The 56,687-nt window shown below is 44.0% G+C and carries 56 protein-coding genes, 2 tRNA genes and 1 pseudogene (2 of these 59 only partly in view); 33 read left to right on the top strand and 26 right to left on the bottom strand.

The window, feature by feature from the left end:
- On the top strand, positions 1-911 hold the 3' end of the coding sequence (locus ICV01_RS06925) for a cation-translocating P-type ATPase (RefSeq protein ID WP_215286895.1). It extends 1,333 nt beyond the left edge of the window; 911 of the gene's 2,244 nt are visible here — the last part of the coding sequence; its start codon lies beyond the left edge, outside the window; it ends in the stop codon at positions 909-911.
- Here ICV01_RS06925 and ICV01_RS06920 read toward each other — a convergent pair.
- The gene (locus ICV01_RS06920; RefSeq protein WP_215286894.1) at positions 899-1,546 is read right to left on the bottom strand and encodes a glutathione S-transferase family protein; all 648 of its coding nucleotides are present in this window, start codon (positions 1,544-1,546) and stop codon (positions 899-901) included. The two genes, ICV01_RS06925 and ICV01_RS06920, sit on opposite strands and share 13 nt — an antisense overlap.
- Positions 1,547-1,597: 51 nt before the next feature.
- On the opposite strand from ICV01_RS06920, the gene ICV01_RS06915 reads away from it, so the two are divergent.
- Positions 1,598-2,452 (top strand): NAD(P)H-hydrate dehydratase, encoded by an 855-nt coding sequence (locus ICV01_RS06915; RefSeq protein ID WP_215286893.1) that lies wholly within the window; start codon positions 1,598-1,600, stop codon positions 2,450-2,452.
- A 56-nt stretch (positions 2,453-2,508) separates the two neighbouring features.
- On the top strand, positions 2,509-2,643 hold the full coding sequence (locus ICV01_RS09135) for a hypothetical protein (protein ID WP_256440694.1): 135 nt from the start codon (positions 2,509-2,511) through the stop codon (positions 2,641-2,643).
- 68 nt (positions 2,644-2,711) lie between these two features.
- Here ICV01_RS09135 and ICV01_RS06910 read toward each other — a convergent pair whose 3' ends face one another.
- Both ICV01_RS06910 and ICV01_RS06905 read right to left on the bottom strand, forming a co-directional pair.
- The gene (locus ICV01_RS06910) at positions 2,712-3,173 is read right to left on the bottom strand and encodes a DUF2147 domain-containing protein (RefSeq protein WP_215286892.1); all 462 of its coding nucleotides are present in this window, start codon (positions 3,171-3,173) and stop codon (positions 2,712-2,714) included.
- Positions 3,174-3,293: 120 nt separating this feature from the next.
- A complete protein-coding gene (locus ICV01_RS06905) occupies positions 3,294-4,718 on the bottom strand; it encodes a DEAD/DEAH box helicase (protein WP_251369333.1) in 1,425 nt (474 codons plus the stop codon).
- A 248-nt stretch (positions 4,719-4,966) separates the two neighbouring features.
- On the opposite strand from ICV01_RS06905, the gene ppa reads away from it, so the two are divergent.
- The 3 genes from ppa to glnK are packed head-to-tail and all read left to right on the top strand — an operon-like array spanning position 4,967 to position 7,551.
- Positions 4,967-5,500 (top strand): inorganic diphosphatase, encoded by a 534-nt coding sequence (ppa, locus tag ICV01_RS06900; RefSeq protein WP_215286890.1) that lies wholly within the window; start codon positions 4,967-4,969, stop codon positions 5,498-5,500.
- A gap of 47 nt (positions 5,501-5,547) precedes the next feature.
- Entirely contained in the window at positions 5,548-7,164 is a 1,617-nt protein-coding gene (locus tag ICV01_RS06895; protein WP_215286888.1) for an NAD+ synthase, read from the top strand.
- Positions 7,165-7,212: 48 nt separating this feature from the next.
- On the top strand, positions 7,213-7,551 hold the full coding sequence (glnK, locus tag ICV01_RS06890) for a P-II family nitrogen regulator (RefSeq protein ID WP_215286887.1): 339 nt from the start codon (positions 7,213-7,215) through the stop codon (positions 7,549-7,551).
- Here the strand turns inward: glnK and leuE are convergent, their stop codons facing one another.
- The gene (gene leuE / locus ICV01_RS06885; RefSeq protein WP_215286886.1) at positions 7,552-8,190 is read right to left on the bottom strand and encodes a leucine efflux protein LeuE; all 639 of its coding nucleotides are present in this window, start codon (positions 8,188-8,190) and stop codon (positions 7,552-7,554) included. It lies immediately after the preceding gene.
- A gap of 44 nt (positions 8,191-8,234) precedes the next feature.
- A complete protein-coding gene (gene trxB / locus ICV01_RS06880; RefSeq protein ID WP_215286885.1) occupies positions 8,235-9,188 on the bottom strand; it encodes a thioredoxin-disulfide reductase in 954 nt (317 codons plus the stop codon).
- A 51-nt stretch (positions 9,189-9,239) separates the two neighbouring features.
- Here trxB and ICV01_RS06875 point away from each other — a divergent pair, with 51 nt between their 5' ends.
- The 5 genes from ICV01_RS06875 (at position 9,240) to ygiD (ending at position 14,939) form a co-directional block, all read left to right on the top strand.
- The gene (locus ICV01_RS06875) at positions 9,240-11,546 is read left to right on the top strand and encodes a DNA translocase FtsK (protein ID WP_215286884.1); all 2,307 of its coding nucleotides are present in this window, start codon (positions 9,240-9,242) and stop codon (positions 11,544-11,546) included.
- Positions 11,547-11,622: 76 nt separating this feature from the next.
- Complete coding sequence (locus ICV01_RS06870) at positions 11,623-12,183, top strand: outer membrane lipoprotein carrier protein LolA (protein ID WP_251369332.1); 561 nt, start codon at positions 11,623-11,625, stop codon at positions 12,181-12,183.
- Positions 12,184-12,243: 60 nt separating this feature from the next.
- Positions 12,244-13,554: a serine--tRNA ligase gene (serS, locus tag ICV01_RS06865; RefSeq protein WP_215286881.1), complete on the top strand. Its 1,311-nt coding sequence runs from the start codon at positions 12,244-12,246 to the stop codon at positions 13,552-13,554.
- Positions 13,555-13,748: 194 nt separating this feature from the next.
- Entirely contained in the window at positions 13,749-14,030 is a 282-nt protein-coding gene (locus ICV01_RS06860; RefSeq protein WP_215286879.1) for an HU family DNA-binding protein, read from the top strand.
- 123 nt (positions 14,031-14,153) lie between these two features.
- Positions 14,154-14,939, top strand: coding sequence for a 4,5-DOPA dioxygenase extradiol (ygiD, locus tag ICV01_RS06855; RefSeq protein WP_215286876.1), 786 nt, complete (start codon positions 14,154-14,156; stop codon positions 14,937-14,939).
- A 6-nt stretch (positions 14,940-14,945) separates the two neighbouring features.
- On the opposite strand, the gene ICV01_RS06850 is transcribed toward ygiD, so the two are convergent.
- Positions 14,946-15,809, bottom strand: a complete 864-nt coding sequence (locus ICV01_RS06850) for an SAM-dependent methyltransferase (protein ID WP_215286874.1) — start codon at positions 15,807-15,809, stop codon at positions 14,946-14,948.
- A gap of 94 nt (positions 15,810-15,903) precedes the next feature.
- Here ICV01_RS06850 and ICV01_RS06845 point away from each other — a divergent pair, with 94 nt between their 5' ends.
- The gene (locus ICV01_RS06845; protein ID WP_215286872.1) at positions 15,904-17,511 is read left to right on the top strand and encodes a peptide chain release factor 3; all 1,608 of its coding nucleotides are present in this window, start codon (positions 15,904-15,906) and stop codon (positions 17,509-17,511) included.
- Between the two features lie 35 nt (positions 17,512-17,546).
- Positions 17,547-19,169 (top strand): L-aspartate oxidase, encoded by a 1,623-nt coding sequence (nadB, locus tag ICV01_RS06840; RefSeq protein WP_215286870.1) that lies wholly within the window; start codon positions 17,547-17,549, stop codon positions 19,167-19,169.
- On the opposite strand, the gene nadC is transcribed toward nadB, so the two are convergent.
- On the bottom strand, positions 19,166-20,035 hold the full coding sequence (gene nadC, locus ICV01_RS06835; RefSeq protein WP_215286869.1) for a carboxylating nicotinate-nucleotide diphosphorylase: 870 nt from the start codon (positions 20,033-20,035) through the stop codon (positions 19,166-19,168). The genes nadB and nadC overlap by 4 nt on opposite strands.
- A gap of 12 nt (positions 20,036-20,047) precedes the next feature.
- Positions 20,048-21,160, bottom strand: a complete 1,113-nt coding sequence (nadA, locus tag ICV01_RS06830) for a quinolinate synthase NadA (RefSeq protein WP_215286867.1) — start codon at positions 21,158-21,160, stop codon at positions 20,048-20,050.
- Positions 21,161-21,276: 116 nt separating this feature from the next.
- Between nadA and ICV01_RS06825 the strand changes: the two genes are divergently transcribed.
- Both ICV01_RS06825 and panD read left to right on the top strand, forming a co-directional pair.
- Positions 21,277-21,708, top strand: coding sequence for a polymer-forming cytoskeletal protein (locus ICV01_RS06825; protein WP_215286865.1), 432 nt, complete (start codon positions 21,277-21,279; stop codon positions 21,706-21,708).
- Positions 21,709-21,838: 130 nt separating this feature from the next.
- A complete protein-coding gene (panD, locus tag ICV01_RS06820) occupies positions 21,839-22,207 on the top strand; it encodes an aspartate 1-decarboxylase (RefSeq protein WP_215286864.1) in 369 nt (122 codons plus the stop codon).
- A gap of 94 nt (positions 22,208-22,301) precedes the next feature.
- Here the strand turns inward: panD and ICV01_RS06815 are convergent, their stop codons facing one another.
- Positions 22,302-23,687, bottom strand: coding sequence for a phosphomannomutase/phosphoglucomutase (locus ICV01_RS06815; protein WP_215286862.1), 1,386 nt, complete (start codon positions 23,685-23,687; stop codon positions 22,302-22,304).
- Between the two features lie 37 nt (positions 23,688-23,724).
- Positions 23,725-25,182 (bottom strand): glucose-6-phosphate isomerase, encoded by a 1,458-nt coding sequence (pgi, locus tag ICV01_RS06810; RefSeq protein ID WP_215286860.1) that lies wholly within the window; start codon positions 25,180-25,182, stop codon positions 23,725-23,727.
- Between the two features lie 96 nt (positions 25,183-25,278).
- Between pgi and ICV01_RS06805 the strand changes: the two genes are divergently transcribed.
- From ICV01_RS06805 to ICV01_RS06775, 8 genes are all read left to right on the top strand, one after another.
- A tRNA-Ser gene (locus ICV01_RS06805) sits at positions 25,279-25,368 on the top strand.
- A gap of 123 nt (positions 25,369-25,491) precedes the next feature.
- Positions 25,492-25,620 (top strand): hypothetical protein, encoded by a 129-nt coding sequence (locus tag ICV01_RS09130; protein WP_256440693.1) that lies wholly within the window; start codon positions 25,492-25,494, stop codon positions 25,618-25,620.
- A 104-nt stretch (positions 25,621-25,724) separates the two neighbouring features.
- Positions 25,725-26,060, top strand: a complete 336-nt coding sequence (locus tag ICV01_RS06800) for a hypothetical protein (protein ID WP_215286858.1) — start codon at positions 25,725-25,727, stop codon at positions 26,058-26,060.
- A gap of 68 nt (positions 26,061-26,128) precedes the next feature.
- On the top strand, positions 26,129-27,412 hold the full coding sequence (locus ICV01_RS06795; RefSeq protein WP_215286857.1) for a TolC family protein: 1,284 nt from the start codon (positions 26,129-26,131) through the stop codon (positions 27,410-27,412).
- 13 nt (positions 27,413-27,425) lie between these two features.
- Positions 27,426-28,004, top strand: a complete 579-nt coding sequence (locus tag ICV01_RS06790; protein ID WP_215286856.1) for a hypothetical protein — start codon at positions 27,426-27,428, stop codon at positions 28,002-28,004.
- Positions 28,001-29,035 carry an efflux RND transporter periplasmic adaptor subunit gene (locus ICV01_RS06785; protein WP_215286855.1) on the top strand — a complete coding sequence of 345 codons (1,035 nt, stop codon included), beginning with the start codon at positions 28,001-28,003 and terminating at the stop codon, positions 29,033-29,035. Before ICV01_RS06790 ends, ICV01_RS06785 begins: the two co-directional genes overlap by 4 nt.
- Before the next feature lie 9 nt (positions 29,036-29,044).
- A complete protein-coding gene (locus ICV01_RS06780) occupies positions 29,045-32,167 on the top strand; it encodes an efflux RND transporter permease subunit (RefSeq protein WP_215286854.1) in 3,123 nt (1,040 codons plus the stop codon).
- 16 nt (positions 32,168-32,183) lie between these two features.
- Positions 32,184-32,552: a hypothetical protein gene (locus tag ICV01_RS06775; RefSeq protein ID WP_215286853.1), complete on the top strand. Its 369-nt coding sequence runs from the start codon at positions 32,184-32,186 to the stop codon at positions 32,550-32,552.
- Positions 32,553-32,591: 39 nt separating this feature from the next.
- Here the strand turns inward: ICV01_RS06775 and ICV01_RS06770 are convergent.
- The 11 genes and pseudogenes from ICV01_RS06770 to rph form a co-directional block, all read right to left on the bottom strand.
- A pseudogene (locus tag ICV01_RS06770) lies at positions 32,592-32,786 on the bottom strand (hypothetical protein); the annotation flags it as partial.
- A 66-nt stretch (positions 32,787-32,852) separates the two neighbouring features.
- A complete protein-coding gene (locus tag ICV01_RS06765) occupies positions 32,853-35,027 on the bottom strand; it encodes a cation-translocating P-type ATPase (protein ID WP_215286852.1) in 2,175 nt (724 codons plus the stop codon).
- Between the two features lie 929 nt (positions 35,028-35,956).
- Positions 35,957-36,331, bottom strand: a complete 375-nt coding sequence (locus ICV01_RS06760; protein WP_215286851.1) for a hypothetical protein — start codon at positions 36,329-36,331, stop codon at positions 35,957-35,959.
- Positions 36,332-36,382: 51 nt separating this feature from the next.
- Complete coding sequence (locus ICV01_RS06755; RefSeq protein ID WP_215286849.1) at positions 36,383-38,146, bottom strand: DNA polymerase; 1,764 nt, start codon at positions 38,144-38,146, stop codon at positions 36,383-36,385.
- Positions 38,146-38,769 (bottom strand): hypothetical protein, encoded by a 624-nt coding sequence (locus ICV01_RS06750; protein WP_215286847.1) that lies wholly within the window; start codon positions 38,767-38,769, stop codon positions 38,146-38,148. Before ICV01_RS06750 ends, ICV01_RS06755 begins: the two co-directional genes overlap by 1 nt.
- Positions 38,766-38,966 carry an AlpA family transcriptional regulator gene (locus tag ICV01_RS06745; RefSeq protein WP_215286845.1) on the bottom strand — a complete coding sequence of 67 codons (201 nt, stop codon included), beginning with the start codon at positions 38,964-38,966 and terminating at the stop codon, positions 38,766-38,768. Before ICV01_RS06745 ends, ICV01_RS06750 begins: the two co-directional genes overlap by 4 nt.
- A gap of 110 nt (positions 38,967-39,076) precedes the next feature.
- Complete coding sequence (locus tag ICV01_RS06740) at positions 39,077-39,931, bottom strand: hypothetical protein (RefSeq protein ID WP_215286843.1); 855 nt, start codon at positions 39,929-39,931, stop codon at positions 39,077-39,079.
- A complete protein-coding gene (locus tag ICV01_RS06735; RefSeq protein ID WP_215286842.1) occupies positions 39,928-41,115 on the bottom strand; it encodes an integrase arm-type DNA-binding domain-containing protein in 1,188 nt (395 codons plus the stop codon). Before ICV01_RS06735 ends, ICV01_RS06740 begins: the two co-directional genes overlap by 4 nt.
- A 269-nt stretch (positions 41,116-41,384) precedes the next feature.
- Positions 41,385-42,554, bottom strand: a complete 1,170-nt coding sequence (gene hemW / locus ICV01_RS06730; protein ID WP_215286840.1) for a radical SAM family heme chaperone HemW — start codon at positions 42,552-42,554, stop codon at positions 41,385-41,387.
- A 3-nt stretch (positions 42,555-42,557) separates the two neighbouring features.
- Entirely contained in the window at positions 42,558-43,172 is a 615-nt protein-coding gene (rdgB, locus tag ICV01_RS06725; RefSeq protein ID WP_215286838.1) for an RdgB/HAM1 family non-canonical purine NTP pyrophosphatase, read from the bottom strand.
- Positions 43,173-43,201: 29 nt separating this feature from the next.
- Positions 43,202-43,930, bottom strand: coding sequence for a ribonuclease PH (rph, locus tag ICV01_RS06720; protein ID WP_215286836.1), 729 nt, complete (start codon positions 43,928-43,930; stop codon positions 43,202-43,204).
- A 22-nt stretch (positions 43,931-43,952) separates the two neighbouring features.
- Between rph and ICV01_RS06715 the strand changes: the two genes are divergently transcribed.
- The 4 genes from ICV01_RS06715 (at position 43,953) to ICV01_RS06700 (ending at position 48,097) form a co-directional block, all read left to right on the top strand.
- The gene (locus ICV01_RS06715; RefSeq protein WP_215289170.1) at positions 43,953-44,873 is read left to right on the top strand and encodes a YicC/YloC family endoribonuclease; all 921 of its coding nucleotides are present in this window, start codon (positions 43,953-43,955) and stop codon (positions 44,871-44,873) included.
- A 45-nt stretch (positions 44,874-44,918) separates the two neighbouring features.
- The gene (gene gmk / locus ICV01_RS06710; RefSeq protein WP_371817460.1) at positions 44,919-45,518 is read left to right on the top strand and encodes a guanylate kinase; all 600 of its coding nucleotides are present in this window, start codon (positions 44,919-44,921) and stop codon (positions 45,516-45,518) included.
- 82 nt (positions 45,519-45,600) lie between these two features.
- The gene (gene rpoZ / locus ICV01_RS06705) at positions 45,601-45,804 is read left to right on the top strand and encodes a DNA-directed RNA polymerase subunit omega (protein ID WP_215286832.1); all 204 of its coding nucleotides are present in this window, start codon (positions 45,601-45,603) and stop codon (positions 45,802-45,804) included.
- A 7-nt stretch (positions 45,805-45,811) separates the two neighbouring features.
- The gene (locus ICV01_RS06700) at positions 45,812-48,097 is read left to right on the top strand and encodes a bifunctional (p)ppGpp synthetase/guanosine-3',5'-bis(diphosphate) 3'-pyrophosphohydrolase (protein ID WP_215286829.1); all 2,286 of its coding nucleotides are present in this window, start codon (positions 45,812-45,814) and stop codon (positions 48,095-48,097) included.
- Here the strand turns inward: ICV01_RS06700 and greB are convergent.
- On the bottom strand, positions 48,075-48,560 hold the full coding sequence (gene greB / locus ICV01_RS06695; protein ID WP_215286827.1) for a transcription elongation factor GreB: 486 nt from the start codon (positions 48,558-48,560) through the stop codon (positions 48,075-48,077). The genes ICV01_RS06700 and greB overlap by 23 nt on opposite strands.
- Positions 48,561-48,580: 20 nt before the next feature.
- Here greB and ICV01_RS06690 point away from each other — a divergent pair.
- The 3 genes from ICV01_RS06690 (at position 48,581) to ICV01_RS06680 (ending at position 51,704) form a co-directional block, all read left to right on the top strand.
- Positions 48,581-48,657: transfer RNA gene (locus tag ICV01_RS06690), tRNA-Arg, on the top strand.
- Positions 48,658-48,762: 105 nt separating this feature from the next.
- Positions 48,763-51,258: an ABC transporter permease gene (locus tag ICV01_RS06685; RefSeq protein ID WP_215286825.1), complete on the top strand. Its 2,496-nt coding sequence runs from the start codon at positions 48,763-48,765 to the stop codon at positions 51,256-51,258.
- A 56-nt stretch (positions 51,259-51,314) separates the two neighbouring features.
- On the top strand, positions 51,315-51,704 hold the full coding sequence (locus tag ICV01_RS06680) for a group II truncated hemoglobin (protein WP_215286823.1): 390 nt from the start codon (positions 51,315-51,317) through the stop codon (positions 51,702-51,704).
- Here the strand turns inward: ICV01_RS06680 and ICV01_RS06675 are convergent.
- The 4 genes from ICV01_RS06675 to ICV01_RS06660 all read right to left on the bottom strand — a co-directional run bounded on the left by ICV01_RS06675 (position 51,660) and on the right by ICV01_RS06660 (position 53,784).
- Positions 51,660-52,247 (bottom strand): RDD family protein, encoded by a 588-nt coding sequence (locus ICV01_RS06675; RefSeq protein ID WP_251369330.1) that lies wholly within the window; start codon positions 52,245-52,247, stop codon positions 51,660-51,662. The genes ICV01_RS06680 and ICV01_RS06675 overlap by 45 nt on opposite strands.
- 6 nt (positions 52,248-52,253) lie before the next feature.
- A complete protein-coding gene (locus tag ICV01_RS06670; protein ID WP_215286821.1) occupies positions 52,254-52,658 on the bottom strand; it encodes a DUF3106 domain-containing protein in 405 nt (134 codons plus the stop codon).
- A gap of 80 nt (positions 52,659-52,738) precedes the next feature.
- On the bottom strand, positions 52,739-53,206 hold the full coding sequence (locus tag ICV01_RS06665) for a DUF3619 family protein (protein WP_215286819.1): 468 nt from the start codon (positions 53,204-53,206) through the stop codon (positions 52,739-52,741).
- Entirely contained in the window at positions 53,203-53,784 is a 582-nt protein-coding gene (locus ICV01_RS06660) for an RNA polymerase sigma factor (RefSeq protein ID WP_215286817.1), read from the bottom strand. The genes ICV01_RS06665 and ICV01_RS06660 overlap by 4 nt, the downstream gene beginning before the upstream one ends.
- Positions 53,785-54,050: 266 nt before the next feature.
- Here ICV01_RS06660 and ICV01_RS06655 point away from each other — a divergent pair, with 266 nt between their 5' ends.
- The 3 genes in view from ICV01_RS06655 to ilvC are tightly spaced (at most 41 nt apart) and all read left to right on the top strand, a layout consistent with a single transcriptional unit that may run on beyond the window.
- Positions 54,051-55,754, top strand: a complete 1,704-nt coding sequence (locus ICV01_RS06655; protein WP_251369421.1) for an acetolactate synthase 3 catalytic subunit — start codon at positions 54,051-54,053, stop codon at positions 55,752-55,754.
- Positions 55,754-56,245 (top strand): acetolactate synthase small subunit, encoded by a 492-nt coding sequence (gene ilvN / locus ICV01_RS06650; protein ID WP_215286813.1) that lies wholly within the window; start codon positions 55,754-55,756, stop codon positions 56,243-56,245. The genes ICV01_RS06655 and ilvN overlap by 1 nt, the downstream gene beginning before the upstream one ends.
- A gap of 41 nt (positions 56,246-56,286) precedes the next feature.
- Positions 56,287-56,687, top strand: partial view of a ketol-acid reductoisomerase gene (gene ilvC, locus ICV01_RS06645; protein ID WP_215286806.1) — the beginning only. Its footprint extends 616 nt past the window's final position; 401 of the gene's 1,017 nt are visible here — the first part of the coding sequence; the start codon lies at positions 56,287-56,289; the stop codon falls past the right edge of the window.

Below are 56,687 nucleotides of genomic sequence, written 5' to 3'. Positions count from 1 at the left end.
CATTAGAGCCTCATCAGGAATCTGAAATCATTGCATTGGCTCATGGTTTGCAAATGGGAAGTGAACATCCTCTTGCTAAAGCGATTGTTGATTTTTCTGTTGATAAAAAAATTGAACCTGCCTTGTTTTCTGAAATAAAGGCATTGGTAGGGCGGGGTGTTTCTGGGCTTAGTTCGCTATCTCATGATGAGTTTTCGTTAGTGAGTCACCATGGATTGCTAGCTGATGCTGATGAAGCAGAGAAAATTATTTTTAATCAGATAGCTCAGCAATATTTAAATGATGGATTAAGTGTATCTTGGTTGAAAAATGTCACAAAGCAAGAGGTGTTGGGTTTATTTGCTTTTGGTGATGAGTTAAAGCCAGGGGTAGCATCTGCCATTGCTCGATTAAAGAGCATGGGGGTGAGAACTGTCATGATTTCAGGTGATAACCGCACAGTTGCTAACTTGGTTGCTCATGAGGTTGGTATAGATCAGGTCTTTGCTGAGGTCTTGCCGGCTGATAAGGCCAAAATCATTCAATCATTAAAGAAAGAATCAACTGCTCATTATGTGGCCATGGTGGGGGATGGTATTAATGATGCGCCTGCTTTGGCGGCCGCTGATGTGGGAATCGCTATGGCAACCGGAACTGATGTTGCTATGCATGCGGCGGGTATTACATTAATGAGGGGCGATCCCGGATTAGTGCCAGATGCGATTGACATTTCAAGAGCAACTTGGCGAAAGATTAGGCAGAACCTATTTTGGGCTTTTTTTTACAACCTGATTGGCATTCCATTAGCTGCGGTAGGTTATTTGAGTCCGGTAATGGCTGGTCTTGCCATGGCAGCTTCTAGTGTGAGCGTTATAACCAACGCTTTATTGTTAAAGCGTTGGTCTAAGTCTAGCGAACGTTATTTCGCGTAGGTGTCTAACGTAATTTCCTCTTTCGCCATAATCTTTTTGACGACAGGATGATCTGCTACTTTACGAGCGTAAGCTTGATAATTTGGATAGGCACATGGGTCCACGCCAGCAACGCCAGCCCATCTAATGAAGGCAATGGCATAAATATCTGCAGGTGTTAATTGGCTACCGCAAATGTAGGGTGAATTTTTTTGGCACATGCCATCAATTTCTGCTAGATAAGATTTGAAAATTTCAAGCGCCATAGATTTCGCACTTGCAACATCTGCGCTAAATCTTTCGGGTCTAAATACTCTAGTAAATGTTGTGTGGACAGTATTATTCATCCAGGCTAGTGTTGACAGTGCTTGGGCTCTTTCCATCGGGTCGGTAGGGAAAATTTGCGCCTTAGGAAACTTGCTATCTAAATAACTAACAATAGCTATTACTTGGGTTAGTAGTTTTCCATCAATAAGGAGAGCTGGCACCTGGCTTCTTGGGTTAATGGCTTTATATTCTGGGGTTTGTTGTTCACCATTTTTTAAATTAATGAGTGTGCTTGTGTAGCTTTGGCCAGTCGCTTCTTCAACGAGTCCTAGCGCCACATGTGGAACGAAAGAACAGGTGCCTGGACAGTAATACAAATGTAAATTCATGGTATCTCCTTATTTGTTGTAATCTGAAGTATATGCGTTGTTATTAATGGTATGAAAACACAAATTTTAGATTCTCTCTCTTTATTGTCACGCCTGCAAAGAAAGCCTCATGAGCATAAAGGGGATGCTGGCAAGGTACTTCTCATCGGTGGATCTGCCGGAATGACTGGGGCAATTTTTTTGGCGGGTAAGGCTGCTTTGTATAGTGGGTCTGGTTGGACCATTCTGGGTGTATTAGATTCGCAGGCTGCCACTTTTGTTTTAGATCAGCCTGAGCTGATGATTAAGCCTGCAAAAAAAGATCTAATCATGGAGGTTGCTCCCGATGTGCTAGCGGTTGGCCCTGGCTTAGGTCAAGGTAATTTGGCCAAAGATATATTGCGTTTGGCATTAATGTGCTCATGTCCTTTGGTGCTAGATGCTGATGCGATCAATCTTTTGTCAGAAGATGAATCACTCTTGGATTTGTTGAAAAAAAGACCAGCTTTCCAAACAGTTTTAACCCCGCATCCTGGGGAGGCCGCTCGTTTACTTAAGGTAACTTCTGAAAAAATTCAGGCTAATCGCATCGATAGCATCGAGCAATTGGTCGATGTCACTCGCTCTGTGGTGGTGCTGAAAGGGCAAAACACGCTTATTTCAGCACCTGATCATGCCATTTTATGTTGTGAAAGAGGTAACCCTGGCATGGGCGTGGGTGGTATGGGTGATGTATTAACGGGGCTGTTAGCTTCTTTAATGGCGCAGGGTATACGGCACAATTTATCAGTTTATGAGGCGGTTTGTTTGGGGGTGGAGTTGCACTCAGCCGCAGCTGATTTTCTTGTAAACAAAGGGACTGGGCCCATTGGTTTAACTCCCAGTGAACTTATTTATGAATTAAGAGAGCTGATAAATATCAAATAAGCTTGAGTTTCATGGATAATGTCGGAAATGGCAGATTTTTTAAGAGGGAGCTCTAAATGAACGAATGGCATAACGAAAGTAAAGAAGAAATTAACAAAAAGATCATTACTTTGATCGTGATGTTAGCTGGCGCAACATGTTTGGCAATTTTGTTTGCCTTGGCAGCTGCTCACATTGGTTATGTTCTTTAATATCTAAGAGCTACTAATTAAGCAAAAAGCCACCTACGGGTGGCTTTTTTCATGATGAGTTAATTGATTTATTCTTTTTGCCAAGTTTGAGTTCGTCCAATCAGGGCAATGCCAATGTATCCACGTACATCTAATTTTTTGCCATCATCGGTACTTAGTTTTACTTTATAAATTTTTCCCTCTTTAGGGTCTAAGATTTCCCCACCGGACCAGTAGCCAGTTTTATCTTGTTTTAAGCCGCTCATGATTTTCATACCAATAATAGGTTGATTTTTTCTAGCATCTGAACAAAGTGTGCAATGGGTTATGGGTGTTTCGCCGGGGCTAGGGAAAGTTTGTATAACGGTGCCTTGTAATTCACCATTAACTATATCAATTTTTACGAGTGATTTAGCTTGACCAGTTTTGTCATCAATTGTTTTCCAAGTGCCGATGACAGGGTCAGCTTGAGCTAAAACAGTTTGACTAATGCTGGCGATAGTTAATGCGAGTAAGCCAGCGATAATGAGGTTTATTTTTAGAGATTGCATATATATCCTTTTTAATCAGGATACTTTTGCTGCCTTTGAATATCTAGTTAGTATTTTCCATAAGGCTTATATAAAAATAAAGGCACCCTAGGGTGCCTTTATTTTGTTTACATAAGAAATTTATGCAAATGAGCGCTTTTGACCAGAAGGCTTCTGACCTGATGGTCTGCCGCCTGCACCACCAAATTTAGGGCCTGATGGCTTGCCTGCACCAGCAAATTTTGGACCTGATGGTTTTGCAAAGTGATTTTGTTTAAAGCTTTTGCCTTCACCTTGGCCTTGACCTTGACCTTGACGATGAGAGTTTGAAGCGTTGCTTTTTCCTTTCCCACCAAAAGAACGGCCAGGGCGACCTGATCCAGGACGATGAGAAGGTTTACGTGATTTCTCTTGTGGCTCTAAACCAGGAATCACTTCAGCTTGTAAAGGCTGTTGTGTGTACTGTTCGATAGCGCGAATCTTTGAACGATCACGGTGCTCAGCTAACGTAATAGCAACGCCACTACGTCCGGCACGACCAGTACGACCGATGCGATGAACATAGTCTTCGGCTTTCATTGGTAGGCCAAAGTTAATCACGTGAGTAATCGTTGGCACATCAATACCGCGAGCGGCTACATCGGTTGCTACCAAAATACGAGTTTGGCCTTTACGCAATGATTGAAGGCGACGGTTACGTACTGCTTGAGGCATTGCGCCGTGCAAGGCAGTCGCTTCGTGACCGTCTGCGCGCAATGAGTCGGCAATGGTTTCGCTATCAACTTGCGTGCTAGCAAATACAACGGCTTGTTCCAAGCTTGGGTCTGATAACCAGTGGCTCAATAATTTATGTTTGTGCGCAACGCTATCTGCCCAATGCAATGTTTGAGCAATGTTTTCATGCTTATCTTGGGCGCTGGCTAGTTCGATGCGGCCAGGGTTATTCATGAGGCTTGTTGCTAATTGCATGATGCGTGGAGCAAATGTTGCAGAGAACATTAATGTTTGGCCACGGCCGGCACATAGTTCGTGAATAGCTTCGATGTCGTCTTGGAAGCCAAGATCTAACATACGGTCTGCTTCATCAACAATCATGCACTTCACTTTATCCAAGCGAATAGCGCGGCTGTTGCTTAAGTCTAATAAGCGGCCAGGTGTAGCAACAACAAGGTTTGCGCCTTTAATTTGCGAAATTTGTTTGCCGTATGGCATGCCACCCATGATGGTTGCAATACGAATACCTTTGGCAAATTTAACCAAATTAATAGCATCTGTACTTACTTGTTGAGCAAGTTCGCGTGTTGGGCACAAAACCAATACTTGAGGCTCTGCTCTGCCAGGAATAGGTTTGCCATTTGGGTTGGCTTCCATTAACTGGTGTAGCAATGGCAGCAAAAAGGCTGCGGTTTTTCCGCTACCTGTTTGGCTACTTACCATCCAGTCGCCGCCTGATAGGGCAGCAGGAATTACTTTTTCTTGAACAGGCGTAGCTTGTGTATAGCCTAGTGCTGTTGTTGCTTGAAGTAGGGGTTGAGCTAATCCTAGCTCTTTAAAACTAATAGTCATAGTGGCGCACATCCCTTAGGATGGGATGTCCTTTCTGTGGTTGGTCAATTAAGGCATCGACCAACAGACAAACAAAAAGGCATGCAGTTCTCTTTAATAGAACTCTGACTGGGGACGATGTTTCATACTACAAGCGAGATTATGCCATACTTTTAATAATTTTGCTGCACCGCATAAATGGCCGTCAGGGAACTGAGGGGTTGTTTTGCTAAGATTTCACCCAATTTCACGAAAAGCATGGAGAGCACATGAGCTTAAACAATGTAAAACCTGGTTCTAAAATCCCAGATCAGTTCAATGTCATCATTGAAATTCCTATGAATTCTGATCCGGTGAAGTATGAAGTGGATAAAGAGTCTGGCGCAGTATTTGTAGACCGTTTTATGGGTACAGCGATGCACTACCCATGTAACTATGGCTATATTCCACAAACATTGTCTGAAGATGGCGATCCTGCTGACGTGTTGGTGTTAACACCATTCCCAATTCCTCCAGGTGTAGTGATTACTTGCCGTGCTTTGGGTGTTTTACATATGGATGACGAATCTGGTGGTGATGCCAAGTTGTTGGCAGTTCCGACAGAAAAAATCTTGCCGATGTACGCAAATATTCAAAAAATGGAAGATTTGAACCCATTAGTTACCCAACAAATTCAACATTTCTTTGAGCATTACAAAGACCTTGAAAAAGGTAAATGGGTCAAAGTAAAAGGTTGGGACGGTATTGAGGCTGCTAAGAAAGAAATCTTAGATAGCGTTGAGCGTTACAACAAAACTAAGTAATTCGCGAGTCTGCTGACTCTAAGCGGAGGCAATGGGATAATAGCTCCATGCCTCCCTTTTTTATTGCCCTATCTCAATCAAATCCTGTTCTTGGAGATTTACCAGGAAATGTGGCGCTTATTCTAAAAGCTGCCGAGCGTGCTCATAACGAGGGCGCTAAATTACTGCTAACCCCAGAGTTATCTGTCACAGGTTATCCCCCTGAAGATTTGTTATTGCGTGAAGCTTTTATTCAGTCTGTCGAGGCGCAAGTTGCTTTCTTAGCTAAACAGCTGGCTGTTTATTCTGATTTGCGCGTGATTGTTGGTTATCCAAGCAGAACACATGATGGTTTGCAAAATGTGGCTGGTGTTTTATATCGTGGTGAGGTCATAGCTACCTACGCCAAACAAAAGTTACCTAATCATGAGGTATTTGATGAGGTGCGTTATTTCACGCCAGGTAATGACGCTTGCATTTTTGATGTAGATGGCACCAAAGTAGGTTTAATTATTTGTGAAGATGCTTGGCATAGCGCTCCTGCAGCTCAAGCAAAGCATGCCGGTGCAGAGTTATTGGTTATTCCGAATGCCTCACCGTATCACCTTGAGAAGCAGAGTCTACGAACCGATATTCTTAGGTCAAGAGTTTTAGAAACAGGTTTGCCCTTGGTGTATGTCAATGCCGTTGGTGGTCAAGATGAATTGGTATTTGATGGAGCATCTTTTGCATTTAACCAATCTGCTGATTTAGCCGTTGTATTGCCTCAGTTTGAGGAGGCGTTTCAGTTGGTGAGGTTTATCGATCAGGATATCGAGGTTGGTGAGATTGTTGCTCAGCAACCTATTGAAGCTCAAGTTTATAAAGCCTTGGTATTGGGTGTTAAGGATTACATTGTTAAGAATGGTTTCCCGGGTGCGATTATTGGTTTATCAGGTGGTGTTGATTCTGCGTTGGTCTTGGCGATTGCTGTAGATGCCTTGGGGGCAGACAAAGTTCGTGCCGTGATGATGCCTTCACGTTATACCGCGGATATTTCTTGGATTGATGCCAAAGAAATGGCGGATAACTTATCTGTTCAATATGATGAAATTGCTATTGCCCCAATGTTTGAAGCTTTTGAACATTCACTAGCAAATGAATTTAAAAATTTACCGATTGATGCTACCGAAGAAAATATTCAGGCGCGCATCCGAGGTACTTTATTGATGGCGATGTCCAATAAGAGTGGTCGTATTGTTTTAACCACTGGTAATAAGAGTGAGATGGCTGTTGGTTACTGTACGTTGTATGGTGATATGGCAGGTGGTTTCGCTGTGATTAAGGATATTGCGAAAACCTTGGTTTATAAACTTTGCGCATATAGAAATAGTTTAAGTCACGTGATTCCTGAGAGGATTTTGACTAGGGCGCCATCTGCTGAATTGAGGCCTGATCAAAAGGATCAGGATAGTTTACCTGCTTATGAAATCTTAGATGCTATTTTGGCTAAATATATGGAGCAAGATCAGTCTATTGAGTCGATTATTGCTGAAGGGTTTAAAGCCGAAGATGTTGAAAAGGTAACTCGATTGATTAAGATTAACGAGTACAAGCGCAGGCAGTCGCCGATTGGCGTGCGAATCACGCAGCGCGCATTTGGAAGAGATTGGCGTTATCCAATTACTAACAAATTTAGAGCTTAAGTGGGCCGCCTATAAATTTAGGTATTATGAAGTTATTAGGAGATTAATATGAAACAAATTACCGCGATTATTAAACCGTTCAAATTGGATGAAGTGCGTGAAGGTTTGGCTGAGTTGGGTGTAACAGGATTGACTGTGACTGAGGTTAAAGGGTTTGGCCGTCAAAAAGGCCACACAGAGTTATATCGAGGCGCTGAATATGTGGTTGATTTCTTGCCAAAAATTAAGGTGGAAGTAGTTGTTGCCGATGATCGCGTTGATGCCGTGATTGATGCAATTGTTAAAGCTGCACATACTGGCAAGATTGGTGACGGTAAGATTTTTGTAACGCCTATTGAGCAAGTTATCAGAATCAGAACTGGCGAAACCAACGAGTCTGCCATCTAATTAGTCTAATAGTAGTTTTAGACTAAATCCGATAAAGAGTAAGCCTACTGAGGCGGTTGCCCAAGCAGCAAAACGATGTTTTTGACTAAATGCTTGGGCTAATCTTGAGCCCATCAAGATGAGTAAACTCAAATAACCCAAACTAAGCAGTTGTAGTGTGATGCCCAGTACCAAAAATGACTGCCATGGTTTGTCGTGGGTGGTGTCTAGAAATTGGGTAAAAAAAGAAACAAAAAAGACGATACCCTTTGGGTTGGTCAGGGAGAGCATCATGGCTGCCTTGGTAGGGTGGAGGCCTGTGAGCTTAATGGATGGGGTTGATGTATGGAGGGTGCCATGCATTTTCCAGCGCTTAACGCCTAATAGGATTAATTTATATCCCAGGTAGCTTAGATAAAGAGCTCCAGCAATTTTGATCAACATATAAACATTCGGTGCGTTGATCATTAAGGATGCGGCGCCGATGGCGGCTAGAAGCATGAGTAGGGTGTCGCCCGTCATGATGCCGATACCTCCTAATACGCCTGTTTTCCAACCCTTTTGGGCGGCCATCGTGAGGACGTATAGAGAGTTTGGTCCGGGTAATAAGATAATAAAAATGGCACCTATTAGATAGGTGCCAAAATTAAGAACTCCCATGCTCTCAAAACTCGGGAAAAACATGGGCTAACTACTTTAGATAGTTATAGTGTTTCTAGGTAGCGTTGGGCATCTAATGCCGCCATGCAACCAGTCCCCGCGCTAGTGATAGCTTGTCTGTAGATATGGTCCTGTACATCGCCTGCTGCAAAAACGCCGGGAATATTGGTGGCTGTTGCGTTACCTGTTAAGCCTGTTTTTGTTTTAAGGTAACCGTTTTCCATATCCAACTGACCCACAAATAAGTCAGTGTTAGGCTTATGGCCAATTGCCACAAATACGCCTTTGAGGGCGATATCTTTTTTATTACCCGTGTTGTCAGCTACGCGCACACCTGTAACACCCGTGTTATCACCTAAAACTTCGTCTAATTGGCTGTTCCACTCAATGGCCACTTTACCTTCAGCCACTTTGGCCATGAGGCGGTCAATTAGGATAGGTTCGGCACGGAATTTGTCTCTACGGTGAATAACGGTCACTTTATTCGCGATACCAGCAAGATAGAGGGCTTCTTCAACAGCGGTATTGCCGCCACCAATGACGCAAACATCTTGGTTGCGATAAAAGAAGCCATCACAAGTAGCGCATGCCGATACGCCTTTGCCCATAAAAGCTTCTTCACTTGGCATGCCTAAATATTGAGCAGAGGCGCCTGTGGCGATAATAAGCGAGTCGCAGGTGTAGGTGCCGGCATCGCCCACTAAACGGATAGGTTTCTCAGTTAAAGCTGCTGTATGAATGTGATCAAAGACGATTTCTGTCTTAAAACGCTCAGCATGCTCTAAAAAGCGCTGCATTAATTCAGGGCCCTGAACGCCATGAGGGTCAGCTGGCCAGTTTTCCACCTCGGTCGTCGTCATTAATTGACCGCCTTGGGCGATTCCTGTGATTAGCACGGGGTCTAGGTTGGCTCTGGCCGCATAAACGGCAGCTGTATAGCCTGCAGGGCCTGATCCAAGGATAAGAACTTTTGCGTGTTTGGTATTTTTTGTCGTCATTTTGCAATTATAGAAGCTTCAAAGTTTCTTGTTGATTACAATCTAGATAACATGGTCAGAATAGCCTCTTCCTCTACCCCTCCTTCAGCTGGAGATCCGTCTAATCAGCGTATGGCTAAGCTCATGCGTGAGGTGAAGTGGATCGCCTTTATGGCCCTTACGGCAGCATTGTTTTTAGTATTAGTGAGTTATAGCAAAGGCGACCCAGCTTGGTCTCATGCCAATCAGGTCGCAACGGTTTCCAATATTGGCGGACGTTTTGGAGCCTGGATCGCCGATTTATTGTTTTATGTATTTGGAGCCTCTGCTTACTGGTGGGTGGTGCTTTTATTAAGACGTGCCGTGCGAGGGTGGCAGGAGCTGACTGCAGCTAAGTTACCAGGTCAAGAACTTGAACCTGAGCCATTTTTACCTAGATTGTTGGGATTTGGTTTAACCATGTTCTCTTCCATGACGCTGGAGTCTATTCGCATGCATAGCATGACAATGGATTTACCAAGACCGCCAGGTGGCGTTTTGGGGGAATTGTTGGGCGACCCATTGCAGATGGCGATTGGTTTTACTGGTGCGACATTGCTGTTATTGGTAACCCTTGCGATTGGCGCTTCTTTATTTTTACGTTTTTCTTGGTTGAGTTTGGCTGAGCAGGTTGGCCGCACTTTGGAGCTTTCTTTTAGGCGTATTCGAGAGCGTAGAGAATCAGAAGAAGATCGTCGTATTGGTGAGCAAGCGGCTGAAGAGCGAGAAGAAGTTGTTGAGGAGGAGCGCGTTAAGATTGAAGACGCACCTCCGGTACCTATTTATCGCGCTCCTTTAACTGTGGTTAAGAGTGAGCGCGTTGAGCGTGAAAAGCAACAGCCATTATTCGCGGAAATCACTGATTCAGAGTTGCCGCCTTTATCGCTGTTAGATCCTGTTCCGCCGTTAAAAGAAACTATTTCTGCTGACACTTTGGAATTCACTTCTCGCTTGATTGAGAGAAAGCTTAAAGAGTTCAATATTGAAGTAAAAGTTATTTCTGCTCATCCTGGCCCGGTGATTACGCGCTATGAGATTGAACCTTCAGTAGGTGTGAAGGGCAGTCAGATTGTTAATTTGCAGAAAGACTTATCTCGCGCTTTAGGTGTATTGAGTGTTCGCGTGGTTGAAACGATTCCCGGTAAGACCTGTATGGGATTGGAATTGCCAAACCCTAACCGTCAAGCAGTGCATTTGACAGAAATTTTGAGCTCGCGTGTTTATAACGATAGCTCTTCTTTGTTAACGCTATCTTTGGGTAAAGATATTGCGGGCGCTCCGGTTGTTGCTGATTTGGCAAAAATGCCACATTGTTTGGTGGCGGGTACAACAGGCTCTGGTAAATCGGTGGGTATCAACTCCATGATCTTGTCTTTGCTTTACAAGGCAAAGGCTGATGAGGTTCGTCTCATCATGGTTGATCCTAAGATGCTAGAGATGTCTGTTTATGAAGGTATTCCACATCTGTTATGTCCAGTTGTAACAGATATGAAGCAAGCCTATAACGCGCTTAATTGGGCTGTTGTAGAAATGGATCGTCGCTATAAGTTGATGAGTAAATTTGGCGTGCGTAATTTGGCTGGCTTCAATAAAAAAATTACCGATGCTGAAGAAAAGGGTGAGCATTTGTATAACCCCTTCAGCTTAACCCCTGATGATCCAGAGCCATTGCATAAAGCACCCGTTATTGTGATTGTGATCGACGAGTTGGCTGACTTGATGATGGTAGTGGGTAAGAAGATTGAAGAACTGATCGCGCGTATCGCTCAAAAAGCTCGTGCGGCAGGTATCCACTTGGTTTTGGCAACACAACGGCCAAGCGTGGATGTGATTACTGGTTTAATTAAAGCCAACGTGCCGACCCGTATTTCTTTCCAGGTAAGTAGTCGTATCGATAGCCGCACCATTCTTGATCAGCAGGGCGCTGAAAGTTTGTTGGGTATGGGTGATATGTTGTATATGGCACCAGGTACGGGATTGCCTATTCGTGTGCATGGAGCCTTTGTAACTGATGATGAAGTGCATCGTGTTGTGACTTGGCTTAAAGAGCATCATGGTGAACCTCAATATATCGAATCTATCCTAGACCCTCAAACTGAAGTCGATGCTAACGGCGGTGAAGCTAGTGCAAGCGGTGAGGCAGATCCATTGTATGACCAGGCTGTGGCTATTATTTTAGAAAATAAACGCGCTTCGATTTCTTTGGTGCAGCGCCATTTGCGTATTGGTTATAACCGTGCAGCACGTTTATTAGAAGATATGGAAAAAGCTGGCTTGGTTTCAAAGATGGGTAGTAACGGTAACCGTGAAATTTTGGTGCGTAGTGCGGGCGATAACTAAATTAATTTATAGCGTATTGTTTTTAATACCTTCATTAGCAAGTGCCAATGAAGGCGTTAACCAGTTTAAAAACTTTTTGAGTCAAGTTCAGAGTGCTGAAGGGGATTTTGTTCAGCAGCAAGTAAGACCTGCTAGGGCTGGCGAAGATAAACCCAAAGTGCTGCGTAAAAGCCAAGGCCATTTCATTTTTCAAAGACCTGGCAAGTTTGTTTGGGAAACCTTAAAACCTTTTGAGCAAAAAGTTATTGCTGATGGTCAGCGTTTGCTTTTATGGGACAAGGATCTTAATCAACTGACGATTCGACCAGTTGGTCAAAGTCTCAAATCTACGCCTGCAGCGATTTTGTTTGGTGGAAGCTCAGTTGAAGATTACTTTGACTTAATACCTGGTGAAGAAAAGGGCGGCATGTTCTGGGTGGAGCTTCAGCCTAAGAGTGGTCAATCTGGTGTCGAGGCCCCTTATTCTCGGATAGGTATTGGTATGGCGAATGGGGCTCCTGCAGGTTTGGAGTTGCACGATAATTTTGGAAATGTAATTTTGATTACATTAAGTAGAATTAAAATAAACACCTCTGTTGGTATCGATACTTTTAAGTTCACGCCACCAGCAGGTGCTGATGTTTTAAAAGTGCAATAAGCATTTTTAAAAAATTAAAGCGATTAAACACCTGAAGTTAAATTATTTTTTGAGAAAAGCATGATAGATATTCAGCTACTACGTAAAGATTTGGATGTGGTTGCCGCTCGTTTAGCTGAGCGCAAATTTATTCTGGATAAAGATAAATTCATCATGCTTGAATCTGATCGTAAGCAGGTGCAAAGTCGCACAGAAGAATTGCAAGCTAAAAGAAATCAGTTAGCTAAAGCCGTTGGTATGAAGAAGGGCAAGGGCGAGGATGCCTCTGCTGAAATTGCTGAATCGACTGCTGTTAATAATGAGTTGCAAACTTTGACTGAGCGTTTGAGTGTTTTGCAGGCGCAGTTAAATGATTTTTTGATGAATATCCCCAATATTCCTCATGAGAGCGTACCTTCAGGGAAGGATGAAACGGATAACCAGGAAATTTTGCGTTGGGGACAAATTCCCCAATTCGATTTTTCAGTTAAAGACCATGTTGATTTAGCGCTTGGTTTTGGTTTGGATTTTGACGCTGCTGTGAAAGTCACTGGTTCTAGATTCGCTGTGATGCATGGTTCGATTGCTCGTTTGCATCGCGCATTGGCGCAGTTCATGTTAAATGCTCATGCTGATGCTGGGTATAACGAGGTTAATGTGCCTTTGATTGTGAATGCTGACTCTATGCGAGGCACTGGTCAGTTACCTAAATTTGAAGCTGATTTATTCAAGGTGCCCCGAAAAGTGGGTGGGGATGATCAGGATGAGAGTAATGAAGTGACTTATGAGAACTTTTACCTCATTCCTACGGCGGAAGTGCCTGTAACTAATTTGATGCGTGACACCATTACACCTGCTGAGCAATTACCTAAGAGATTTGTGGCGCATACGCCTTGCTTTAGATCTGAAGCAGGTAGTTATGGGCGAGATACGCGTGGCATGATTCGTCAGCATCAATTTGAAAAAGTGGAGTTGGTGCAAATTACAAAGCCGGATGATTCTGAACAAGCTTTAGAGTCATTAACACTTCAAGCTGAAAGCATCTTGCAGCAATTAAATTTACCTTACCGTAAAGTTTTGTTGTGTACTGGCGATATGGGGTTTGGTAGTACAAAAACTTATGACTTGGAAGTTTGGTTGCCAGCGCAAAATACTTATCGTGAAATTAGTTCTTGCTCCAATATGGGGGATTTTCAAGCGCGACGTATGCAAGCACGTTTTAAAAGTGGGCAAGGTAAACCTGAATTGGTGCACACATTAAATGGTTCAGGCTTAGCGGTTGGTCGAACCTTGGTTGCTGTGTTGGAAAACTATCAACAGGCAGATGGCTCTATCAAAATCCCTCAAGCTTTGCAAGCATTTATGGGCGGTATTGAGGTAATGAAGGCCTAATTTATTGGGCCTTTCGGAATAAATGGGTGCCTCACCAATACGGGGCATAGGTAAAACCCTAAAAAACCTTATTAATACTGGCTGACAGAAGAATAAATGTGTTTTAATAGCGTCAATACAACAGTAATTAATTTTATGAATAAAAATTAATACGGGTTGTATATATTCCCAGTTCTAATGTTGAAAGGTAAACAATGAATAAAGCTGAATTAGTAGAAAAAATTGCAAAAGATGCTGACATTTCTAAAGCATCTGCTGAAAGAGTTTTGAATACATCTATCGAAGCAATCATCAAAGCTGTTACTAAAGGTGACAAAGTTCAATTGATCGGTTTTGGTACATTCGGTTCAGGTAAGCGCGCTGCACGTGTTGGCCGTAACCCAAAAACTGGCGAAGCTATCAAAATTGCTGCTGCTAAAACTGTTAAGTTCACAGCTGGTAAAGCATTTAAAGACGCTGTTAACAAGCGCAAGTAATTTCTCCTTAGCGAGATAAAAAGGGCTGCTTAGGCAGCCTTTTTTTTATGGCTTATTTTCCTGGTGAATATCTAAAAGTAAGAAATTCGCTAAACTAGATGCCTATATTAGAAAGAAAATCTCATGAGCCAAGCCACCAATAAACTGCCAGCTGTCTTTTTAGGCCATGGCACCCCTATGTATGCGATCGAACCTTGTCATTACACGGATGCTTGGGTGGAGTTGGGCAAATCGTTACCTAGACCTAAAGCGATTTTGATGATTTCTGCGCATTGGTTAACTAGGCAAACATGGGTCACGGCCATGGAGAAACCTCAAACGATTCATGATTTTGGCGGTTTCCCTAGTGAGTTATTTGCACAGCAATATCCAGCGCCAGGTAGTCCTGATTTAGCGCGTTTGGTTCAAGAAATCATGGCTCCTACACCGGTTATTTTGGAAGAGCATGAGTGGGGTTTTGACCATGGCACATGGGCAACACTTAAATATTTATATCCTGAAGCGGACATCCCGGTGGTGCAGTTAAGCTTGGATGCCACCTTAACGGGGGCTCAGCATTACGAGTTGGCTAAAAAATTAAGGCCTTTACGCGAGCAAGGTATTTTGATTGCAGCCAGTGGGAATGTGGTCCATAACCTTATGCTGTTAAATCGTTCTGATAAAAAAGGCGAGGATTGGGCGCATCGTTTTAATGATTACTTCAAAAAGCATCTCTTAGAAAACAATCATCCACCTCTAATTAATCCTATGACAATGGGTGTTGAGGCAAAAATGTCTATTCCAACGCCGGAACATTATTGGCCAGCTTTATACATCTTAGCTCAACAAGAAGCTGGTGAAGAGATCAAAATTGTGAGCGATGGCATTGATACCGGTTCTGTCAGTATGTTGTCTTTTACTGTGGGCTAAGAAGCGTTAAGCAAATCTTTCTTCAAAACTGCTTAAACCAATTTCCGCCAAAATTTTTGTTTTTCTTTCTTGGGCTTTATGCCCTGGAAGATTCTTTTGTGTCGCGATAATTAGCTCATTTTTCATGGAATGTTCCCAGCCAACCAATTCCGTGACGGTAACGCTATAACCATGTGACTCAAGTTGTAGGCAGCGTAGTACATTAGTGATGTGACTACCAAACTCTCTTGTATGTAATGGGTGGCGCCAGATTTCAGCTATTTCATTTTTTAGAGTTTTATTTTTGCCTTCACGCAAAGCTGCAGCGATTTCTGCCTGACAGCAGGGCACTAAAACGATATGTTGCGCTTTCTTGTGGAGGGCAAATCTAATTGCGTCATCAGTGGCTGTGTTGCACGCATGAAGTGCTGTGACGACATTTACTTCCTGAGGTAGTAGTGGGGAATTCAGTGATTCCTCAACGGTTAGATGCAAAAACTCCATGGAGTTAAAGTTAAGTTGCTCTGCTAAGTCTTTCGATTTTTTTACTAATTCTTCTCGGACTTCAATACCAATAATTTTGCTGGGTTCTGGTTGTAATTTGCAAAATAGATCATTGAGGATGAAGCCTAAATAGGATTTTCCGGCGCCATGATCGACTAAGGTGAGAGAGTGTTTTCTGGCGAGTACTTCTTTTAGCAAAGGTTCAATGAATTGAACTAAGTGGTAGACCTGCTTTAATTTTCGGCGGCTATCTTGATTTAATTTGCCATCTCTTGTGAGGATGTGAAGTTCTTTTAACAGCTCGATAGACTGTGTTGGCCTGATTTCATGCTTTTGTGCATCAGGTTTTGAGGAAGAATCATTTTTTTTGATACTTTTAGTGTTCATGTTTACTTTGCTGACCCTAAGGGGGTTTATTGCTTAAATAGTGCTGATTTGTGCTGTCTAAACTAAACTATAGGGCTATTTGATTGAAAAGCCTATGAATTACAGCAATGATATCGTCCGAGAGGTCGCAAGACGTAGAACTTTCGGCATTATTTCTCACCCGGATGCGGGTAAAACGACCCTAACAGAGAAACTATTGATGTTCTCTGGAGCCATTCAATTGGCTGGAACTGTTAAAGCCCGTAAAAGTGGCAGGCATGCCACTTCTGATTGGATGGAAATTGAAAAGCAACGTGGTATTTCCGTGGCTAGTTCCGTTATGCAGTTTGAATACCGTGACCATGTCGTTAACCTTTTGGATACCCCTGGGCACCAAGACTTCTCTGAAGATACTTATCGTGTATTAACAGCGGTTGATTCGGCGTTGATGGTAATTGATGCTGCTAAAGGTGTGGAAGAGCAAACAATTAAGTTGTTAAATGTCTGCCGTATGCGTAATACGCCAATTATTACCTTTGTTAATAAGATGGACCGTGAGACGCGTGACCCCATGGAGTTGTTGGATGAGTTGGAGTCTGTCTTAAAGATCGAGTGCGCACCGGTCACTTGGCCTATCGGGATGGGTAAAAATTTCCGAGGGGTTTATCACCTGATTAACGATGAGATTTTGTTGTTTGCTGCTGGTAATGACCGGGCTGATCAAGAGTTTGAATTGGTTAAGGGTATTGATAATCCGAAGCCGCACGAGATGTTCCCTGATGAGATGGCGCAATTGCGGATGGAGGTTGAGTTGGTGCGTGGCGCATCCCATCCATTTGACTTGGATCGCTTCTTAGCAGGTTTGCAAACACCTGTTTTTTTTGGTTCCGCTATTAATAACTTTGGCGTTCGTGAAATTTTGAATGCTTTGTTGGATTGGGCGCCAGCTCCTAGAGAACGTGATGCAACAGTTAGGTCTGTAGATCCTCGCGAGGAAAAATTCTCTGGATTTGTTTTTAAAATTCAGGCGAATATGGATCCAGCTCACCGAGATCGCATTGCCTTCTTACGTGTGTGCTCTGGAAAATTCACCCGCGGCATGAAGATTAATCATCTACGCATTAATCGCGATGTAAAAGTGTCTAATGTGGTGACATTCATGGCATCTAGTCGCGAGCAGGTTGAAGAGGCTTACGCAGGCGACATTATTGGTTTGCCTAACCACGGCAATATGCAGATTGGGGATAGCTTTTCCGAAGGCGAGTCATTGCAATTTACAGGTATCCCTTACTTTGCACCTGATTTCTTTAGGGTGGCGCGTATTCGTAATCCGATGAAAATTAAACAATTGCAAAAAGGTTTGCAGCAGTTGGGTGAAGAAGGGGCAGTACAGGTATTTAGACCCGTTAATAGCAGTGATTTAATCTTGGGCGCAGTTGGTGCTTTGCAGTTTGAAGTGGTTGCAAGTAGATTAATGAACGAGTATGGTGTAGATGCGGTCTTTGAGACGGCTAGCATTAATTGCGCACGTTGGGTCAGCTGTGAAGATAAAAAGATGATGACTGATTTTCAAAATTCTTCGGCGGGTCATCAATTAGCTTTAGATGCTGCTGATAATTTGGCATATCTAGCAAGTTCTGCTGTTAATCTCCGTGTGACTCAAGAGCGTTGGCCGCAAATTGTTTTTCATGAAACTAGAGAACATGCAAGCAAGTTGAGCTAATCACTATTGAGATAAAACTTAATTAATCGTTATTTATGACATCCGCCAATAAGCCAGCCATACAAGAGTCCTTGCCCGTTATCGTGATCGGTGCCGGCTTGGCTGGTTTGACTGTGGCACTTGAGTTGGCTGAATCACGCCAAGTGATTGTGATGGCCAAACGTGGTTTATCGGAGTCTGCCACGGCTTGGGCTCAGGGTGGCATTGTGGGTGTTTTGGATGAAAAAGATAGCGTGGACGCTCACGTCAAGGATACGGTTGAGGCAGGTGCTGGCTTGGTGGTTGAGTCTACTGCAAGATTCATTGCCGAGCGTAGTGCCGATGCGATTGATTGGTTGATAGAGCAGGGCGTCCCATTTACAACGGATCCTGCCGGCCCTAAAGGGTTGCATTTAACAAGAGAGGGTGGGCATAGTCATCGACGTATTGCTCATGCCGCTGATGCAACGGGTAAGGCGATTCATGAGGTTCTGTTAGATAAAGCTAAGCAACATCCCAATATTCGTTTGTTAGAGCGTTGGATGGCTTTGGACTTAATTACTAATAGACATCTCAATACTAAAAAACCAGAGAAAAGTAATCGTTGCTATGGCGTATATGCCTTGGATATTGCTAGTGGCAAGATTGAGTCAATTCCAGCTTCTGCGGTTGTTTTAGCAACAGGTGGCGTTGGTAAGGTCTATCGATATACCAGCAACCCAGAAACCGCTACCGGCGATGGTATTGCAATGGCTTGGCGAGCTGGTTGTCGTGTTGGCAACATGGAATTTGTGCAGTTCCACCCTACTTGTTTGTACCATCCACAAGATAGAACTTTTTTGGTGACTGAAGCGCTAAGAGGTGAGGGGGCGCAATTAAAACTACCTGATGGTACGAGATTCATGCCCAATCATGATGAGCGTGCTGAATTAGCGCCTAGAGATATCGTGGCCAGAGCGATTGACTTTGAGATGAAAAAACATGGCCTTGATTATGTCTTGTTGGATGCAACACATTTAGGTGAGGCTTTCTTAAAGGAACATTTCCCAACAATTTACGCAAGATGCATGGCTTTGGGAATTGATATAGCTAAAAAACCAATTCCGGTTGTACCTGCGGCGCACTATACCTGTGGTGGTGTGGTGACGGATTTGAAAGGCAAAACCGATTTGCCAGGTTTATATGCCGTTGGTGAAGCTACTTATACAGGTTTGCATGGCGCTAATCGTTTGGCTAGTAACTCTTTGTTGGAGTGCGTGGTCATTGGCAAGGCTGCTGCGGTTGATATCGCTAAACATCCTTTTAAGCAGATGCCAGATGTGCCAACTTGGGATGAAAGCCGAGTGGAAGATGCGGATGAGAGTGTGGTGATTTCTCATAACTGGGATGAGTTGCGTTTATTGATGTGGAACTACGTCGGCATTGTCAGAACTAATCGACGTTTAGAGCGCGCTTTGCATCGAATTGAATTATTGCGTGATGAAGTGCAGGAATACTATGCCAACTTTAGAGTGACGCGTGACTTATTGGAGTTACGCAATTTATTAAGTTGCGCGGAGTTGATCGTGCGTTCAGCTCTCATGCGTAAGGAGAGTCGTGGTCTACATTACAGTAGAGATTACCCACAGAGCTGGACGGTTTCTTATCCAACCATCCTAACCCCGCTCAATCGCTATTAAGCTTTAATGGGTTGAACTCGTAATGAGAAATCAACAGCGATAACATCTTTGGTTAACTTACCAATAGAAATTCTATCGACGCCGGTTTCAGCAATTTTTCTTAATTGATCTAAGCTCACGCCACCAGAAGCTTCTAAAAGTGCGGTGCCCTTAGTGATGGCTACTGCCTCGCGCATTTGTTCCGTCGTGAAGTTATCAATCAGAATGTTGGTTGCACCTGCATCTAAAGCTTCTTTTAATTCGTTTAAATCTTCAACTTCAATTTGAATCTCAACCCCTGCGTTGAGATTGAAAGCTGCTTGCATAGCAGCTTTGATGCTGCCTGCTGCCGCAATGTGATTTTCCTTAATTAAGATGCCATGCCACAGAGCTAAACGTTGATTTTGACCGCCACCTACAAGCACCGCATATTTTTGGGCGCGTCGTAGACCTGGAATAGTTTTTCTTGTATCAAGTACCGCGCAACCTTTAGGGTTCGGGCTGGCTCCTACGATAGCTTGCACATGTTGACGAGTGATCGTGGCAGTCCAAGATAGTGTCTGTAAAAAGTTGAGGGCTGGACGCTCGGCACTTAATAATGCTCTTGGTTTGGCTTTGATGATGCAGACGGTGGAATTTTCCGTCATGAGCGCACCTTCTTCATATTGCCAATCAATGGTTGCGGAAGGGTCTAGAGCATGTAGGCAATCTTCAAACCAGTCTTTGCCGCAGAGAACGGCTTCTTGCCTAACAATCAATTTAGCTTCAACCGGTTTTGTGTCAGGTACCAGTTGAGCAGTCCAATCGCCAGTACCGACATCTTCTAATAGGGCATCTTTGACATTGCGTTCGCGTGCTTGTTCTAGGGACTCGTTGTAATTAAACATAGAAATTATTCTTTAAGCGCTACCAATATTTTTAACAAAACCATGTTGGGCTTTGGCTAGGAGTTCAGGGTGTTCTGTTGTGAAATTCAACATGCGGTCAATACACACTTTGGCTTTTTTACCTAAAGCGGGATCAACTTTAATCTCGCCAGATTGATGGGTTAAGCAATTCAGAATGCCCGCAAGCCCATTCATGGCCATCCATGGGCAATGCGCGCAGCTTTTGCATGTGGCGCTATTGCCAGCTGTTGGTGCCTCAATCAATGTTTTGCCCGGAGCTAATTGACGCATTCTGTGAAGAATGCCTTTGTCTGTTGCTACGATATATTCTTTGGCGGTACCTTCAACAACCGCTTTAATCATCGCGGAAGTTGATCCGACTACATCTGCTAAATCAACGACATTTGCTGGCGATTCAGGGTGAACCAAAATAAGCGCATCAGGATGTTTGGCTTTGAGATGTTCCAATTCAATGCCTTTGAATTCATCATGAACAATGCAGTGCCCTTCCCAGAGCAACATATCCGCACCTGTTTGATCTTGGATGTATCGACCTAAATGTCGATCAGGTGCCCAAAGTATTTTTTTACCTTGTTGTTTCAAGTAATGAACGATTGCTAGCGCGCACGAACTTGTTACCATCCAATCGGCGCGTGCTTTGACTGCTGCACTCGTGTTGGCGTACACCACAACCTCTCGATCAGGGTGCGCATCACAAAATTTTTCAAAGTCTTCAGCAGGGCAACCCAAATCTAAAGAGCAGGTCGCATCTAAATCAGGCATGAGCACTGTTTTTTCAGGGCTTAAGATTTTTGCGCTTTCACCCATAAATTTAACGCCAGCAACAACTAATGTTTGTGCCGCATGATTTTTGCCAAATCTAGCCATTTCAAGCGAGTCGGCTACTAGGCCGCCTGTTTCCCAAGCTAAATCTTGGATATCGCTATCAACATAATAGTGGGCGACTAAAACAGCATTTTGAGCTTTTAGAGCAGCTTTAATTGCTTGAATTGTTTCGGCTTTTTCAGTTTGGCTTAGAGGTGCTGGAACTTTTGCCCAAGCTGTGGCGGTACAGGTAACGCCTGCGGCATCCTGTTTGGGGTAATCAAATAATTCTTTGTTCATCTATGAATATTAAGGCAATTTTTACAATTAACCATAAAGCTAGTTGTTTTTATTAGAGCAAGGGGTCTATAGTTATCCAAAGTTCAATTCAAATAAAGATGCCCCCTAGGAGGTCCATGATGTTTGGTAAGCGTAAATCTTCTTTGCTTGTTCCTACCAATGAGAAGTTTGATACTTTGGTTGGGAAAACTACTGAGATTGTTGGTAAGGTGATTCTTGCTGAAAGTTTGCGAATTGACGGAAAAATTAGCGGCAATATTGAGTGCCAGCCGGATGCTAAGGTGACTGTTGCGATTGGTCAGGATGGTGAAGTGGTGGGGGATATCCACGCCTACCGTGTGGTGGTGGCAGGGAAGGTCGAGGGAAGCATTTATGCCTCTGAGCGTGCGGAGTTTCATCCAACAGCGCGTGTCCATGGCGACGTTACCTATGGCTCTATAGGCGTTGAGCATGGCGCAAAAATTATGGGGCAGATGATTCAGGGGGTGGATAAGAAAACCGCCCATGAAGCCTTTGAGGCTATTCGTTCGGTGCAGGACAAAAGATAGTCATTCCAAAGACGAAATTCGACGATTTTTAAATTTCACGCCCTTGAATTGAGGGTGGATAAATAAATCTGCTTAAAATTTGGTTTTCTAGGCTGATGACAGGGTAGAATCCGCACCCGGAGGAAAGATTATGCAAAGAATCATGTTGCGCGCTAAGTTGCACCGTGTCACGGTGACAGAGGCCGATTTAGAGTATGAGGGGTCATGTGGTATTGATGAGGATCTGCTCGATGCTGCGGATATGCGCGAGTACGAAAAAATCGAGCTATACAACATAAATAATGGCGAGCGTTTTTCAACTTACATTATTAAAGCCGCGCGTGGCTCTGGGGCTATTTCATTGAATGGCGCTGCTGCACGCAAAGCTCATGTGGGCGATTTGTTGATTATTTGTACTTATGGCTCTATGAGTGAGGCAGATGCTAAGACATTTATTCCTAAAGTAGTCTTGGTGAATGAAAAGAACAAAATTAAAGAGATTAAAAAGATTACGGTTTAATACTGTAATGAATTATTGAACTATTAAAAAAGGCAGCTAGAAGCTGCCTTTTTGTTTTTGAGAATTTACTTCTCAGAATGGATGGTTTTAAAAATTAGAAGGGTAGCTTTGCATCTGGTTTGGCGGCTAAAAAGACCTTTTTAAATTCCGCTTGAATGCGTTCAATGGCTGCTTGGTTGTCTGCTTCAAAGCGCATCACCACAATAGGTGTTGTATTGGAAGGGCGGGCTAAGCCAAAACCGTCAGCGTATTCAACTCGAACGCCATCAATCGTATTGACAGTTTCCGCGCTCGCAAATTTAGCTTCCGCTTTGATTTTTTCTAATAGAGTGAATGCTTCACCTTCAGCGCACGGCATTTGTAACTCCGGAGTGCAGATCGCATTGGGCAGGTTGTTGAGTGTGGCATTAGGATTTGCTTCGCCGCTTAGGATTTCTAGTAAGCGTGCACCTGTGTATAGGCCGTCATCAAAACCATACCAGCGATCTTTAAAGAAGATGTGACCGCTCATTTCTCCTGCAAGAGGAGCGCCGGTTTCTTTAAGTTTGGCTTTTACTAAAGAGTGGCCTGTTTTCCACATTAATGGCTGGCCGCCTTGTTCTTTAATGTAGGTGGCTAAATTGCGCGTGCATTTCACGTCATAAATAATTTGTGCGCCAGGGTTGCGAGAGAGTACATCTTTTGCAAACAACATCATCTGACGATCTGGGAAAATTACTTGGCCATCTTTGGTGACAACGCCTAAGCGATCAGCATCACCATCAAATGCAAGACCTAATTCGTTGTCTGTGGTTTTTAGATTTTTAATTAAATCTTGTAGATTTTCTAGATGAGCTGGGTCTGGATGGTGGTTAGGGAATGTGCCATCGACTTCACAAAACAACTCTTCTACTTCACATCCAAGTTCCCTGAATAGGCGACCTGCGAATGCACCACCAACACCATTACCGCAATCAACTGCAATCTTTATTGGGCGTTTTAGTTTGATGTCACCAACAATTCTTTGTAAGTATTCGGGGAATATGTTGTATTCACTGCGAACACCAGTACCGCTAGAGAATTTTTTATCTAGGATTCTTTGGCGTAATCCTTGAATTTCCTCACCGTAGATGGCGGCTCCACCTAGAACCATTTTGAAGCCGTTGTAATCAGGGGGGTTGTGGCTTCCTGTAATCATGATGCCTGATTTAGCTTGTTGACCCTGAAGGGGAATATTGGTTCCGAAATACACCATGGGAGTTGCAACAACACCTAAATCAATGACATTAATGCCAACAGATAGTAGACCTTCTGTTAAGCCTTCCATTAATGAAGGGCCTGATAGGCGACCGTCTCTACCAACTACACAAGTAGTCTCTCCCAAATCTTTCATTGCACTACCAAATGATTGCCCAATTAATTTAGCAATAGATGGGTCTAGAGTTTTATCAATCACACCACGAATGTCGTAGGCTTTAAAAATTGATGCTGAAAGTTCCATAAATATTGCTCTTGAGTTTTTGGTGGGGGTGACGGGCTTAAGAGTTCAGCCATTTAATACGTGCTGCCGTGATTTCATCAATGCCGTTAAGCGCGCTATTGTCACCGTGTAGTGCTTGTTGAATTGGTTTGGCTAGTTTTTTACCTAATTCAACGCCTGGTTGATCAAAGCTGTTGAGGTTCCAGATGGCTCCTAGGCAAAGTGCTCGATGTTCGTAGAGAGCTAATAGCGCTCCTAAGTGGTAGGCATCCAACTTTTTAACCCATAGCAAATTGCTCGGACGATTCCCTGGACATGAGTTGTAGGCGTTAGTTTCGTTTGAGCCATTTGCTAAAGCTTGCGCTTGCGCTAGGCAGTTAGCAATCAATGCTTCGTGATGTTCTTTTGCTTCCGGTAATTGACTCATGGGTTCTTGAACAGCGATGAAGTCAACGGGAATAATTTGTGAGCCTTGATGCAGCATCTGGAAATAGCTATGCTGAGAGTTGCTACCCGCGCTGCCAAAAACAACCGGTGAGGTCGGGTCGCATGTTTCGCCGCTCATGGTGACTGTTTTGCCGTGGCTTTCCATTTCTAGTTGTTGCAGCCATTCAGGCAGAAGTCGTAGCGCGTGAGCATAAGGGATTAACGCTTTTGCAGTAATGCCATGCTTTTTTTGATTATGAATGAGTGTTAGCGCTAATGTTAGCGGCATGTTTTCAGTTGCGGGCGCTGTGATGAAGTGTTCATCCATGGCGTGCGCGCCAGCTAAGAAATCCATGTAAGTATCAAAACCAAATTTAATGGCGATTGGGAAGCCTACGGCTGACCAAACAGAGAAGCGACCACCAACCCAGTCCCAGAAGGGGTAGATGTTGTCTGGGGCGATGCCAAAGGCTTCTGCTGCTTCTGGATTGGCAGTAATGCCAATCAATGATTTTTTAATTTGTGACGGTGTTGCATTATGTTGCTTTAACCAGTTAATCACTGTTTGAGCATTTCTGAGTGTCTCTAAGGTCGTGAATGTTTTAGAGGTGATCAGAACCCGTGTGCTATGAGGTTGAGCTCTAGATAAGGCCGTTGCTAATTCTGCGCTATCAATATTCGCAACGAAATGAAGTCGAATGGCATTATTTTCTTTGGGGTTGATGTGGTACAGGGCATCGCATACTAAGCGTGGCCCCCAGTCAGATCCGCCAATACCTAGGCAAATAATGTCTGTGATGCCCATCAGCTGATTGCAAAAGCCACTCATGCGTTGCCAAACATTTTTGACTAAGGGCATGACATCGATGCCATCAATCGTCATGGCGCGATTTGATAAATTTCTTAGGGCTGGGTGTAGGGCAGCTCTATTTTCTGATTGATTGATGGCTTTACCAGCTAGTAGGTCATCACGTTTTTTTAGCGCACCACGACCAATGGCCATGTCAATTAATTGACGCCACTCATCATCGGATATCTTTTGGTAAGCCGTATCAAGCGTTAAGCCTACAGCGCTAATTAATTTTGACATTTATGAATTTTAACAAGGTTTTAGAGCGCTTAAATGACGGAAAAATGAAAAAAATCGACACAGCTCTTCAGATGACTCTATAATCACGGCTGTTTTGGAAGCTTGGCAGAGTGGTTGAATGCAGCAGTCTTGAAAACTGCCGAGGATGCGAGTCCTCCGTGAGTTCGAATCTCACAGCTTCCGCCAAGTCAATAGGTATTACAAGGGTTTGTGGCAATACAACAGCCTTGTTACCAAAATCGTTACCAAAGCCATCCTATGGGGTGGCTTTTTCTTTTCATCCGTGCCTCCATTGGATAAACTTTACATATGGATAAGAATCCCGCTGAACTCGATATTAGCCCTGCAGAAGAGGAAAAGCAGGCTGCGGTTGAGCGCACCTTGGAGCTGGAGCAATTAGAGGATCGAGAGTTTCAGGGAACTCACCGCAATTACTAACCCTATACCCTTCAATTAGAGTGGGCTATTTGTGTTTGGGGTGGTTCTAAAGGCGGCGGCTTAAGTCGTAGGCACAGAAACCAAAAATATGTTTTAATCACTCTATGAGAAAAATACTGATAATCCTAGCTTTGCTAGCTTTATCAATTCAAACCTCCTACGCAACTATTGCAGGCTACTGCCAAAAAGAGCAGGGCCCAGCTATGCATGTTGCCCATCACGAGCATCAAGAAGCCGCTGCTACTGTCTCGGCTAGTGACTCTGTAGCCGCTGATTCCGATTGCGGAGTCTGCCATTTGGCGCACTCACCGGCATTAAATTCGTCTTTTAGTGTTTCAATTACTGCCACCACCTTTCATTACGAAAGTGCTCAAGTGGAGTTTTTAGTCGATTTTTCTCCCGCTCCACCAGAAAAACCCAATTGGATTTCTCTCGCCTAAGTTAGCGAGAGCATCAATCTAACCATTCTTCTCGCTAACTCTGTTTTGTACAAACAAATGGAGTTTCTATGTCGCGAGAGTATTCAGACGCAGTTTGTCGCTGTGTCATTCAACTTACAGGATTAATCTTCCTATTGGGCTCACCAATAGCGCTAGCCAATGGAGAGCGCAAAGGTGAATCGGCCTTAAAGTCTTTCTATGAGTCATCATGGGAGCGCCAGCCTGACTACAGATCCTATCAATACAAGGTAGAGGCAGCGCTTGCTAAGCAAAAAATTGCTAGCAGTCTTTTGGTGAGTCCTGCATCGGTAGAGGTCTCCCAAAAAACAGATAGAACAAATAGCAACCAGGGTGCTAGCGAGACTATCCTCGGTCTGGGTATTCCACTTTGGCTATGGAATGAACGGTCAAGCTCAATTAATTTAGCCGATGCTGAGTATAAAAAGCTTTTGTCCCAATACTATCTTGCCCAATTAAAGATTGCGGCTGAAGTAAGAGATACCTATTGGAATTACCAAAGATCAAAGATTGAGTCTGACTTGGCACTACGTCGATTTGAGAACGCAAAGACTTTGGCTATGGATGTTGAAAAAAGGTTTAAGGCTGGCGACTTATCCCGCGCTGATCTGCACCTGGCTAATGGAGCACTCGCATCCTCAGAAGCCTATTTTGTTGAAGCGCAAGCCAATGTAATTAATGCCGAGCAAAGAGTGCGTTCTCTATTAGGTAGTGAGAATCTAAAGAAAATTCAATTTGGTGACGCCGCTAAAAATATTGAGCCAGTGCCTAAGGTTCCTGAAAATTTATCAGCCCTAGATTCCAGCTTGCCAATTGTTGCAGCGCTTGTGGATCAGTTGGAGGTGGCCAGAAAGGCGCTTGATTTGGCAAAGTCTCAAACGAGGGCTTCTCCTGAGTTGCAAATATGGACTACTAAGGGTCGTGAAGTTTACGGAGTTCCGTATCAGCAATCCGTTGCGATTGGTTTGAGAATTCCATTTGGTTCGGACGCCCGAAATACCAATAGATTGGCGAGTGCTACGGCCGAGATGGTGGATTCCGAGGCGCGCTTAGCTTATGAGCGCGAGTCTGCCTTAAGTAATGTGGAATCAAATATGGCATTGGTCAAATCAGCCCAATTGAAACTTAGCGCTGCCGATAAAAGATCGACCTTAGCCAATGAAACCCGGCAATTTTTTGAAAAATCGTTCCGCTTCGGAGAAACAGACCTGCCCACAAGATTGCGTATTGAGATTGAAGCAGTAGACGCCAATCGACAAGCGGCAGTTGCAAAAATTAATTACGCAGTAGCCGTCTCAAATCTACGCCAGGCGCTTGGCCTGTTACCTGAATAAGCAAATTGATCCTATGAAATTATTTAAAAACTATATCCACTACTTGGTGCAGCTAATAGCTGCTCTAACTTTAGCAATCTCGCCTTCATCTTATGCGGGGCCCGGGCATGACCATGGTGACGAAAAGCCTAATCAGCAGCAAGCCCAAACATCACCGCGTTTTTACGCTGAGTCTGATCTTTATGAGCTCGTCGGGGTGATTCGAGACGGGCAAATAACACTTTATCTAGATCGCTATGCAACTAATGAGGCTGTAAAAGGTGCCAGCATTGATATTGAAGTTGATGGGGCAAAAGTAGCTGCAAAGCCGCATGGTGATGGAGAGTATTTGATCGAGTTAAAAAACAAAATCAAAGATCAGCCAACCCCCATAAGCATCACCATCAATGATGGCGGGGAGCTTGATGTTTTAGTTTCCACGATTGATTTAAGTCAGTTTGAAAATTCTTCGGTAATGAATTGGAAAACATGGTTAAAGCTATTGGTATTGATGTGCTTTGTTGCCGGAGTTGCTTATTGGTCTTATCGCAATAGGGGCTTACTAAGAAGTCGTGCCATAAGAATCATCAATCAAATTAAGGAGCGGGTATGAATCGCAATTTAAAAGATCTCAGATTGTTCGCATTTCTCATGGGTTTATCAGCTGCGTTATTTACCTTCAAAGTCTATGCTGGTCCAGGACATGATGATTCATCAGTACAGGTGCAGGGAGATGCTCCCAAAAGACAAGCCGATGGGAATCTGTTTGTTCCAAAACCTGCCCAAAGACAGTTGCATGTCATGACTGCCCCTGGTCAACCAGGTGAATATGCCAAAACCTATGACTTAGCAGGTAAGGTCATCATGGATCCTAACTTTGGAGGCAAAGTTCAGGCCATCGTTGCAGGTCGAATTACCCCTGGGCCCAACGGCTTTCCCTTGCCGGGGCAAAAGGTCAATAAGGGCGACGTTCTCGCTTATGTAACCCCTGAAGCCGGTCCCGGAAAATCACGGTCACTTGCAGAGAGTCGGCTAAAGCGATTGCGCGAACTGAGCGATACAGTTCCTCGCAAAACAATTGAAGAGGCAGAGGCTGCGGTCGCTAATGAAGAATTAAGAGCTCCAGTTACTGGAATTATTTCTACTACAGGCATTGTTTCCGGCCAGGTGGTGCAAGAGAGAGATCTGATTTTCGAAGTAGTAAATCCTTCTAAGCTTTTAATTGAGGCACTTGCCTATGATCCAAACTTGGCGAAAAACATTGCTGACGGCAAAGTTGAAGTCAATGGCAAGGTGATTGAGCTTTCTTATCTTGGTGGCGGCCAGACTCTACGCGAACAGGCTTTACCACTCACATTCTCTGCTAAAGCTGATGATTTGCAATATCTCCCTATAGGTCAGCCTATAAGAGTGTTTGTGAATACCAATACCAAGGTCTTAGGTAACAAAGTCCCTACAAAATCGCTTGTTAAGAGCGGCTCAAACCAAACCATCGTATGGGTTAAAAGAAATCCTGAAACCTTTGAGCCTAGGGTGGTGGTTTATGAGCCCTTAGACGGTCAAAGTATTGTCATTACGAGTGGTATTAAAGATGGTGACCGAGTGGTTACTGATGGGTCGTCTCTCATCAACCAGATTCGCTAAGGACAGTATATGTTTACTTGGTTACTAGACTTTAGTTTGAAGAATCGACTGATAGTGATTTTGCTTAGCCTGATTGCTATGGGCTATGGGCTCTTTACCTTAAGCAAAATGCCTGTTGATGTATTTCCTGATTTAAATAAACCTACTGTCACCATCATGACTGAGGCTGGTGGTATGGCCTCTGAAGAGGTTGAGCAGCTCATCACTTTCCCATTAGAAACCGCTATGAATGGTTTGCCAGGTGTTGAGGCAATTCGTTCGGTATCTAGCGCAGGCCTTTCATTTATTTACGTCACATTTGATTGGTCCGTTGATATTTACCGCGCTAGGCAGATGGTATCGGAGAGGTTGTCATCTATGGAAGGTGCTATTCCAGATGGCATAGTTTCTCGCATGGGCCCCATTAGCTCGATCATGGGTGAAATTATGCAGATTGCCATTCCAATTGATGAGTCAAAGATTTCATCTATGCAAGTGCGCGAATATGCCGATTGGGTACTTCGCCCAAGACTGATGGCTATTCCAGGTGTTGCCCAAGTGATTCCGATTGGCGGTCAGGTAAGGCAGTTTCAAGTGCAGCCCAATACTCGTCGCATGGCTGAACTAGGTCTGAGCATATTGCAACTAGAAGATGCATTAAAGGGGTATTCAGCCAATACATCTGGCGGCTTTCTTGAATCGAATAATCGCGAGTACTTGATTCGTCATATAGGGCGCACTTCTAGTTTGGAGGATTTGAAAAATATTGCTGTTTCAAGTCGTAATGGCCAGCCAATACTCTTAAAGCAAGTCGCCGATGTCACATTTGCACCAGCCGTAAGACGAGGAGATGCTGGTTATGAGGGTGGTCCAGCGGTAATACTGGGTGTTCAAAAGCAACCCTCAGCAGATACGGTGGAATTAACCAAGAAAATTGAGGCTGCAATATCTGAGTTAAAACAAGGCCTTCCAGTAGGCATGAATACCCCAAAAGTGACATTTAGACAGGCGAGTTTTATCGATGCGTCCATTAGTACCTTGGAAGGTAAGCTCATCGGTGCCTCAATCTTTGTAGCGGTAGTGCTGTATTTGTTTTTAGGAACGATACGCCCAGTCATCATCTCTTTAACTGCAATTCCCGTTTCGATTTTATTGACAGCCTTAGTTTTTAAATATTTTGGCCTATCGATCAACACGATGACATTGGGAGGTTTAGCCATTGCGATTGGAGGCTTAGTAGATGATGCTGTAGTGGACGTAGAAAACGTGATTCGGCGTCTGCGAGAAAATCTTGATAGGGATAAGGTCAATCAATTATCCCCGCTAGCAATTGTGCGAGCAGCCTCATTAGAGGTGAGGACAGGAATCATCTATGCAACTGCAATTATTGTTTTAGTGTTTATCCCATTATTTGCGTTGCCGGGTATTGAGGGTCGCCTATTTGTTCCTTTGGGTATTGCATTTATTGTCTCCACCTTGGCATCGCTTTTAGTGTCAGTCACGATCACCCCAGTACTTTGCTTCTATTTATTGCCGTCAATGAAGTCACTTAGGGATCACGATACAAAAATCGTTACTTGGTTAAAAAGTCATTACAAGGTTCAGTTATCTAGATTATTGGCGGCCCCAAAAAAACCTTTGATGTATGCATTTGCATCAGTCTTATTGGCTGGCGCGAGCATTCCTTTTATGGCGAGTTCATTTTTACCGCCATTTAATGAGGGAACATTACTCATCGGCCTTCGACTAAATCCTGGTGTTTCTCTTTCTGAGTCTGCTAGCGTAGCGAGTCAAGCCGAAAAGCTTGTCAGACAAGTTCCCGAGGTGACCTATGTTGGGCGAAGAAGCGGTAGGGCAGAGCTAGATGAGCACGCCGAAGGAGTGCATGTCAGTGAGCTTGATGTTGGCATTAAACCGGCAGGCGAACTAGATCGTTCAATGGCTGAAATCCAAGCTGATATTCGGTCAAGACTGGTCAATTTACCCGCTGCTATTGCGATTGGGCAGCCCATTTCTCATCGTATCGACCATATGCTCTCAGGCGTTAGATCCAAAATCGCAATCAAGATTTTCGGTGATGATTTAGATCAGCTGCGAAGTCAGGCAGACTTATTAAGATCAAAACTAGCAGGGATTGAAGGCCTGGTTGATTTAGAGATTGAAAAGCAAGTGCTGGCTCCGCAGATCAAAGTTCGCATTGATTATGATCGGACTGCGCAATATGGAATCTCTGCTTCTCAGGTAATGTCCTCCTTGCAAGGCATGGTTGAAGGGGAGCGGATTTCACAGATTATTGAAGGTAATCGACGCTTCGCTTTAGTGATCAAGCTGCCAGAGTCTGCAAGAAATTTAGAGGGCCTCGCAGATATTTTGATTGATACTCCGAATGGAAAAATCCCACTTTCAAAAATTGCAACGATTGAAGATGGTGATGGACCAAATCAAATTAGTAGAGACGGCGGCAAAAGAAGAATTGTCTTATCGGCTAACACCTCTAAACGGGCTCTATCTGATGTAGTTGCTGATATTAGAGGTGTGATCGCAAACCAAAGTTTGCCAGAGGGCTACTTTATTACCTTAGATGGTCAATTTAAGGCGCAAGAAGAGGCCTCTAAATTAATTGGCCTGCTCTCTGTGGGCTCACTACTATTGATATTTGTTGTTTTAAATAGCCGCTATCGATCGGCGCAACTATCTTTAATGATCATGCTCAATATCCCGCTAGCCATGGTGGGCGCTGTTATTGGGTTATGGATCTCGGGGCAGCCACTTTCAATTGCAGCATTAATAGGCTTTATTACTCTGGCGGGAATATCGGTACGCAATGGAATTCTGAAGATCAGTCATTACCTCAATTTGATGCAATCGGAGGGAGAGGTATTTGACTTATCAATGATTATTCGGGGTTCTATCGAGCGTCTAAGCCCAGTCTTAATGACGGCTTTAGTGACGGCTTTTGCTTTAGCGCCTTTGTTATTTGAAGCAGAGCGACCTGGCACGGAAATTCTTCACCCAGTGGCGGTCGTTATTTTTTCAGGCCTTATTAGCTCTACATTGCTTGATACATTTTTAACTCCAGCAATTTTTTGGCTTTATGGCAGAAAAGCATCCGAAAAAGTATTGGGTAGTATTAAATCAAACGAAGCTTTTTAATTAAAGGAGATAAAAAATGAAGATCAAAATATTGATAACTAGTTTACTTTTAAGTTTTTTTGGATTTGTCTATGCTGGCGCTGGTCATGAGTTAAAGCCAGTTCACGGTGGGGTGATGGTAGAGGCTAAGGATGTCGATGTTGAATTAGTGGCTAAGTCAGACATTTTGACTATATATTTGTCTGATCATGGCAAGCCTCTATCTTCTGAAGGCGGTAATGCCAAGCTAACTATTCTTAATGGATCTGATAAAAAAGATTACGATCTACTGTCTGTGGGAGATAGGTTTGAACTCAAAGGTGCTTTTTCCGTACCAAAAGGATCAAAAGCGATTGCGGTGATTAAACTGAAATCAAAGGTTGTTACAGCTAGATTCAACATGTAAGAACAGTTGCATTTTTGTCCAGCAGCAACTTCAGCGCCCTTACATGTAGTGTTGTTTCCGCATCATCTGCTGTTGCATGTTGATGTACTGATCAGTCATATATTGGCGCTGTTTGAGTTGCTCTGGCGTGAGTTTGGAATAGTGGCCGCCCATTCCGTGCCATCCCATCATGCCAGCACCGCTCATCATGGAACCGTTATTGCAACAACCCATCATCCTAGATGAAAAACCCCAGAAAAGGGTAGTGCCACTACAAATGTAGATGTATGCAAATTCATCCTACTCTTATAGAACAAGATGTCAATGACGCAATAGCCTTAACCCATTAAATACCACCAATAGGCTTGCTCCCATATCGGCAAATACAGCCATCCACATCGTTGCCTGCCCTGTAAATGTGAGAATTAAAAACACAGCCTTGATTCCAAGCGCAAGAACGATGTTTTGGATGAGCACATTCGCGGTGGCGCGGGACAGGCGAACAAAGGCAGGAATTTTTCGTAAATCGTCATCCATTAATGCGACATCTGCCGTTTCAATGGCTGTATCAGTACCAGCAGCCCCCATAGCAAAGCCAATATCAGAGCGAGCTAAAGCTGGTGCATCGTTAATTCCATCTCCAACCATGCCTACCTTATTGCCATTTGCGCCTTTTATGAGACCCTCAATTATCTTAAGCTTGTCTTCTGGGAGAAGGTTGCCTTTTGCTTCGTCGATCCCAACTTCCCGTGCAATCGCTTGGGCGGTATGGATATTGTCACCAGTGAGCATGAGTGTCTTGATGCCAAGTGTATGCAGTTCGGCGATAGCTTGCCTGCTTGTTTCTCGCACAGTATCTGCTACGGCGCAGATAGCAATCACTCCAGTTTGGTTAGCCAGCAACACTACCGTTTTGCCTTGGCGTTCCAAAATGTTCAGTTTTGCCTCAAGCTCTAATGAGCACAGCTTCAACTCTTCAATTAGTCGATGGTTTCCCAATTGATAGGTATGTCCGTCGATGTTGGCACGTACCCCACGACCGGGTATTGCCGAAAATTCAGTAACTTCGCGAAGTGTTAAGCCTGCCTCAGTAGCGGCACGGGCAATGGCCAGTGAGACTGGATGGTCAGAGCGAGCAGCGAGGCTTGCAGCAAGGATTCTTACGCCTGACCCATCACCACTTAAATCAATGAAGTCTGTTTGTGCGGGTTTGCCGTGTGTAATCGTTCCTGTCTTATCCATTGCTATGACTGCTAGCTTGCGACCTTTTTCAAGATAAACACCGCCTTTAATCAAAATTCCTTTACGAGCTGCCGCAGCAAGAGCGCTCACGATAGTGACAGGAGTTGAGATCACTAGCGCACAGGGGCAAGCAATAACCAGGAGCACCAAAGCTTTATAGACTGAGTCGAACCATGGATAGCCAAAAGCCAATGGTGGAATGCAGGCCGCCAGAAGGGCGATGACAAAAACGGTTGGCGTGTAAATCTTGGCAAATTGGTCAACAAAACGCTGCGTTGGTGCACGGCTACCTTGCGCTGACTCAACAGTATGAATGATGCGAGCTAAAGTGGAGTTGCTAGCTTCTGCGGTTACGCGGTATTCAAATGATCCAGTCTCATTGATCGTGCCAGCAAAAACCAGATCACCCTCAGCTTTTTCAATTGGTAAACTCTCTCCAGTAATAGGGGCTTGATTTACTGATGAGTGGCCGCTAGTGACTACGCCATCAAGTGCAATACGCTGACCGGGGCGTAGGCGCACGATAGCACCAAGTGGCACAGTATTAGCGGATGCATCTACCCAACTGCCATCTTGCTGTCGCACAGTCGCTGTATCAGGTGCCAAATCCATTAGCCCGCGAATGGCGTTGCGTGCCCGATCTAGTGATTTAGCCTCAATCAACTCGGCTACCGCAAAGAGGAACATCACCATTGCAGCTTCTGGCCAATGACCAATAAACATCGCACCAGTAACAGCAATCGACATGAGCGCATTCATGTTGAGATTGCCATTTTTCAGTGCAATCCAACCTTTTTTGTATGTTGGCAGACCGCCTAGCAAAATTGCAGCAATAGATAGACCTATTACGGCCCAGTGATTACCAATTTGAATCCAGTAAACCCCTTCAGCTAATATCGCTGTTACACCCGATACTGCTAGTGGCCACCATTTAGTCTTGGGTGCTGGTTTTTCTGCTGACGTATCAGTTGGCTTGATTTGCGTTGCTTGCATGCCTATGCTTTTTAAGACCGCCTCTATTGGAGCAAGGCTATTGAGGTTGTGGTTTACAGTTAGCGTTCGCTGCATTAGGTTGAATTGCAACCCTGTTACACCCTCAAGAGCGCCAAGTTTGTTGCGAATGAGCGCTTCCTCGGTAGGGCAGTCCATATTTTCAATGCGGTATTGAACTCTATTGTGGTCAATAGAAGGGGAGGGTTGATTTGTAGTTGGCGTTGCCGAACAGCCACATCCATTATTACTGCAATCACTCATCATCTATTCCTTGATTTATTGGATTTTTATAGCGCCAAAGCTTAATTATGACTCTAAAGCATGGGATTCCTGGCCCTTAAAGCGGATGACTATATTCAAATCGATGCTTGAGTTAGCTTAGAAACGGCTCGATATTGAATGGCAGAGGATATGTTCCGCCAAGGTCCGCTTTGGGTCGACAGCGGTTATCGCGGAGATAGCGTCCGCCGTACATGGCTGTTTATTAATGGTTCCAGGGCTAAAACCGCCGCGTTACCAAAGTTTGTTACCAAATTCAATCACCTGCGCGCAACATGCCTTAGTTATTTAGGTGCTGGTTTATTTCGGAAACATGAGGGGGTAGGGCTTCTATTTTCTGGGAATGCTGACCCCACCCACCCGGCACCCCCCAATTTTAAAAATGGGTCCCTCATTTCCACTATGCACACTATTCTGCACAGGCGATGAGTAATTTTTAAAAACAATGTCAAATTTTTGACTTTGCTTTGGGTAAGGTCTTTAAAACAATTTCACTTAATTCATCTGGGTCACTTAAGTTCATAGCTCTATACCCTGAGGGTTTTCGGCCTCGCGTCTTCGTGCCAGTAAACATATTCAGGTACCAGCCGAGCTGCTCTAGCAAGGCAAACTGCAGGCTTTTCTCACTACGTTCATGCCTTTCTCGCCTGGTTTGACCAGCATTTCTATACTGCGGATGGTTGGCGCCTTGTAGAACATTTCTGCTTTTGTGGGCGCCATGCATCCTACATGCCCTAGTTCCGAATGCTGCTGGGTTATTGCAGGGTAGTCTAGTTCTTTTCGATTTGCAGCCACACAACTTGGCGCCATGCATCCTCACACTAGGCAAAGGCATTTGACAGGTCTCCACACCTTATTTAGGGGGTCTTTAAGGCGCTTAAATTTAATTTCCTCAATACCTATGCAAACACTCATAGTATGGTCACCCGTGGGTATCCACCGCGTTGTGGGAAAAGTTTAATTAACCCGTGTATCTCTAGTCTCCTCAAGATGAGTTGCCGAGTTTGCCGAGTGAGACCAGTTATGGCATCAATTTTGGAATCCAGCTTTACAGTTTTAGAACCTTGAAGGCCAACATAAAGCCATAGCGTAGTAGCAACAATACCAGTAGCGCCACCGAGATGGTTTGCTTTCTTGAGCCAGTCAATTGAGATTGGCCCTTTGATGAATAAACCAGGCTGTCTTGCAGGTTTAGGTGGGGGTGTATAAGGTTCGCATCTACCAAGCTCTTTATCAAGGTCGATGTCTAAAAGAGAAAACTTCTTAGGCTGTAGGTTTGTAGTCATATGATTTCTTTATGAGTAGATATATATAAGATTGGACAGGTGTTAAATGTTCTAACACCCTGCGTTAAGTTTTTCACTGCTTTTGATGCGCTCAAGAATAGTCATGACGCGGTCCCAGAAAATCTGACCAGCGTCCTCATGGAACCGCTCAGGGCTGCGGATTATTTTTGCGTCACTGGCTAGTTTGAATCCATCAAGCAGAATCGCACTGGCTTCTTCCATGCAATCCTGGGCTACTAAAACTGCATCATCAATTTGGTATTCAGGAGCCTCAATCAATAAAGCATCGTGTACAGGCGCACAAATATTGATACCTCTCTCGTGCATCAATATGCATGCAAGTCTTAGCATTTCTGCTGCATTGGCTTGCATTGGAAAGTTGCGCAAACTACGTGGGTTTAGATCTGGTTGAACATTCAGTCTCCAGCCAAACAAAGTAGCTACCTGATTGAATGCAACGGTCGTGTTGTAAAGATTGTCTGACCAGTCCCAAAACGTCCTATAAACTTTCTTGTGCATATCAAGGAGCTGTTTGGCTCGTAACACTGGTGTACCTAATCGGTCCGCCAAAGACTCTGCTCCCATGCCATATTGAGTTGCCAGGACGCACTGCTTGTACTGATTTCGCTCATTTGGGTGACTATGTTTAGTTGCGGTTTGCGGAACTGCAGCAGCTTGCTTCGCGAAAGCAAGATATGGGTCACCGGATAAATAAGCTTCAAGCATATTTTTGTCTTGGGATAATGCAGCTGCAATACCAAATTCCTGTTGTGACCAGTCAATGTATGCAATAGCCATCCCAGGACGAGGCTGGATTAGACCTCTTAGCCACTTTGACAGCCCAAAAACAAACTTAGTTGTCGAAGGTTGGTTGCGCCCTGTGATCGATGAAAATTGTGATAACAGGCAGCGGTTACGCCCATCACTGCCGACATACAGGTCACTCAATCTAAGCTTTGCTAAGCAGTCTCGCAAATTGTGCAATGGCAACAGATTGGGGTATGCCTTGGACATGTCCTTGAAGGTGTCTTCGTCTAACTTAAGTTTTCCCGTTGCTGTTCTGGGCCATGGGATATTAGCTAGCCCAAGATACTTCTCAAATAAATCGCTTTTAAATACGCCATCCTGGTAGACCCCATAAGCTGCATCGACTTCTAAAATAAGCTCGCCTTTAATCTTGTCCCAGAAATGGCACAGATCGGCATAAGTCTGAATATCAATGGGTGTGCCAGTGTTTTCCATAGCGGCAACAGCGATGTTGTATTGCCCTCTGAGCAGCGCGCGTGGCTGGTCAATCCCCGGTAGCATGGCACTTAAAAGAGGTAGTAATGCATCTACATCTGACTGGCAATAATCCAACAACGATGACCGTTCATGATAGTTGTATGGCCCGCCTCTTAAAGCTAAGGTGCGCATCTCCTCTTTGTGCTCAGGGACAATTGAATCTAGACCAAAAAATTTCATAGCTCCAAGCAGCGAACGGCCACCTGGTAAATATGAAAACCCATTTGTCCTATTGCGAAACTCAGCGTAGAGATCTAGAACGTTTTGGGGCATTGGCCAGCCCAAAGCCTTGAAGCAAGACATTTCAGCGCTGGCAAAGTAGGCAACAATGACGGCTGTCTTATCAATTGGGAAAGGTGGTGCCTTTAATTGATAGAGCTCCTCCTGGAAGATGCGATGAGATTTGCCGGTACCAATTTCATAAGCAACCATACATATCACTTCTGGCAAGTTACCCTCACGCCCCTCTAGGGGGCGGAATTCAAAGTCGAGGGTGATGCAGTCACGCAAGGAAAAATCTTGATTAACCATTAGATCCTCCCTTGAATTTGGCGAATATATGGGTGATCAGGCGAGTCGATGATTCGGCCAGCAAATGCATCGTTGATCAATTCCTCCATGGACTGCTTTGGCCATCTTGGGAAGCCCAAGTCGTTTGCTGAAGTGGTTATTTCATATTGTCCAGCAGACATGTTTGCTTGCACCCTGACCCATTCATCTTCAGCCAACTTGATCGCATTCTTTAATGAGGAGTGCCAAAGATTTCTTCTTCCATTTGGGTCCAAATCAGGCTCTCCAATTAACTTAGGGGTGCCTGCGTTGTCAACAGCCAAGCGGATTGTTTTTACTGTAGCTAGGCTGCCTAGCTGGCCTGCCATATTAGGGGATGCTAGGTATGTCTCACCACTATCTTTGTCCTCAACAGTAAGGCAGGGAAATTTATAATCATCTCCAGGATGAACTCTGGAAAACCGGTATTTATTGAGTTTCCCGTAGGTTGCTTTGAGCGGTAATACAGTCCCACCGCTGGCGCTGTAGGTGTCAGGTAATCTTAGGCTACTTAGAAGTGAAGACGTGCTTTCTGTGGCTGCAGTTGACTCGGGTTTATCAACAAGCGAAGTCTCTTGAGGTTGGTTTAAAGTTTGGTCGCTCATGCTGCCTCCTTGTGAGATTTAGCAAACTGGCGCTCAATCCAGTCATCGACATCTGACTCTTTCCATACACAAATACCACCAATTCGTACAGGAGCTACAAACTCTTGTTTGGCGATCTTCAGCCAAATTGTACTTTTGGCAAGTGTTGTTTTTTTTGATACTTCAGCTATGCGTAATAGCTGTACATAGTTTTGCATTCAAGTGCTCCTAAAAGAAAGTTCAATTAAATCCAACCAAGTTTGATTGGGCTTAATTGAATTGTTCTCTCTTAGGTGAGCATCTATAGTTCAACACTTAAGTGTTGAAATTATTTATTAGGAAGATCAGTAATCCTGATTTTTAAGGCTTTCTCAAAGAAGGTGCGCAATGTTGTTGGAGCCCATTCATTTCTCTTGAGTGCTTCTCTGTCTACTGCTTGAATTGCTGGGTCTTGGCGCTTTTCTTCTCTGCTTAATCTAGGCTTTTGTACATATGGCGGCGTTGGGTATTTCTTTTTTACTAAGTTGCAGAACCGCGCGTAAATCTTTTTTGAGATTATCTTATCTACCGCACCAGCACTCAGGATTTCATTCAAGCACTCCTCGAGACACTTGTTGTTAGTTGAGAATTTTTTGACTTTACCCGCGGTTTGACTTTTCACGGTCTTCCGCTTCTTAAGAAGATTGTCAACATAGTTAAAGCGTAAAAACTTATTCTCAAACTTTAAATGATCGACTTCGTTGCTAAGTAATTCAAGAAGAATAGTTGCTTGAGCAAGCCTTGCTATTAACATACTTTTTTCCTGCTGTTCAAACTCATCCAAAAGTTCTTTAATTTTTACCTTAAGATTTTCTTCGGAGGAATATTTTTGCTGTGGGCTGTCTGGATCTGTCTGGTATTTATGCTGAATGCTGACTAAATCCATTACTTTTTCAATAAAAATATGACTGAAGTTTTGGCGCCCACTGTTTGGAGGGATATTCCAGCCCTGGGCATTGTATTGTTCATAAATCTTTTGATTCAAGCCTTCAAATTTATTAGTCTTAACTGCCTTGCGCATTTCTTCAAGAGTTTGGCGTGACTCTTTGTCTAGATCTTTTTTGAGAAGATTCTGAATCATTTCAAGAAGCTCTTGTTTAATGATTTTTTGCTGAACATTGTATTTATCGGTAATTGAGTTCATGAGTGCTCTCCACTTAAGCAATAATTCTGCCAATCATTCATTAGTAGCCTGCGTTTTTCAAGTAAATCTCTTCGTCGATACGCTGCCTCAACTTTATTACTAATTGTGTGTGCCAGTGCCATTTCGGCAACTTCTGAGGGGTGATTTGTTTCTTCGGAGACCCAGTCCCGAAAGGATGATCTAAATCCGTGAACCGTTGCGTCAACCCCAGCGCGGCGCAGTGCCATTGGCATAGCCATATTTGATAAGCATTTCCCGTTATTTGAAAATAGGTATTCGCTATCTTCGTCCATAGCTCTAGCAATTGCTAGTATTGCTAATGATCTTGCAGATAGCGGTACGCGGTGCTCTTTCTTGGCTTTCATTCTGTTTGCGGGGATTATCCAAATATCACCATGCACTTCAGAACGCAGTCCACCAACCACCTCACCAGTTCTTGATGCATTCAAAATTGTGAACTCAAGTGCAAGAGACCCAACGGTTGCCATCTCAGCAAGGTTAGAGATCAGAGATGGGACTTGTCTGTATAGCAGTGCTTTGTGGTGGTTTACTTTCTTTAATTTATTCGGCGCTGGCAAGATAGTTTGTAAATGACCGCGCCATAGTGCAGGGTTGGTCCCAGTTCGTAGCTGTCTTGTTGTTGCCGATGCCAAAATCCACTCGAGCCTACCTCTCAGCCTGGATGCAGTTTCTGTTTTGCTGACCCATATTGGCGAAAGGATGGCCAAGATATCTTCTGTACTGATCTCGTCCAAATATTTGTTGCCGATAACTGGGTAGGCAAACTCTTTAAGTGTGTATTCCCACTGGTCACCGTGCTTCTGGTTTGTCCATTCAGCGCGTTTTGTTTTTATGCACTCTTCAGCAAAATCTTTGAATACAGATTTTTTGGTCTGCAGTTCTATTGTTTGGGATTTTTGTTTTTGGCGCTCAGCTATAGGGTTGATGCCAGAATTAATTTGGTTCCTTAGTTCTTGAGCTTTAAGCCGTGCTTCGGCAATAGATACCTTGGTGTAAGGCCCAAGGCTAACATTTTGTTGTTTCCCGCCCTGAGAGTATCGGAATATCCAGTATTTTTTAAGATTGGGTTTAACCCATAGATGTAAACCTGTAACTAAGGCGTCGGTGTACCGCCCCTGGCTTTTAAGATTTTCCACATATTTAAAACTTAGGTTTGTGCTCATGTATCCTCCATTGATTGTTACCAAGGATGGTTACCAAATGTTGCGCTTATAACAACATAGACCAGCCTGGGATCGAATATAGGGATTTAGAGATCTAGTTTGAATTCATCACTTAAGTGATGAATAATTTCTCAATAGATGCATGGATTTGCATCGTCTACTTCAGTTTTGATTGATCTAATTTTCTCTAAATCCGTACGGAGCTAGGTTAAGCCACAGCTTCCGCCAGACGCCTAAAACCTCCCAGCAGTTATGTTTGGGAGGTTTTTTTATTTCAGGAATAGCATTTGCAAATCATTCAGATATTGCATGCCTAAAGGGGTTGCTTTAAGGGTTCTAGGGTCTGCGTCGAGTAGCTGTTTTTTAACGGCTGCCTCTAGCATCGGATTGATTTGCGCTAATGGGATGCCGGTTCTCTCATTAAATGCATGAGTCGGTACACCTTCAATCAGTCTTAGGGCGTTGAGCATGTACTCAAAAGGTAAATCATTTTTATCTAAAGTGCGTTCTTCAATAAGTGCATGACCATCTTTGAATATTTTCGTCATATAGCTATCGGGATGGCGTTCATTGACTTGCCGAGTGATTCTGTTGTGTTCAGAGATTTTTCCGTGAGCACCGGCACCAATTCCAATGTAGTCTCCAAATTGCCAATAATTGAGATTGTGTTGGCATTGGCGACCTTTCTTGGCGTACGCAGAAACTTCATAACGGCTGTAGCCTGCTTTCTCTAAAGCATTCATTAAATGATCGAGCATCTCAAAAGCACTATCGTCATCTGGTAGCGCTGGGGGGTATTTAGCAAATAGCGTATTGGGTTCGAGGGTTAGGTGATACAAAGAAATATGACCCGGATCAAAACTGATGGCTTGCTGGATATCAGCTAAGGCATCATTAAGAGATTGACCGGGAAGGGCGTACATCAAATCGATATTGACTTGATCAAATAATTCAAGTGCTGCTCGTATGGCTGCTTTGGCTTGTTCACTATCATGCACGCGACCAAGCGCTTGAAGTTTTGAGTCGTCAAAACTTTGAATGCCCAAAGAGATCCGGTTGACGCCACTTTCCGCAAAGCTTTTAAATTTATCTTTCTCAAAAGTGCCAGGGTTCGCTTCCATCGTTATTTCAGCATCGGCATTGAGTGGTAATAAAGCTCTGATATCTGAGAGCAGTTGGTCAAGACCCTCTTTAGAGAGAAGACTTGGGGTGCCACCGCCAATAAAAATAGTTTGAACTTTTCTACCCCACACCTTAGGTAAGGTACTTTGTAAGTCTAGGCGTAAGGCTTCTAAGTAACGTTGCTCGTCAAATCCTGCGGGGAAGCCACTTTCTTTGCCGTCTTTAATTTGATGAGAGTTAAAGTCGCAATAGGGACATTTCTTGATGCACCATGGAATATGGACATAAAGCGATAAGGGAGGAAGTGCTTGCAGCATGGGTTACTGTTTAAATTTGCGCTGTAGCTGCGCAATCAAATCTTGCATGGCTAACCCACGATGACTGATCGCATTTTTTTCTTCGGCACTTAATTCTGCTGCTGATTTATTTAGACTTGGGATAAAGAAGTGAGGGTCGTAACCAAAGCCAGCAGAACCTCTAGGTGTGTCGATGATGTCGCCATACCATTTACCCACGGCGATTAATGGTTCTGGATCAATATCTGATTCTAAAAATACCAAAGTGCAGGTGAAGTGGGCTGATCGATCGCTGATGCCCGCCAATTTTTTGATTAAGAGTTGATTGTTATCTTCATCGCTAGGATCTTTTTTTTGATCCGATAAAGAAAAACGCGCAGATAGGACTCCGGGTAAGCCACCTAAGGCATTAACGCAAACCCCTGAGTCATCGGCTAGAGCGGGGAGGCCGCTTAGTTTGCTAGCATGTCTTGCCTTGGTAATGGCGTTTTCGACAAAGCTTGGGAATGGCTCTTCGCAAGAAGGAATGCCAAGCAGGCCTTGAGGGATGACCTCAAAGCCTAGTGGTGCTAGTAGCAAGTTAAATTCTTTAACTTTCCCGGCATTGTTAGAGGCCAGAACAATTTTCTTGGGTACCATTTTTAAAATTTAATTGATGAATGGATGAATCAATTACCCAAGGCTTGTTTTTGTAAAGCCACTAATTCGCTGATACCTTTTTCAGCAAGATTCAGTAGGGCATCTAATTCTGCTCTGGAAAATGCGGCACCTTCAGCGGTACCTTGCACTTCGATAATTCCTCCACTGCCGGTCATAACGACATTCATATCGGTGTCGCAAGCAGAGTCTTCCGCGTAATCAAGATCGAGTACAGGGTGCCCTTCATAAATACCCACTGAAATAGCGGCCACGTGATCCTTAATAGGATCTTGTGTAATTAATTTTTTCGCTAAAAGTTGATTAACAGCATCTCTGGCTGCCACGAATGCGCCAGTGATGGAAGCGGTTCTTGTGCCGCCATCGGCTTGTAGTACGTCACAATCCAGATGAATGGTGCGCTCTCCTAAGAGCTTTAGATCAAAAATGCTACGCATAGATCTGCCAATGAGGCGCTGAATTTCTTGGGTGCGGCCACTTTGCTTGCCACGAGCCGCTTCACGGTCACCGCGAGTGTGGGTGGCTCTAGGTAGCATGCCGTATTCCGCTGTTACCCAGCCTTCACCGCTTCCTTTTTGGTGAGGTGGCACTTTTTCAAGTACGCTGGCGGTGCAAAGCACGTGTGTATCGCCAAATTGCACCAAAACGGACCCTTCGGCGTGTTTGGTAAATCCACGAATAATTTTGATATCACGCAGATTTTCTGCGGTTCTGTTACTAGGTCTTTTGAAGTTTGTCATGTTACGACTTTACAATATGAGAATGATAGAAAGTATGACCGGTTTTGGTGGAGCCTCTAGACAAATTCATCTAGGTGGAAAAGCCTATGCAACTGTAGCGGTGGAATGCCGCTCTGTGAATAGCCGTTTCCTAGATTTGAACATACGTTCCCCTGAGGAGTGCCGATCAGCGGAAATGCCCATACGCGAGATGGTAACGAAACAACTGTCTCGTGGGAAGGTGGAGTTTCGGATTAATGTCCATCGCGAGGCCGAGCAAGGGCTCGCGGCTACTGAATTATTGAATAAAAGCGCTTTGGATGGATTGAAGTCTATAGAAGCTTCGATTCTTAAAGAAATGCCTAATGCGGGAAATATGCGCATGGGCGAGATTCTTAAATGGCCTGGGGTTATTAATGAGGCTAGGGCTGATGATGCCTTATGGCGTTCTGCCACATTAGAGGCCGCTAACGATGCCCTGATGGCCCTGAAAGAGAGTCGCCAGGGTGAGGGCAGGGCTTTGTTCTCAGTGCTTATGGAGCGTGTCGTAGGGATTCGTGGAATTGTTGCCACCATTGAGCCATTGATTCCCGAGATTATTGTGGCTCATCAGGCTAAATTGACAGAGCGCTTAACTGAGATTTTGACTGGGGTGGATGCCCAAGGGCAAGCCGTCTCTAAAAATGACATTTCGGACCGCATTAGGCAAGAGGTGGTGTTGTATGGAGTACGTATCGATGTGGCTGAAGAGCTAAGTCGTTTGAAAACTCATTTGGATGCGGTGGAGAGTGCGCTTAAAAAGGGCGGTCCCGTCGGAAAGCGTTTGGATTTCTTGATGCAAGAGTTGAATCGTGAGGCTAATACCTTAGGCTCTAAATCTGTTTCTCAGGAAAGTAGTAATGCTTCTATTGAAATTAAGTTACTGATTGAGCAAATGCGCGAACAGGTTCAGAATTTAGAGTAATTAAGACCGCGACTGTGGAGATTTGAAATGGGATATACGGGCAGTATGTTGATGGTAGTAGCTCCTTCGGGAGCTGGTAAGTCATCTTTGGTGAATGCCTTGTTAGAAAAAGATCCCAGTCTTCAGTTATCGGTTTCTTGCACGACGAGAGATCCTAGACCGGGCGAGCAAGATGGGCGTGAGTATCATTTTTTAAGTAAAGAAGAATTTTTAAAACGCCAAGCAGCAGGAGATTTTTTAGAGTCAGCAGAGGTTCATGGAAATTGCTATGGAACTTCTAAGTCTTGGATCGAATCTCAAATGGCGGTTGGTAAAGATGTCATTTTAGAAATTGATTGGCAGGGCGCTAGGCAAGTGCAGAAAATTATTCCTAATGCCATTTGGATTTTTATTTTGCCGCCCTCGATTCAGTCTTTAGAAGATCGTTTGCGTAAACGCGCTCAAGATGATGAGGCAACTATTGAGAGACGTGTTGCTGCGGCTAGAGAAGAATTGACTCACGTAGGTGAAGCTAACTATTTGGTCATTAATGATTTGTTTGAAGCTGCTTTATTTGAGTTAAGGCAGATTATTTCCGCTAGCCGATTAAGGGCTGGACCTCAGCTAGAACGTCATAAAAATCTAGCTCAGGAGCTTGGTTTGTAACTTGGCATAAAGTGAACTTTAGGCGACTTTTTCACAAGTGCGTTATCCTTTAGGTATTCCTAGTATTTTTTGAGTTAATCACATGGCACGTATTACTGTAGAAGATTGTTTAAAGACCATTCCAAATCGTTTTGAATTGGTATTGGCTGCCACGTACCGTGCGCGTCAATTAGCGCAGGGCCACGCTCCTCGCGTTAACGCTAAAGACAAGCCGACTGTGACTGCTTTGCGTGAAGTTGCTGCAGGTGTTACAGATCGAGATATGTTGGTTAAAGTACCTCTCTAAGAGGTGATTGACGGTGGCGCCTAAATCCGATGCCCAAGGCATCATAGCCGCCATCCTGGAGCAGTCTAGCCGGCATTTGTTTGGACCTACGTCTCAGCCGGCTACGCCGCCTAAACCCCAAGTTGTTTCTCTTGCGGGACTTACTGCAAAGTTATCTCATTTAAAGCCCGAAGACCTAGCTTTAGTAAAGAAAGCATTTCAATATGCTGATTCAGCTCATTTAGGGCAGTACCGCCAAAGCGGCGAGCCTTACATTACCCATCCTCTAGCAGTTGCTGAGTTGTGCGCTACTTGGCGCTTAGATGCAGCTTCAATCATGGCTGCTCTTTTACATGATGTGATTGAAGATACTGGTAGTACTCGTCAAGAACTTGTTGAGGTTTTTGGTGGGAAAGTGGCTGAGCTTGTTGAGGGTTTAACAAAATTAGATAAGCTGGAATTCCAAAGTCATGCTGAAGCTCAGGCTGAGAGTTTCAGAAAAATGTTTATGGCGATGGCTCGCGATGTGCGTGTGATTTTGGTGAAGCTAGCGGACCGTTTGCACAATATGCGCACCCTAGATGCGATGGCATTGGTGAAGCGTAAGCGTGTTGCTTTGGAGACTGCTGAAATATATGCTCCTATTGCTCATCGCTTAGGACTTAATTTGGTTTACCGCGAGTTACAAGATTTAAGTTTTAAGCATGGGTCTCCTTTTAGGTATGCCACTTTAGACAAAGCTATTAGAAAAGCGCGTGGCAATCGCAAGGAGATGGTAGAGAAGATCTTAGATGCTGCCAGAATGGCTTTAAGTAAGGCCGGTCTTGAAGTCGATTTGCGTGGCAGAGAGAAGACGCTTTACAGTATTTATTTAAAAATGCGTCAAAAGCATTTGAGTTTTTCTCAAGTTTTAGATGTGTATGCTTTTAGAGTCACGGTTAAAACCATTGACGAGTGCTATCGGGCTTTAGGAGTGCTTCATGCTTTATATAAGCCAATGCCTGGCAAGTTTAAGGATTACATTGCTATCCCGAAGTTAAATGGTTATCAATCATTGCATACCACCTTGGTCGGGCCGTTTGGTATGCCAGTTGAGTTTCAAATCCGTACGCAATCTATGCATCAAGTGGCTGAAGAAGGTGTGGCTGCTCACTGGGCTTATAAGGATGGCGATAATGATTTAACAGAAATGCAAGTCAGAGCGCATCAGTGGTTGCAGTCGTTGGTTGATATTCAGGATAACAGCGGTGACTCCCAAGAGTTCTTGGAGCATGTGAAGATCGACTTATTCCCGGATGCTGTTTATGTGTTTACGCCTAAAGGGCAGATTCGCGCATTACCTAGAGGGGCGACGGCGCTTGATTTCGCCTATGCGGTTCATAGTGACTTGGGTAATGAATGCGTGGGCGCTAAGGTTAATGGCGTGCAGTTGCCTTTACGCACTGAGTTAAAAAATGGCGATATTGTTGAAATTAGTTCTGCGCCAAACTCACAGCCTAATCCTGTTTGGTTAACGTTTGTTCGCACAGGCAAGGCTAGGGCTGCGATTCGACATCATCTAAAAACCCGTCGTTATTCTGAAGCGATTCAGTTAGGTGAGCGCTTGTTATCTCAAGCTTTGAGGCAACAAGGTATTGATGCTGCTTTAGTGAGTGATGATGTTTGGGAAAAACTCTTGCACTGGACGGGCGCTAAAGCGAGGGAAGACCTTTGTGCCGATATGGCGATGGGGCATCGTGTTCCAGCAGTGATTGCTAAACGTATTGAGCTAATTTTGGCAGAAAACTCTGATGGCGCTGAGCAAATGCGTCTTGATACAGATGATTGGGAAAATGCGGCTCCGCAAGCGCCTGCGCATCGTCAGGCCATCATGATTGATGGGGCAGAGGGAGAGTCCGTGTCTTTCCCAAGCTGCTGCCATCCGATTCCTGGCGATATTATTTTGGGTTACTTGGGTAAAGGTGAGGGGTTGCAGATTCACACGCGTGAGTGCCGACATGCTCAGCGCTTGCATCATAAGGACTCCGAGCATTGGGTTGATGTGATTTGGTCCGATGACTTAAAGCGCCATTTTGATGTGGCTATTCGAGTAGATGTTAAAAATAGTAAAGGTGTTTTGGCTCGCATCGCTGGTACGATGACATCTGCTGACGCCAATATTGAACACGTAGCGATGGATGATCGATTCACTGAATCGGCAGTGGGTATTCGTTTTGTGATTCAGGTAGAGAGCCGTCATCATTTGGCTCAAGTGATGCGCCGTTTAAGACAAAATCAAGACGTGGTTCGTATTACTCGAGTTTTTGGTAAATAACACTAAGTACTTCTATTTCTTTGACGCCAGTTGGCGTCTTAAGCCTGACAGTGTCCCCCTCTCTACTTTTAATTAAGGTCTTGGCGATAGGGGAAATCCAACTGACATGACCTTTGTCCATGTCTACTTCATCAACACCTACGATTGAAATAGTTATTTCTGTGCCATCTTCTTCGGCGTAGGTGACAGTTGCTCCAAAGAATATTTGATCAGTTGCTTCTCTGGTTTCTGGGTCGACGACAACAGCATCTTCTAGTCGTTTAGTTAAGAAATAAATGCGGCGATCAATTTCTCTCAAACGTTTTTTGCCATATTGATAATCAGCGTTTTCAGAGCGATCCCCATTAGAGGCTGCCCATGAGACAATTTTTACGACACTAGGCCTTTCTACATCTAGAAGATGCAGAAGTTCCTCTTTTATTCTCAGGTGTCCGGCAGGAGTTATGTAATTTTTAATTTCCATGGCATAATATCGGTCTTAATGCGGCTGTAGCTCAGTTGGATAGAGTACTTGGCTACGAACCAAGGGGTCGTGGGTTCAATTCCTGCCAGCCGCACCAAATAAAGATAAGGGTCTAGTTTAAACGCTAGACCCTTTTTCTTTGTTATCTCTTTATGTGTTTAAATGAGCTTTCCTTACTTTATGCACACATCAGAGCCTTGAAATGATTTTTTTGCCACGGAACCTGCGTTCTTCAGAGCTTCACTGGTTATTAGTGGCCTTGATTATTTCGGTGGCTTCTTTGAGTAGTGTTTCTTATTTGGCTGACCGTATGCAACGAGCATTTGATCGGGATGCCAAGCAGTTGATTGCAGCAGATTATTTGATTCACAGCGATCAGCCGCTTCCGGCTATTTTTAAGGAGCGGGCGGTATCTGATGGTTTGCAAACAGCTGAAACAATTGTTTTCCCAACTATGGCTGGAGTTGGTACGCAAAGTAAATTAGTTTCTTTAAAGGCGGTTAGCGAAGGCTATCCTTTACGTGGTGTTGTGAAGGTGGCTGATAACGCTCTAGATTTAAAAGGTGTGGCTCAGAGTGGTGTGCCTGCGCCGAGTACTGTCTGGGTTGATGCTGCCTTATTGCCAGCCTTAAAAGTGGATGTTGGTGATCTGATTTTATTGGGGCAGTTAAAGCTAAAAATTGCTGGGGTGATAACGCAAGAGTTAGATAAGGGCGCGGGATTTTTAAATTTTGCGCCAAGAGTCATGATGCGTTCGGATGAATTAGAGCAAACCGGTCTGATCGGGTTTGGAAGTCGCGTAACGTACCGTTTTTTATTGGCGGGTGGTGAGAGCCAGTTATCGGCTTATGTTCAGTGGGCTCAAGAAAAAGTTCAAACTTTGCAATTACGCGGAGTGAGGGTTGAAGGCGTTGATAACAGCCAACCTTTTATGCGTAGCACTTTGGATAGGGCTGAAAAATTTTTATCTTTGGTCGCGCTTCTAACAGCAATGGTTTCTTCAGTCGCTATGGTTCTGGCCGTTAGACGTTATGTTAATAAACAATCTGATGTGGCAGCTATTTGGAAGTGTTTGGGAGCCTCTAGAAAAAAAATACTTGGATCTTATTTTCAAGAAATTCTCCAGATTGGTTTGTTGGGCGCTTTTATTGGGTCATTGTTGGGTTGGTTAGGTCATCAGGTGTTGTTAATTTTTCTTGGTGATTTATTGATTGCTAATTTACCCGCTGCCTCTATATGGCCAATTGTCTGGTCTATTTTGGTGAGTTTGGTTTTATTGTTAGGTTTTGTGTGGCCGCCCATGATGTCTTTGAGTGGTATTTCTCCGTTAAGAGTATTGAGGAAAGATGTCCCTTTACCAGGTCTTTCTGCTTGGGCGCTTGGGGTTCTTGGGTTATTTAGTTTTTTTGCGCTATTGATATTTATTGCGCGTGATTTGAAATTAGCTGTTATGACCTTGGGCGGTTTTTTATTAGCTGCTTTGGTATTCATGGTGATTTCTTGGGGAGTTATTCGTCTATCCGCATGGGTTGCTACTTCTTTTATGCGGCAAGATGTGGTTCAGAGGTTTACTTGGCAGGCTTTGTCTCGTAGAACTTTCTTAACAAGTGTGCAAATTGCTTCTTTGGCGATTGCCATGATGGCGCTATTGCTGTTGGTGGTTGTGCGGCAGGATTTACTTTCTGCGTGGCAAATGGGCGCATCAACAGATGCGCCCAATCGTTTTTTAATCAATATTCAGCCGGATCAGAAGGCAACTGTTGAAGCTGCTTTGCGTCAGTCGGGAGTTTCTAAAGCTACCTTATACCCTATGGTGAGAGGGCGTTTGACGCACATCAATCATCAAATAGTGATGCCGCAGCAATATGCTGATGAGCGTGCTCAAAGATTGGTTGATCGAGAGTTTAATTTATCTTATGGATCTGCTTTACCCGATAAAAATAAAATCATTGAAGGGCGATGGCATGGTGATACAAGCGATGCTGAAATATCTATAGAGCAAGGGATTGCCAAAACTTTAGGTTTAAAACTTGGAGATGAGTTGCAGTTTGATGTCGCTGGAACAGTTATTTCTGCAAAAATAACATCGATTAGAAAATTGGACTGGGGTAGTTTGAGGGTTAATTTTTTCGCGATTTTGCCTGAGAAAATATTATCAGAAGCGCCGCAAAGTTGGATTACTGCTTATCAGCAACTTGATACGGTTAGTGGGCAGGTACCACTCGATATGTCTTTGGTGGCTAGGTTCCCAAACATCACCGTGGTTGATGTTGAGTTGAGTCTACGTCAAGTGAGGGAGGTTCTAGATAAATTGTCTGCCGCGATTGAGTTGTTATTTGTTTTTACAATCTCGGCAGGGTTGTTGGTTTTGGGGACTGCGCTTTTTTCTAGTCAAGATGATAGGTTAAGGGATGCGACCCTATTAAAAGTGATGGGGGCTCGTCGTCAGCAAATACGTCGTGCCTTCTTCCTAGAACTAGGTGTCATTGGAGCTGTTTCTGGTGCAATGGCGGCTCTGGGGGCGTTAATAATTGGTTGGGTGTTGGCAAATTTCGTGTTTGAGATTCATTTGGATTTCTCTTGGTGGGTGATTGTTGATGGTGTGATTGGGGGGATATTCATTTGTATATTGGGAGGTTTTAATATGCAAAGAAAAGTCGCGAATACCTCTGCATCGGAAATTTTGCGAGAGTTATAAACTCGTCGCAGTTTGTGAAAAATAGAACAAAAACAGAATAAAAAGAATGGGGCAGTATGTCTGAGCAAAAAACTATATTTGATTTGTTAGGTGGTGCTGAAGGTCTGAGGCGGTTGGTAGATCGTTTTTATGACTTAATGGATTTAGATGAAAGTTATGCGGGTATTCGCGCGATGCATGGTGATCGCTTGGATGGTTCAAGGGATAAGTTATATTTATTTCTGAGTGGTTGGACTGGAGGCCCTGATTTATATGTGCAGCAATATGGCCATCCAAGATTAAAAGCTAGGCATATGCCTTTCCCGATTGGTCTATCGGAAAGAGACCAATGGCTGGAGTGTATGCGTCAGGCTTTGATGGATATGGGTGTTAAAGGATTGCTATTTGAACGTCTGATGCAATCATTTTTCACTACTGCTGATTGGATGAGGAATCAAGCGGGGTAATTGGACCAATCTTGTCTTAGCCCATTTATCGGGCAAAGTTTGTTTACCCTGCCTATCTAAAAGCGCTGTGAGAGGCCAAAAAAATAAAGTCATTGAAAAAAAGGTGATGGAGAGATAGCTGCCAATTTTTTCAGGGTCACCTACTTTGATAGCGATGAATAAAATCAAGGCGGCTGGCATGAGCCATAGAGAGCCTAAAGCGTAACGCATGAGCGCTTGGGATTTTTTTAGAATTGTGCCGTCTTCACTTATCAGTTGAATTTTCCACGTTTGCATGGCTAGTGTTTGACCTGTTTTAGTCCAGTACCAAGAAAAGTACAGTGCTAATACAAGATACAGGTGCGCTAGTAAAAACCAAGCGGGGGCGGTAGCTTCTAGCATGACCCCAATTAATAAATGAGGTACTAAAAATGTTAATGCGGCCACGCCCATCAGTACCAACATCTCATAGAGATTTAATGCGATGCGACGCAGAAGGGTTGGTGCTGGTAAAGATTGAAGATACTCAGCAGGGAGGGGCGTAAATTTTTCTGTAGGTTTCACTAAAAATTATTTTAGCGTGGGCGCACTAACCGTTGTTGGTTTTGTTGTTGACGCTTTTTTTTCAGCTAAGCGTTTTTTATCTTCATCCGAGAGTTTTTGGTAGGCTTGCCAAGCCTCCGCTTTTTTTTCTGGGGAGAACTTGAGGGTTCGAAGGTAGTTATCTCTTGCAAGGCGGCGTTGCTCAGGCGACAGATTTGCCCATTCGCTCATGCGAGATTGCAAAACATTTTTCTCGGAATCAGCCATATGGGGGTAGCGATTAGCCACTTCGACCCATTTTTTCTTTTGATCTTTGGTGATGCTGCTCCAGTCACTCTCGAGAGGGGCAAGAATTTCTCTTTGCGCCTCTGGTAGCTGCACCCAAGTCTGGGCGTGGGCAATGCTTGCGCCAAAAAAGGTTAAAGCAAGCAATACCATCCCCTTGCCAATTAAGCACTTAAGATGCTTTTGACATTTTGAAATTAGAGAGTGGCACTTTGCGTGGGGCATGCTTAAACGCCTTCTTTATCGTCGTTGCTTGGGTCGAGGTCTTTACCGTCCGTCATAAGAAAGCGAATAAAGCCATCGTCGTGATAAGCCTCTGGCGGAACCGCATCGATTAAAAGAGCGCTATCAACTTCAGCAATATCGCGGATTCGCTCATCTTTTTGCCAGTTAACAATTAAAAAGAGGCCTAAGATAAGCGCAAGTAAAGGGAGTGCACCAAAAGCGCCCCAAATTTTTCCACCTAAATCATGGGAACTTGGCATTCCTGGCATGGCAAAAGAAAATTCTCGTTGCCATACCCATTTTTTCTCTAATGGACGGCGTGTTAGGGCTAGATTTCGGGCTTTCGCTAGCTTTTCTACGATATGAGCCGGTAAGTCATTGGCACCTTCATTCAGCAAATCGCGCGTAAGGCGAGCCATGCGTAACTCTGTACGATTATCAGTCGCTTCTGTTATTTGCCCTATTCTCACGATTTAAACCCTTGTTTTTTAAGTGCTTTTTCCAATGACGCAGCCGCTCTAGAGCAGTGTGTTTTTACACTTCCTTCAGAGCAGCCCATTAATTTTGCTGTTTCAGATATATCTAACTCATCCCAGTAACGCATGAGGAAGGCTTCTCGTTGACGTAATGGCAATTTTGAAATTTCATTTTCTAAAATTTTTGCCATTTGTTTACGTTCTAACTGCTGTTCTCCGCCATCTGACCCTGAATTTTCATTTTCAGTCTCAATGAATTCAAGAGGGTCAGAGCCTTCAGAATCATCAAAATGATCGCCTCCGCCACCTTTAAAGGCTGAAAAGAGGCTGATCCATGTATTTTGGGTTTTTTGACGCCTAAACCAGTCTAGAGTCGTGTTTTGTAGGATGCGGGTAAATAGCAGTGGTAGCTCGTTGATGGGTTGTTGCCCATACTTTTCGGCTAGTTTGATCATGCTATCTTGAACAATGTCCATGGCAGCATCCTCGTCCCGTGTTGAGAACACGGTACGCTTGAATGCTTTGGTCTCGACACTTTTTAAAAAGTCGGACAATTCTTTTTCGGAAGCCATACCTCTATTAGACAACGACAATGAAACCTACCCCTAATACCCAGTTATAGGCTAAAATCACAGGTTCGACTTACCGGACCTTTCATAAGATGGTTTTTTTACCGGATTAAGCGCTAGCCACTCGAACCCGAGCCATAAGCACGGAGCCAGAGTAGCCCAAACAATTTTTTGCCGAAAATTGCAAAGGACTAAGACAAATGAATGCAAATAACAGCGCGGAACTCTTGAACCCTGCTAACAAAAATCAAGACCAACAAGGCCCAGAAATGATTGGTGCCGAAATTTTGGTGCACGCACTTCATGCTGAAGGCGTGGAATATGTCTGGGGTTATCCAGGCGGTTCAGTTTTATATATCTACGACGAAATCTTTAAACAAGATAAGTTTGAACACATTTTGGTGCGTCATGAGCAAGCGGCTGTTCACGCTGCTGATGGTTATGCGCGCGCCACAGGTAATGTTGGGGTTGCTTTAGTGACTTCTGGTCCAGGCGTGACCAATGCTGTAACAGGTATTGCTACTGCCTATATGGATTCAGTCCCAATGGTGATCATCACGGGTAACGTACCAACGAATGCGATTGGTGAAGATGCTTTCCAAGAGTGCGACACGGTCGGTATTACGAGACCAATTGTTAAACATAACTTCTTAGTGAAAGATCCTGCTGATTTAGCTTTAACGCTAAAGAAAGCTTTTCATATCGCTAAAACAGGTCGTCCAGGACCTGTTGTGGTGGATATTCCTAAAGATGTTTCTTTCCAAAAAGCACGCTTTAATTATCCAAGTGAATTAAATATGCGCTCTTACAACCCTGTGAACAAAGGTCACAGTGGGCAAATTCGTAAGGCTGTATCTTTATTATTGGAAGCAGAACGTCCTTATATCTACACGGGCGGTGGCGTGATTCTTTCAGACTCTGCTCCTGAGTTAAAGGCATTCGCTGATTTATTGGGTTATCCCGTTACGAATACTCTAATGGGGCTGGGTGGTTATCCTGGTACACATCCTAACTTCTTAGGTATGTTGGGTATGCACGGCACCTACGAGGCGAACATGACGATGCAGCATTGCGATGTGTTGATCGCGATTGGCGCTCGTTTTGATGATCGTGTGATTGGTAATCCAGGGCATTTTTCTAGCGTACCAAGAAAAATTATCCATATCGATATTGATCCATCAGTTATTTCTAAACGCGTTAAGGTGGATGTGCCTATTGTTGGCGACCTTAAAGAAGTATTGGTTGAGATGGCTGAGATGATTAAGACTGCTGGTCCTCGTAAGAATCAAGCGAAGCTTGATGCGTGGTGGAAGCAGATTAATGAGTGGCGTGGAAAAGATTGTTTAAAGTTTGACCGTGATTCAGAAATCGTTAAACCTCAGTATGTGGTTGAAAAGATTTGGGAGTTAACGAAGGGTGATGCTTTTGTTTGCTCTGACGTAGGTCAGCATCAAATGTGGGCTGCACAGTTCTATAAATTTGACAAACCACGTCGTTGGATTAATTCCGGTGGTTTGGGGACAATGGGCGTTGGCTTGCCTTATGCTATGGGTATTAAGAAAGCATTTCCTGATTCAGAGGTGGTGACGATTACCGGCGAGGGATCGATCCAAATGTGTATTCAAGAGCTTTCCACCTGCAAGCAATATGACACACCAGTAAAAATCGTATCCTTAAATAACCGTTACTTAGGTATGGTTCGCCAATGGCAGGAGCTTACTTATAACAAGCGTTATTCAAGTTCTTACATGGACTCATTGCCTGATTTTGTAAAGTTGGCAGAGTCTTACGGTCACGTTGGTATGCGCATCGAGAAAAAATCTGATGTTGAACCAGCGCTACGCGAAGCGTTCAAGATGAAAGATAGAACTGTATTTATGGATTTCCAAACAGATCCAACAGAAAACGTTTGGCCGATGGTTCAAGCGGGTAAGGGTATCACTGAGATGCTTTTGGGAAGTGAGGATCTGTAATGCGCCATATTATTTCTATTCTTTTGGAAAATGAACCGGGTGCTTTGTCACGCGTGGTTGGATTGTTTTCTGCTCGTGGCTACAACATTGAGACGCTTACTGTTGCGCCTACCGAAGATCCTTCTTTGTCACGTATGACGATTGTGACAATGGGTTCTGAAGATGTGATTGAACAGATTACAAAGCATCTCAATCGCTTGGTTGATGTAGTAAAAGTGATTGATTTAACAGACGGCCCACATATTGAGCGTGAGTTAATGTTGATTAAGGTGCGCTCGGTTGGTAAGGAGCGCGAAGAAATGAAGCGTACGACGGATATCTTCCGTGGGCGTATCATTGATGTCACTGATAAGGCTTACACCATCGAGTTGACTGGCGATAGCAGTAAATTGGATGCCTTTATCGAGGCCATCGACCGAAGTGCCATTTTGGAAACAGTCCGAACTGGTTGCTCTGGCGTAGGCCGCGGTGAGCGTATTTTGAAGGCGTAATTTTTTTAACGAATAACAAACTGAAATAAATAGGAAATAGCATGAAAGTTTTTTACGATAAAGACGCAGATCTATCTTTAATTAAAGGTAAACAGGTAACGATTATTGGTTACGGTTCACAAGGTCACGCTCACTCATTGAATTTGCATGAGTCAGGCGTTAAGGTGACTGTTGGTTTGCGCAAAAATGGTGCTTCTTGGAATAAAGCAGTTAATGCTGGTTTGCAAGTTAAAGAAGTTGCGGAAGCTGTTAAAGGTGCTGACGTTGTGATGATGTTGTTACCTGACGAGCAAATTGCTGACGTTTACAACAAAGAAGTTGCTCCAAATATTAAAGCTGGTGCTGCATTGGCTTTTGCTCACGGCTTTAACGTTCATTACGGTCAAGTGATTCCTCGTCATGATGTGGACGTGATCATGGTTGCTCCTAAGGCTCCAGGCCA

The organism is Polynucleobacter sp. MWH-Spelu-300-X4, assembly GCF_018687515.1.
Taxonomy (GTDB): Bacteria; Pseudomonadota; Gammaproteobacteria; order Burkholderiales; family Burkholderiaceae; genus Polynucleobacter.
Note: the sequence above shows the minus strand (reverse complement) of the source record. Positions and strands in the feature narration are given on the sequence as shown.

Excerpts from the sequence above, each read along its gene's own strand:
- ICV01_RS06910 (WP_215286892.1), bottom strand. The coding sequence starts at position 3,173 with ATGCAATCTCTAAAAATAAACCTCATTATCGCTGGCTTACTCGCATTA.
- serS (WP_215286881.1), top strand. The coding sequence starts at position 12,244 with ATGATAGATATTCAGCTACTACGTAAAGATTTGGATGTGGTTGCCGCT.
- ICV01_RS06860 (WP_215286879.1), top strand. The coding sequence starts at position 13,749 with ATGAATAAAGCTGAATTAGTAGAAAAAATTGCAAAAGATGCTGACATT.
- nadB (WP_215286870.1), top strand. The coding sequence starts at position 17,547 with ATGACATCCGCCAATAAGCCAGCCATACAAGAGTCCTTGCCCGTTATC.
- ICV01_RS06825 (WP_215286865.1), top strand. The coding sequence starts at position 21,277 with ATGATGTTTGGTAAGCGTAAATCTTCTTTGCTTGTTCCTACCAATGAG.
- ICV01_RS06660 (WP_215286817.1), bottom strand. The coding sequence starts at position 53,784 with ATGGCTTCCGAAAAAGAATTGTCCGACTTTTTAAAAAGTGTCGAGACC.
- rph (WP_215286836.1), bottom strand. The coding sequence starts at position 43,930 with ATGACAAACTTCAAAAGACCTAGTAACAGAACCGCAGAAAATCTGCGT.
- rpoZ (WP_215286832.1), top strand. The coding sequence starts at position 45,601 with ATGGCACGTATTACTGTAGAAGATTGTTTAAAGACCATTCCAAATCGT.
- ICV01_RS06790 (WP_215286856.1), top strand. The coding sequence starts at position 27,426 with ATGAAATTATTTAAAAACTATATCCACTACTTGGTGCAGCTAATAGCT.
- panD (WP_215286864.1), top strand. The coding sequence starts at position 21,839 with ATGCAAAGAATCATGTTGCGCGCTAAGTTGCACCGTGTCACGGTGACA.
- ppa (WP_215286890.1), top strand. The coding sequence starts at position 4,967 with ATGAGCTTAAACAATGTAAAACCTGGTTCTAAAATCCCAGATCAGTTC.
- greB (WP_215286827.1), bottom strand. The coding sequence starts at position 48,560 with ATGGAAATTAAAAATTACATAACTCCTGCCGGACACCTGAGAATAAAA.
- ICV01_RS06850 (WP_215286874.1), bottom strand. The coding sequence starts at position 15,809 with ATGAACACTAAAAGTATCAAAAAAAATGATTCTTCCTCAAAACCTGAT.
- ICV01_RS06685 (WP_215286825.1), top strand. The coding sequence starts at position 48,763 with ATGATTTTTTTGCCACGGAACCTGCGTTCTTCAGAGCTTCACTGGTTA.
- ICV01_RS06765 (WP_215286852.1), bottom strand. The coding sequence starts at position 35,027 with ATGAGTGATTGCAGTAATAATGGATGTGGCTGTTCGGCAACGCCAACT.
- ICV01_RS06915 (WP_215286893.1), top strand. The coding sequence starts at position 1,598 with ATGAAAACACAAATTTTAGATTCTCTCTCTTTATTGTCACGCCTGCAA.
- ICV01_RS06785 (WP_215286855.1), top strand. The coding sequence starts at position 28,001 with ATGAATCGCAATTTAAAAGATCTCAGATTGTTCGCATTTCTCATGGGT.
- ICV01_RS06845 (WP_215286872.1), top strand. The coding sequence starts at position 15,904 with ATGAATTACAGCAATGATATCGTCCGAGAGGTCGCAAGACGTAGAACT.
- pgi (WP_215286860.1), bottom strand. The coding sequence starts at position 25,182 with ATGTCAAAATTAATTAGCGCTGTAGGCTTAACGCTTGATACGGCTTAC.
- nadC (WP_215286869.1), bottom strand. The coding sequence starts at position 20,035 with ATGTTTAATTACAACGAGTCCCTAGAACAAGCACGCGAACGCAATGTC.
- ICV01_RS06780 (WP_215286854.1), top strand. The coding sequence starts at position 29,045 with ATGTTTACTTGGTTACTAGACTTTAGTTTGAAGAATCGACTGATAGTG.
- ICV01_RS09130 (WP_256440693.1), top strand. The coding sequence starts at position 25,492 with ATGGATAAGAATCCCGCTGAACTCGATATTAGCCCTGCAGAAGAGGAA.
- nadA (WP_215286867.1), bottom strand. The coding sequence starts at position 21,160 with ATGAACAAAGAATTATTTGATTACCCCAAACAGGATGCCGCAGGCGTT.
- ICV01_RS06740 (WP_215286843.1), bottom strand. The coding sequence starts at position 39,931 with ATGAACTCAATTACCGATAAATACAATGTTCAGCAAAAAATCATTAAA.
- ICV01_RS06795 (WP_215286857.1), top strand. The coding sequence starts at position 26,129 with ATGTCGCGAGAGTATTCAGACGCAGTTTGTCGCTGTGTCATTCAACTT.
- ICV01_RS06905 (WP_251369333.1), bottom strand. The coding sequence starts at position 4,718 with ATGACTATTAGTTTTAAAGAGCTAGGATTAGCTCAACCCCTACTTCAA.
- gmk (WP_371817460.1), top strand. The coding sequence starts at position 44,919 with ATGTTGATGGTAGTAGCTCCTTCGGGAGCTGGTAAGTCATCTTTGGTG.
- rdgB (WP_215286838.1), bottom strand. The coding sequence starts at position 43,172 with ATGGTACCCAAGAAAATTGTTCTGGCCTCTAACAATGCCGGGAAAGTT.
- hemW (WP_215286840.1), bottom strand. The coding sequence starts at position 42,554 with ATGCTGCAAGCACTTCCTCCCTTATCGCTTTATGTCCATATTCCATGG.
- ICV01_RS06715 (WP_215289170.1), top strand. The coding sequence starts at position 43,953 with ATGATAGAAAGTATGACCGGTTTTGGTGGAGCCTCTAGACAAATTCAT.
- ICV01_RS06755 (WP_215286849.1), bottom strand. The coding sequence starts at position 38,146 with ATGGTTAATCAAGATTTTTCCTTGCGTGACTGCATCACCCTCGACTTT.
- ICV01_RS06815 (WP_215286862.1), bottom strand. The coding sequence starts at position 23,687 with ATGGAACTTTCAGCATCAATTTTTAAAGCCTACGACATTCGTGGTGTG.
- ICV01_RS06875 (WP_215286884.1), top strand. The coding sequence starts at position 9,240 with ATGGTCAGAATAGCCTCTTCCTCTACCCCTCCTTCAGCTGGAGATCCG.
- ICV01_RS09135 (WP_256440694.1), top strand. The coding sequence starts at position 2,509 with ATGAACGAATGGCATAACGAAAGTAAAGAAGAAATTAACAAAAAGATC.
- ICV01_RS06655 (WP_251369421.1), top strand. The coding sequence starts at position 54,051 with ATGATTGGTGCCGAAATTTTGGTGCACGCACTTCATGCTGAAGGCGTG.
- ilvN (WP_215286813.1), top strand. The coding sequence starts at position 55,754 with ATGCGCCATATTATTTCTATTCTTTTGGAAAATGAACCGGGTGCTTTG.
- ICV01_RS06735 (WP_215286842.1), bottom strand. The coding sequence starts at position 41,115 with ATGAGCACAAACCTAAGTTTTAAATATGTGGAAAATCTTAAAAGCCAG.
- ICV01_RS06680 (WP_215286823.1), top strand. The coding sequence starts at position 51,315 with ATGTCTGAGCAAAAAACTATATTTGATTTGTTAGGTGGTGCTGAAGGT.
- ygiD (WP_215286876.1), top strand. The coding sequence starts at position 14,154 with ATGAGCCAAGCCACCAATAAACTGCCAGCTGTCTTTTTAGGCCATGGC.
- leuE (WP_215286886.1), bottom strand. The coding sequence starts at position 8,190 with ATGGGAGTTCTTAATTTTGGCACCTATCTAATAGGTGCCATTTTTATT.
- glnK (WP_215286887.1), top strand. The coding sequence starts at position 7,213 with ATGAAACAAATTACCGCGATTATTAAACCGTTCAAATTGGATGAAGTG.
- trxB (WP_215286885.1), bottom strand. The coding sequence starts at position 9,188 with ATGACGACAAAAAATACCAAACACGCAAAAGTTCTTATCCTTGGATCA.
- ICV01_RS06750 (WP_215286847.1), bottom strand. The coding sequence starts at position 38,769 with ATGAGCGACCAAACTTTAAACCAACCTCAAGAGACTTCGCTTGTTGAT.
- ICV01_RS06775 (WP_215286853.1), top strand. The coding sequence starts at position 32,184 with ATGAAGATCAAAATATTGATAACTAGTTTACTTTTAAGTTTTTTTGGA.
- ICV01_RS06745 (WP_215286845.1), bottom strand. The coding sequence starts at position 38,966 with ATGCAAAACTATGTACAGCTATTACGCATAGCTGAAGTATCAAAAAAA.
- ICV01_RS06760 (WP_215286851.1), bottom strand. The coding sequence starts at position 36,331 with ATGACTACAAACCTACAGCCTAAGAAGTTTTCTCTTTTAGACATCGAC.
- ICV01_RS06920 (WP_215286894.1), bottom strand. The coding sequence starts at position 1,546 with ATGAATTTACATTTGTATTACTGTCCAGGCACCTGTTCTTTCGTTCCA.
- ICV01_RS06895 (WP_215286888.1), top strand. The coding sequence starts at position 5,548 with ATGCCTCCCTTTTTTATTGCCCTATCTCAATCAAATCCTGTTCTTGGA.
- ICV01_RS06800 (WP_215286858.1), top strand. The coding sequence starts at position 25,725 with ATGAGAAAAATACTGATAATCCTAGCTTTGCTAGCTTTATCAATTCAA.